The 57,671-nt window shown below is 63.2% G+C and carries 49 protein-coding genes, 1 tRNA gene and 1 pseudogene (2 of these 51 running past the window's edge); 30 read left to right on the top strand and 21 right to left on the bottom strand.

Going from position 1 to position 57,671, the window contains the following annotated elements; translation table 11 throughout:
* The 7 genes from tolA to F759_RS0108060 all read left to right on the top strand — a co-directional run.
* Positions 1-149, top strand: the 3' portion of a protein-coding gene (tolA, locus tag F759_RS0108030) for a cell envelope integrity protein TolA (protein ID WP_027799391.1). Its footprint begins 853 nt before the window's first position; the window shows 149 of its 1,002 coding nt (coding positions 854-1,002); the start codon falls outside the window, past its left edge; the stop codon is at positions 147-149.
* A gap of 136 nt (positions 150-285) precedes the next feature.
* Positions 286-1,578: a Tol-Pal system beta propeller repeat protein TolB gene (gene tolB, locus F759_RS0108035; RefSeq protein WP_027799392.1), complete on the top strand. Its 1,293-nt coding sequence runs from the start codon at positions 286-288 to the stop codon at positions 1,576-1,578.
* A gap of 31 nt (positions 1,579-1,609) precedes the next feature.
* Positions 1,610-2,119 (top strand): peptidoglycan-associated lipoprotein Pal, encoded by a 510-nt coding sequence (gene pal, locus F759_RS0108040; RefSeq protein ID WP_025601536.1) that lies wholly within the window; start codon positions 1,610-1,612, stop codon positions 2,117-2,119.
* A 19-nt stretch (positions 2,120-2,138) separates the two neighbouring features.
* Positions 2,139-2,888: a tol-pal system protein YbgF gene (gene ybgF, locus F759_RS0108045; protein ID WP_027799393.1), complete on the top strand. Its 750-nt coding sequence runs from the start codon at positions 2,139-2,141 to the stop codon at positions 2,886-2,888.
* Positions 2,889-3,091: 203 nt separating this feature from the next.
* A tRNA-Lys gene (locus F759_RS0108050) sits at positions 3,092-3,167 on the top strand.
* Positions 3,168-3,519: 352 nt separating this feature from the next.
* Positions 3,520-3,894 (top strand): hypothetical protein, encoded by a 375-nt coding sequence (locus tag F759_RS0108055; RefSeq protein WP_027799394.1) that lies wholly within the window; start codon positions 3,520-3,522, stop codon positions 3,892-3,894.
* A gap of 172 nt (positions 3,895-4,066) precedes the next feature.
* Entirely contained in the window at positions 4,067-4,879 is an 813-nt protein-coding gene (locus F759_RS0108060) for a mechanosensitive ion channel family protein (protein WP_027799395.1), read from the top strand.
* Positions 4,880-4,983: 104 nt separating this feature from the next.
* Here F759_RS0108060 and F759_RS0108065 read toward each other — a convergent pair whose 3' ends face one another.
* Positions 4,984-5,649, bottom strand: coding sequence for a VTT domain-containing protein (locus F759_RS0108065; RefSeq protein ID WP_027799396.1), 666 nt, complete (start codon positions 5,647-5,649; stop codon positions 4,984-4,986).
* A 195-nt stretch (positions 5,650-5,844) separates the two neighbouring features.
* On the opposite strand from F759_RS0108065, the gene mutL reads away from it, so the two are divergent.
* Together mutL and miaA are read left to right on the top strand one after the other, a co-directional pair.
* A complete protein-coding gene (mutL, locus tag F759_RS0108070) occupies positions 5,845-7,899 on the top strand; it encodes a DNA mismatch repair endonuclease MutL (protein WP_027799397.1) in 2,055 nt (684 codons plus the stop codon).
* A 43-nt stretch (positions 7,900-7,942) separates the two neighbouring features.
* A complete protein-coding gene (gene miaA / locus F759_RS0108075; RefSeq protein ID WP_027799398.1) occupies positions 7,943-8,890 on the top strand; it encodes a tRNA (adenosine(37)-N6)-dimethylallyltransferase MiaA in 948 nt (315 codons plus the stop codon).
* A gap of 157 nt (positions 8,891-9,047) precedes the next feature.
* On the opposite strand, the gene purM is transcribed toward miaA, so the two are convergent.
* Positions 9,048-10,115, bottom strand: coding sequence for a phosphoribosylformylglycinamidine cyclo-ligase (gene purM, locus F759_RS0108080; protein ID WP_027799399.1), 1,068 nt, complete (start codon positions 10,113-10,115; stop codon positions 9,048-9,050).
* Between the two features lie 99 nt (positions 10,116-10,214).
* Here purM and F759_RS0108085 point away from each other — a divergent pair, with 99 nt between their 5' ends.
* The 7 genes from F759_RS0108085 (at position 10,215) to panB (ending at position 16,490) form a co-directional block, all read left to right on the top strand.
* On the top strand, positions 10,215-11,291 hold the full coding sequence (locus tag F759_RS0108085; protein WP_027799400.1) for an AI-2E family transporter: 1,077 nt from the start codon (positions 10,215-10,217) through the stop codon (positions 11,289-11,291).
* A 71-nt stretch (positions 11,292-11,362) separates the two neighbouring features.
* Complete coding sequence (gene hda / locus F759_RS0108090; RefSeq protein WP_027799401.1) at positions 11,363-12,106, top strand: DnaA regulatory inactivator Hda; 744 nt, start codon at positions 11,363-11,365, stop codon at positions 12,104-12,106.
* Positions 12,099-12,785, top strand: coding sequence for a histidinol-phosphatase (locus tag F759_RS0108095; RefSeq protein ID WP_027799402.1), 687 nt, complete (start codon positions 12,099-12,101; stop codon positions 12,783-12,785). Before hda ends, F759_RS0108095 begins: the two co-directional genes overlap by 8 nt.
* Positions 12,782-14,380: a polynucleotide adenylyltransferase PcnB gene (pcnB, locus tag F759_RS0108100; RefSeq protein WP_027799403.1), complete on the top strand. Its 1,599-nt coding sequence runs from the start codon at positions 12,782-12,784 to the stop codon at positions 14,378-14,380. The genes F759_RS0108095 and pcnB overlap by 4 nt, the downstream gene beginning before the upstream one ends.
* Positions 14,381-14,428: 48 nt before the next feature.
* Entirely contained in the window at positions 14,429-14,962 is a 534-nt protein-coding gene (gene folK, locus F759_RS0108105; protein ID WP_027799404.1) for a 2-amino-4-hydroxy-6-hydroxymethyldihydropteridine diphosphokinase, read from the top strand.
* On the top strand, positions 14,959-15,639 hold the full coding sequence (locus F759_RS0108110; protein ID WP_027799405.1) for a deoxynucleoside kinase: 681 nt from the start codon (positions 14,959-14,961) through the stop codon (positions 15,637-15,639). Before folK ends, F759_RS0108110 begins: the two co-directional genes overlap by 4 nt.
* Before the next feature lie 35 nt (positions 15,640-15,674).
* A complete protein-coding gene (gene panB, locus F759_RS0108115; RefSeq protein WP_027799406.1) occupies positions 15,675-16,490 on the top strand; it encodes a 3-methyl-2-oxobutanoate hydroxymethyltransferase in 816 nt (271 codons plus the stop codon).
* Between the two features lie 217 nt (positions 16,491-16,707).
* On the opposite strand, the gene pabB is transcribed toward panB, so the two are convergent.
* The 5 genes from pabB to grpE form a co-directional block, all read right to left on the bottom strand.
* Positions 16,708-18,597, bottom strand: a complete 1,890-nt coding sequence (pabB, locus tag F759_RS0108120; protein WP_027799407.1) for an aminodeoxychorismate synthase component I — start codon at positions 18,595-18,597, stop codon at positions 16,708-16,710.
* 25 nt (positions 18,598-18,622) lie between these two features.
* Positions 18,623-19,765: a molecular chaperone DnaJ gene (gene dnaJ, locus F759_RS0108125; protein ID WP_027799408.1), complete on the bottom strand. Its 1,143-nt coding sequence runs from the start codon at positions 19,763-19,765 to the stop codon at positions 18,623-18,625.
* Between the two features lie 269 nt (positions 19,766-20,034).
* A complete protein-coding gene (gene dnaK / locus F759_RS0108130) occupies positions 20,035-21,993 on the bottom strand; it encodes a molecular chaperone DnaK (RefSeq protein WP_027799409.1) in 1,959 nt (652 codons plus the stop codon).
* A gap of 151 nt (positions 21,994-22,144) precedes the next feature.
* Entirely contained in the window at positions 22,145-22,585 is a 441-nt protein-coding gene (locus F759_RS0108135; protein WP_027799410.1) for a thioredoxin family protein, read from the bottom strand.
* A gap of 57 nt (positions 22,586-22,642) precedes the next feature.
* Positions 22,643-23,227 (bottom strand): nucleotide exchange factor GrpE, encoded by a 585-nt coding sequence (gene grpE, locus F759_RS0108140; protein ID WP_027799411.1) that lies wholly within the window; start codon positions 23,225-23,227, stop codon positions 22,643-22,645.
* Between the two features lie 379 nt (positions 23,228-23,606).
* Here grpE and F759_RS43235 point away from each other — a divergent pair, with 379 nt between their 5' ends.
* Complete coding sequence (locus F759_RS43235) at positions 23,607-23,768, top strand: hypothetical protein (protein WP_006047884.1); 162 nt, start codon at positions 23,607-23,609, stop codon at positions 23,766-23,768.
* Here the strand turns inward: F759_RS43235 and F759_RS0108145 are convergent.
* The 3 genes from F759_RS0108145 to hrcA form a co-directional block, all read right to left on the bottom strand.
* Complete coding sequence (locus F759_RS0108145; RefSeq protein WP_027799412.1) at positions 23,740-24,147, bottom strand: RNA-binding S4 domain-containing protein; 408 nt, start codon at positions 24,145-24,147, stop codon at positions 23,740-23,742. The genes F759_RS43235 and F759_RS0108145 overlap by 29 nt on opposite strands.
* A gap of 8 nt (positions 24,148-24,155) precedes the next feature.
* Positions 24,156-25,226 (bottom strand): ferrochelatase, encoded by a 1,071-nt coding sequence (gene hemH / locus F759_RS0108150; protein ID WP_027799413.1) that lies wholly within the window; start codon positions 25,224-25,226, stop codon positions 24,156-24,158.
* 167 nt (positions 25,227-25,393) lie between these two features.
* Positions 25,394-26,413 (bottom strand): heat-inducible transcriptional repressor HrcA, encoded by a 1,020-nt coding sequence (gene hrcA, locus F759_RS0108155; protein WP_025601566.1) that lies wholly within the window; start codon positions 26,411-26,413, stop codon positions 25,394-25,396.
* Between the two features lie 318 nt (positions 26,414-26,731).
* Here hrcA and F759_RS0108160 point away from each other — a divergent pair, with 318 nt between their 5' ends.
* Positions 26,732-27,634, top strand: a complete 903-nt coding sequence (locus tag F759_RS0108160; RefSeq protein WP_027799414.1) for an NAD kinase — start codon at positions 26,732-26,734, stop codon at positions 27,632-27,634.
* 68 nt (positions 27,635-27,702) lie between these two features.
* On the top strand, positions 27,703-29,373 hold the full coding sequence (gene recN, locus F759_RS0108165; protein WP_027799415.1) for a DNA repair protein RecN: 1,671 nt from the start codon (positions 27,703-27,705) through the stop codon (positions 29,371-29,373).
* A 285-nt stretch (positions 29,374-29,658) separates the two neighbouring features.
* Here recN and glnE read toward each other — a convergent pair whose 3' ends face one another.
* Positions 29,659-32,457: a bifunctional [glutamate--ammonia ligase]-adenylyl-L-tyrosine phosphorylase/[glutamate--ammonia-ligase] adenylyltransferase gene (glnE, locus tag F759_RS0108170; RefSeq protein ID WP_027799416.1), complete on the bottom strand. Its 2,799-nt coding sequence runs from the start codon at positions 32,455-32,457 to the stop codon at positions 29,659-29,661.
* 209 nt (positions 32,458-32,666) lie between these two features.
* Between glnE and F759_RS0108175 the strand changes: the two genes are divergently transcribed.
* The 3 genes from F759_RS0108175 to tldD all read left to right on the top strand — a co-directional run bounded on the left by F759_RS0108175 (position 32,667) and on the right by tldD (position 39,378).
* Positions 32,667-36,854 carry a YhdP family protein gene (locus F759_RS0108175; RefSeq protein ID WP_027799417.1) on the top strand — a complete coding sequence of 1,396 codons (4,188 nt, stop codon included), beginning with the start codon at positions 32,667-32,669 and terminating at the stop codon, positions 36,852-36,854.
* A 190-nt stretch (positions 36,855-37,044) separates the two neighbouring features.
* Complete coding sequence (locus F759_RS0108180) at positions 37,045-37,821, top strand: carbon-nitrogen hydrolase family protein (protein ID WP_036023888.1); 777 nt, start codon at positions 37,045-37,047, stop codon at positions 37,819-37,821.
* A gap of 90 nt (positions 37,822-37,911) precedes the next feature.
* Positions 37,912-39,378: a metalloprotease TldD gene (tldD, locus tag F759_RS0108185; RefSeq protein ID WP_027799419.1), complete on the top strand. Its 1,467-nt coding sequence runs from the start codon at positions 37,912-37,914 to the stop codon at positions 39,376-39,378.
* Between the two features lie 108 nt (positions 39,379-39,486).
* Here tldD and F759_RS43240 read toward each other — a convergent pair whose 3' ends face one another.
* Positions 39,487-39,678 (bottom strand): hypothetical protein, encoded by a 192-nt coding sequence (locus F759_RS43240; protein WP_152530608.1) that lies wholly within the window; start codon positions 39,676-39,678, stop codon positions 39,487-39,489.
* A 45-nt stretch (positions 39,679-39,723) separates the two neighbouring features.
* Here F759_RS43240 and aroG point away from each other — a divergent pair, with 45 nt between their 5' ends.
* Both aroG and F759_RS37445 read left to right on the top strand, forming a co-directional pair.
* The gene (gene aroG / locus F759_RS0108190) at positions 39,724-40,797 is read left to right on the top strand and encodes a 3-deoxy-7-phosphoheptulonate synthase AroG (RefSeq protein ID WP_027799420.1); all 1,074 of its coding nucleotides are present in this window, start codon (positions 39,724-39,726) and stop codon (positions 40,795-40,797) included.
* 148 nt (positions 40,798-40,945) lie between these two features.
* Positions 40,946-41,050: pseudogene (locus tag F759_RS37445) on the top strand (helix-turn-helix domain-containing protein); the annotation flags it as partial.
* Positions 41,051-41,121: 71 nt separating this feature from the next.
* On the opposite strand, the gene hmpA reads toward F759_RS37445, so the two are convergent.
* On the bottom strand, positions 41,122-42,327 hold the full coding sequence (gene hmpA / locus F759_RS0108200) for an NO-inducible flavohemoprotein (protein WP_027799421.1): 1,206 nt from the start codon (positions 42,325-42,327) through the stop codon (positions 41,122-41,124).
* A gap of 105 nt (positions 42,328-42,432) precedes the next feature.
* Entirely contained in the window at positions 42,433-42,987 is a 555-nt protein-coding gene (locus F759_RS0108205) for a cob(I)yrinic acid a,c-diamide adenosyltransferase (protein ID WP_027799422.1), read from the bottom strand.
* A gap of 601 nt (positions 42,988-43,588) precedes the next feature.
* On the opposite strand from F759_RS0108205, the gene F759_RS0108210 reads away from it, so the two are divergent.
* From F759_RS0108210 to proC, 6 genes are all read left to right on the top strand, one after another.
* Positions 43,589-45,004: an FAD-linked oxidase C-terminal domain-containing protein gene (locus tag F759_RS0108210; protein ID WP_027799423.1), complete on the top strand. Its 1,416-nt coding sequence runs from the start codon at positions 43,589-43,591 to the stop codon at positions 45,002-45,004.
* A 179-nt stretch (positions 45,005-45,183) separates the two neighbouring features.
* Positions 45,184-46,677: an FAD-linked oxidase C-terminal domain-containing protein gene (locus F759_RS0108215; protein ID WP_027799424.1), complete on the top strand. Its 1,494-nt coding sequence runs from the start codon at positions 45,184-45,186 to the stop codon at positions 46,675-46,677.
* Between the two features lie 136 nt (positions 46,678-46,813).
* On the top strand, positions 46,814-47,902 hold the full coding sequence (gene glcE / locus F759_RS0108220) for a glycolate oxidase subunit GlcE (RefSeq protein ID WP_027799425.1): 1,089 nt from the start codon (positions 46,814-46,816) through the stop codon (positions 47,900-47,902).
* A gap of 7 nt (positions 47,903-47,909) precedes the next feature.
* Positions 47,910-49,136, top strand: coding sequence for a glycolate oxidase subunit GlcF (gene glcF, locus F759_RS0108225; protein WP_027799426.1), 1,227 nt, complete (start codon positions 47,910-47,912; stop codon positions 49,134-49,136).
* 35 nt (positions 49,137-49,171) lie between these two features.
* Entirely contained in the window at positions 49,172-49,870 is a 699-nt protein-coding gene (locus tag F759_RS0108230; protein ID WP_027799427.1) for a YggS family pyridoxal phosphate-dependent enzyme, read from the top strand.
* A 120-nt stretch (positions 49,871-49,990) separates the two neighbouring features.
* Entirely contained in the window at positions 49,991-50,806 is an 816-nt protein-coding gene (gene proC / locus F759_RS0108235; protein ID WP_027799428.1) for a pyrroline-5-carboxylate reductase, read from the top strand.
* A gap of 266 nt (positions 50,807-51,072) precedes the next feature.
* Here proC and ubiA read toward each other — a convergent pair whose 3' ends face one another.
* From ubiA to recG, 7 genes are all read right to left on the bottom strand, one after another.
* On the bottom strand, positions 51,073-51,936 hold the full coding sequence (ubiA, locus tag F759_RS0108240; protein ID WP_027799429.1) for a 4-hydroxybenzoate octaprenyltransferase: 864 nt from the start codon (positions 51,934-51,936) through the stop codon (positions 51,073-51,075).
* Positions 51,937-52,214: 278 nt separating this feature from the next.
* Positions 52,215-52,703, bottom strand: a complete 489-nt coding sequence (locus F759_RS0108245; protein WP_006047907.1) for a Dps family protein — start codon at positions 52,701-52,703, stop codon at positions 52,215-52,217.
* A gap of 247 nt (positions 52,704-52,950) precedes the next feature.
* Positions 52,951-53,112 carry a hypothetical protein gene (locus tag F759_RS43245; protein WP_167334012.1) on the bottom strand — a complete coding sequence of 54 codons (162 nt, stop codon included), beginning with the start codon at positions 53,110-53,112 and terminating at the stop codon, positions 52,951-52,953.
* Positions 53,113-53,186: 74 nt separating this feature from the next.
* Positions 53,187-54,641, bottom strand: coding sequence for a catalase (locus F759_RS0108255; protein ID WP_027799430.1), 1,455 nt, complete (start codon positions 54,639-54,641; stop codon positions 53,187-53,189).
* A gap of 79 nt (positions 54,642-54,720) precedes the next feature.
* Positions 54,721-54,858: a hypothetical protein gene (locus tag F759_RS43250; protein ID WP_167334013.1), complete on the bottom strand. Its 138-nt coding sequence runs from the start codon at positions 54,856-54,858 to the stop codon at positions 54,721-54,723.
* Between the two features lie 170 nt (positions 54,859-55,028).
* Positions 55,029-55,988 (bottom strand): hydrogen peroxide-inducible genes activator, encoded by a 960-nt coding sequence (locus F759_RS0108265; RefSeq protein WP_027799431.1) that lies wholly within the window; start codon positions 55,986-55,988, stop codon positions 55,029-55,031.
* A gap of 144 nt (positions 55,989-56,132) precedes the next feature.
* Positions 56,133-57,671, bottom strand: partial view of an ATP-dependent DNA helicase RecG gene (gene recG / locus F759_RS0108270; protein WP_027799432.1) — the 3' portion only. It continues 837 nt past the right edge of the window; the window shows 1,539 of its 2,376 coding nt (coding positions 838-2,376); its start codon lies off the right edge, out of view; the stop codon is at positions 56,133-56,135.

Below are 57,671 nucleotides of genomic sequence, written 5' to 3' on the forward strand. Positions count from 1 at the left end.
TGTTGAGCGCGACCATCGCGCACAGCAGCGGCAACTCGGCGTGGGACGACGCTGCGCTTCGGGCCGTTCAGCGCTCAGACCCAATGCCTCAGGATATCGATGGCAAGACGCCGCCAAACTTTAGAATCACGTTGCGGCCGGCAGGTTGATGGCAGCCTGACAGTAAGGTGACAGCAGACGCGGCGCCCCACCCGGCGCGGCTCACTCGGGAACGAATTAGTTCTTTTCCGGTCTGTCTGCTGTTGCGAAGCTTTAGTAAAACCGTTTTTGGGGAATCCATACAGCATGAGTTTGATGACCAAGCTAGGCCTGCGGACACTTGTAGCGTCGTGCCTGATCGCCGTCGGCGGCGCCGCCAACGCACAACTCAACGTCCTCGTGACGGGCGTCGGGTCCACCCAGTTTCCGATCGCAACGGCGAACTTCGCCAATGAAGCGAACTCGCCGCAACAGGTCAGCACCATCGTGCGTCAGGACCTGCAACGCAGCGGCAAATTTACCAATATCGACGCAGGCTCGGCTCCGGTTCCCGAAACGGCTTCGGTCGACCTCGGTAGCTGGAAGGCCAAGGGCGCGAATGCGTTCGTGGCCGGCAGCGTGAACCGCCTGCCGAACGGCCAGTACGAAGTGCGCTTCAAGCTGTACGACACCGTCAAGGGCGAAAGCCTCGGTGGCCTCGTGCTAGTGAGCCCGGAAAGCGGCCTGCGTATGAGCGCGCACAAGGTGGCCGACTACATCTACGCCAAATTGATGGGCGGGCGCGGCGTGTTTGCCACGCGGCTGTCGTATGTGATCAAGACCGGCAACCGTTATCAGTTGCAGATTTCCGATTCGGACGGTCAGGACGCGCACATTGCGCTTTCAAGTCCCGAGCCGATCATCTCGCCGGCATGGTCGCCTGACGGCACGAAGGTCGCATACGTTTCGTTTGAGAAGAAGAAGCCGATCGTCTACATCCACGATCTGCCCACGGGCCGCCGCATTGTCGTGTCGGATCAGAAGGGCAATAACAGCGCGCCGGCATGGTCGCCGGATGGGCGCACGCTCGCCGTGGCGCTCTCGCGCACCGGCAACACGCAAATCTTCGCGGTCAATGCGGACGGCACCGGCATGCGCCGTCTCACGCAAGGCAGCTCGATCGACACCGAGCCGACCTTCTCGCCCGACGGCCAGACGATCTATTTCACCAGCGACCGTGGCGGCCAGCCGCAGATCTACAAGATGTCGGCGCAGGGCGAAAGCGCCGGCGCGGCACAGCGCGTGACCTTCACCGGCAGCTACAACACGAGCCCGCGCGTGAGCCCGGACGGCAAGCAGCTCGCGTATATTTCGCGCGTCGGCGGCGGCTTCAAGCTGTATATCCAGGACCTGCAAGGCGGAACAGCCACGGGCCTGACGGACACGACACATGACGAATCGCCGAGTTTCGCGGCGAACGGTCAGTACATTCTTTACGCCACTCAGGTCAACGGCCGTGGCGTATTGGCTGCGGTTTCGACCGACGGTCGCACCCGGCAGGTCCTGTCAGTGCAAGGCGGCAGCGTACGCGAGCCGTCCTGGGGCCCTTTCATGCAATAACGTTGATGCAATAACACAAGGAGAGTAAAAAATGATGTCCAAACTTCGCTTCGCATTTGCAGTCCTCATGGTCGGTGTGTTGGCCGCATGTCACTCGGGCGTCAAGCTCGACGAAAACGCAAACAAGGGCGGCGCCGTCTCGACGCAGCCGAATCCGAACGATGTCGCGCAAGTGAACGTCGACCCGCTGAACGATCCGAACAGCCCGCTCGCGAAGCGCAGCATCTACTTCGACTTCGACAGCTACTCGGTGAAGGACGACTATCAGTCGCTGCTGCAACAACACGCGCAGTACCTGAAGAGCCATCCGCAACGCCACGTGCTGATCCAGGGCAACACCGACGAGCGCGGCACGAGCGAGTACAACCTGGCACTGGGCCAGAAGCGTGCTGAAGCCGTGCGTCGTTCGCTGTCGCTGATGGGCGTGACCGACTCGCAAATGGAAGCCGTGAGCCTCGGCAAGGAAAAGCCGCAAGCTACCGGTCATGACGAATCGTCGTGGGCACAAAACCGCCGCGCCGACCTCGTGTACCAACAGTAAGTAACGGGTGATGAGCCGAATGACGCATCGTTTCTTCTGGCTGCGATTTGCCGCAGCGGCCTGCGTCGCGGGCACGGTCCTCGCGGCTGTGCCGGCGCACGCCGGCATCTTCGACGACGATCAGGCCCGCCAGGCCATTCTCGATCTTCGGGCGAAGACCGACAGCCTGTCGAGTCAGTTGTCGGCGGCGCAGCGCACGATCCTCGATCAGTCCAACCGTCTCGACCAGATGAATCAACAGGTCGCGACGCTGCGCGGGCAGAACGAGGACATGGCCAATCAGCTCGCCACGCTGCAAAAACAGCAGAAGGACTACTACACCGATCTGGACACGCGCCTGAAGAAATTCGAGCCGCAGCAACAAACGGTGGATGGCGTTCAGGGCGAGGTTCAGCCGGGCGAAACGGATTCGTTCAATGCGGCTTCACAGCAGTTTCGCAACGGCGACTTCAAGAATGCGGCGGCGTCGTTCCGCAGTTTCATCGCCAAGTATCCGAACAGCCCCTATCAGCCGACCGCGCAGTACTGGCTCGGCAACGCGCTGTATGCGCTGCGCGATTACAAGGGCTCGACGGCGACTTGGCAAGGTGTCGTGAAGAACTACCCGCAGCATCCGCGCGCGCCCGAGGCATTGATGGCAATCGCGAACAATCAGCTCGAACAAGGCCAGAAGGCTGCGGCCAAGAAGACACTCGAGCAGATCGTCGCGCAATATGCCGGTTCGGACGTTGCGCAATCGGCGCAAAGCAAGCTGTCGCAGATCAAGTAGTCGTAGTAGTGTCGAGTAGTTGGCAGTAACGCGCAGTGTCCGCGAAGGACAGAAAAGATGGTCACGCGCGCCTCTCGCTGGAAAGCCCGGGGTCTTCATCCCCGGGCTTTTCACTATCTGAACTGCGCAAATCGTCCGTAACGGACTGCGCAGAACGGGTTGACAGCCCCTTGGGGCTATCGCTATAATTTCGCTTCTCTTTTGGGTCGTTAGCTCAGCTGGTAGAGCAGCGGACTTTTAATCCGTTGGTCACAGGTTCGAATCCCGTACGGCCTACCAAAAGATTCAAGGGCTTACACGCGTCAGCGTCGTAAGCCCTTTTCTTTTGTGTCGCAGTTTCTCTCTGCGGCGCGCGCTCCAGCGTCTTCGCAACAGTCTCCCCCAAGAACAAGCGCAAGGCGAAGTCGAAGGCGAAACTACCTACACGATTCCCTGCGATTTCTCGTCATGCGCTCAGTCTTTTCGCACGCCAAGCTTCGCGCGTTCCGACAACACTACGGACTGCCAACCGTGAGCATTTATTGAGACATAAAGACGTGCAATGATCGCCGCCGTCTGGTGATGCGCTGCGAACCAGCGGATCCAGACGCCCTCGCAACACCGCAACCTGCGGCGCCTTCATTCCATCGATATGACCAATTTTTTGTTCGATCTCGTCTCGAATTTTGCGTTGCTGGCCATCGTGCTTATCGCGTGCCATCTATGCAACCGCCTGATCCCGGGCGCGGCGTTAAACGGCTCCTATGTGTTTACCGCGCTGGCGCTCGCCGCTGTTCTGCTAGATGCGGCTCTCACCTTTCTCGTCTTCGCCGACGCCCGAACGCGCTACGGCCAGTTCAGCACGCCGTCAGCGTTTTTTGTGCGCAGCGCCGCGTACGCGCTCGCGATCGTTGCCGCACTTGTCTGGCGCAGCTTCGGCGGCCGGAATCGACCCGCGAAAGCGCGCTCGGGCAAGACGCTCGTTATCCCGACATCACCCTACTCCGACTCGCATCTGCCTATGTGAACGGCGTACCGCGAGTACGAAGCAGCGCGGGAACGGTCCTTGCGGACCCGCGCGCCTTCACCTATAACTTCCCAAGACCACGAATTATCAGTTAGCGCCCGTGCCGGCATTCGCCGCTTTATCGCGTCACGTCGTGAATCAGCCAAACGAAGTTCACCGATTGAGGAACATCTTGGATTTGGAAACCGTACGCGTTTTTATGATGACCCGGGGCATCGACCTCGGCGTGAAGGTACTTGGCGCGATCGTCTTGTGGGTCGTCGGGCGCTGGGTCATTGGACTCGTTACACGCTTGCTGCGTGCAATGCTAACGCGCAACAGCCGCGTCGACCCCACGCTCGCGCATTACCTCGGCTCGATTCTCGGCGTGCTATTGAACCTGCTTCTGATCCTCGCAATCTTGCAGGTGTTCGGTGTTCAGACGACTTCATTCGCGGCGCTCCTCGCGGGCCTCGGCCTCGCGATCGGTACAGCGTGGGGCGGGCTGCTCGCACACTTCGCGGCCGGCATCTTCATGCAGGTGTTGCGGCCGTTCAAGGTAGGCGACTTTGTCACGGCGGGTGGCGTCACCGGCACTGTTTCGGAACTGGGTTTGTTCGGCACGACCATCGTCACTCCGGATAACGTGACGACCATCGTCGGCAACAACAAGATCTTCGCCGACACGATTTCCAATTACAGCGTGTTGCCTGTGCGGCGCGTTGAGTTGACAGCGAAGATCGCGAACGGCGTCGACGCGACCGATGCGATGAACCGGCTGAAGGCCGCCATCGCGGATATACCGAACGTCGCGGAAAGTCCCGCGCCCGATGTGGAAGTGCTGAGCTTCACGCCCGAAGGACCGCTGCTTTGCGTGCGACCTTACGCGCACAATGAACACTACTGGCAAGTCTACTTCGACACCAACCGGGCGATCATTCAGACGTTCCGGGAGGCCGGTTATCCGACACCCGAAACCCCGCTCGCACCGCGTGCAGTGACCTGAGCGCGAGCGGACACATCGGCAAAAATAAAACGGCGTCGCGATTTCCGCGACGCCGTTTTTTATTCATGCGCACAACCTCAGCAGACTGACTGCGCAACGCGACGTTAGCCTAGCTTCGACGCGTTCTTGCGCATCATCTTCCAGAGCGCGCCGAGCACGACCGGCACGATCGCCGCGCCAATGCCGACCAGCACGATCACATTCAGATACTGGCGGATGAACGGAATATTGCCGAAAAAATAGCCAAGCAGAACGAGCAGTAACACCCACAACAGCGCGCCGGCGACATTGAAAAGCTGGAACCGGCTAACCGTCATCTCCGAAGCACCCGCGACAAACGGCGCAAACGTGCGCACAACGGGGATAAAGCGCGCGAGTACGATGGTTTTGCCGCCATGCTTCTCGTAGAAGTCATGCGTTTTCTGCAACGCGCGCCGATCGAGAAAACGCTCGAGCAATGGAATATGCGAATTGAAAACCTTCGGCCCAATGGCTCGCCCGACCATATAGTTGACGGTATTGCCCGTGGTTGCCGCGACGAACAGCAGCACGATCAGCAGACCGAGACTCATCTGCCCAGACGCGCAGAATGCCCCGCCGATGAACAGCAATGAATCGCCCGGCAAAAACGGCAGAACCACGAGTCCGGTTTCGCAGAACACGATCACGAACAGCACCGCATAGACCCAGGCGCCGTACACGTGGATGAATTCTCCCAGGAACTTGTCGATGTGCAGCACAAGGTTGGCTAGATGTAGCAGCGTGTCCAAAAAGCGTCCTTTATCAAACGAGAGTGGGCGTGGCGGGAAGATCGGCAGCAGACCCGGGGGCGATGGCCGTGAGCGTTCGCTCGCAGTCGCAAATTGACCGCGTCATGATACAGAAAGTGCCCGGGTGGGCTTCAAAAATCTCCCGCATCTTTCCGCCATTCCAGGGCCGCCGCGCCGAATGGCTATAATTTCGCTATGTCAGAATTCTCCGAAACGCCTGCCCGCGCCGACGCGACAGCCGCTGCTGCCGCCACACCGGCTCAGCGCCCGCTGCGCGCGATTCAGCCGCTGCCCGATCAGCTCATCAGCCAGATTGCCGCCGGCGAAGTGGTCGAGCGGCCCGCATCGGTCGTCAAGGAGTTGCTGGAAAACGCGCTCGACGCAGGTGCGCAGACGCTGCGCATCATGCTGGACGAAGGCGGCGCCAAACGTATTTCCATCACCGACGACGGCTGCGGCATTCCCGAGAACGAGTTGGCGCTCGCATTGATGCGCCACGCAACCAGCAAAATCCGCTCGCTTGCCGAACTCGAAGCGGTCGCGACGCTCGGGTTTCGCGGCGAGGCGCTCGCCTCGATTGCGTCGGTCGCGCAGATGACCATCACGAGCCGCACCGCCGATGCGCCGCATGCAGTACGCGTCGATGCGCAAACCGGCGTGCTGAGCCCCGCTGCGGGCACGCAAGGCACCACCATCGAAGTGCGCGAGTTGTATTTCAACACACCGGCGCGCCGCAAATTCCTGAAAAGCGAACAGACCGAACTCGGCCATTGTCTGGAACAGATTCGCCGTGCCGCGCTGGCGCGACCGGACGTCGCCATTTCGGTGCTGCACAACGGCAAGGCGGTTGAGCATTGGAACGCAAGCGAGCCGCCGGTGCGGGTTGCGAAGATACTCGGCGAAACCTTCGCGACGGCGCATCTGCCGCTCGACGAATCCGCCGGCCCGCTCGCTGTCTACGGTTGCGCGGGTCTGCCGACTGCGAGCCGTGGTCGCTCCGATCAGCAGTATTTCTTCGTCAATGGCCGTTTCGTGCGGGACAAGCTGCTTACGCACGCAGTGCGCGCCGCTTATGAAGACGTGCTGCATGGCGACCGTTATCCGTCGTATGTGCTGTTTCTCGATTTGCCGCCCGAAGCGGTGGACGTGAACGTGCATCCGTCGAAGATCGAAGTGCGATTCCGCGATTCGCACTCGATTCACCAGTTCGTTTTCCACGCGGTGCAGCGCGCGCTGGCGCGCCATGCGGGCGCATCGCCCGAGACCACCGCTGGCGGGCACGCGGCGCATCTGCAAGCGTCGGCGGACGGAGCGGTTTCGTTCGGAGCGTTGCCGGGCGATGTCACCGGTACAGGGTTCCGCGCTTCAGGTGCAGCGAGCGTTGCGGGCGCCTTCGGTTCGAACGCCACGCCGGGCTCGGCGGGCGGCGGCTTCAACTCGTCCCAAGCCGGCAATACGTGGATGCGTCAGTCGCGCATGACGCAGGGCACGCTGCCGGTCGCGCAACCGCTCGCGTTCTACGACGCGTTGTTCGGCCGCAAGGACGGCAGCGCTGGAACTGCGCAAGGCGCGACGCTGTTCGAAGCACGCGATTCGGCCGCAGAAGGCCCGTCGCCGTACAACGCGTCGGCGCCCTATGCGCCCCCCGCTTTCAACGCCGCCGACGACCAGCCGCTCGGCTTCGCGCTCGGCCAGATTCACGGCATCTACGTGCTTGCACAGAACGGGCACGGACTCGTGATCGTCGATATGCACGCCGCGCACGAGCGCATCCTGTATGAGCAGTTCAAGAACGCGCTGGCCGATCGGACCATTGCCGTGCAGCCGTTGCTGATTCCGCAGACGATGCAAGCCGATCCCGTCGAAATCGGCACGGTGGAAGAAGAGCGCGATACGCTCGACGCGCTCGGCTTCGATCTTGCCGTGCTGTCGCCGACCACGCTCGCCATCCGCGCCGTGCCGGCGCTGCTGAAAGACGCCGACCTTCAGGCGTTGGCGCGCGCGGTGCTGTCCGATCTGCATGCTTACGGCGGCTCGCGGGTTTTAACCGAGCGTCAGCATGAACTGCTCGGCACGCTCGCCTGTCATCATGCGGTGCGCGCGAACCGGCGTCTCACGCTCGACGAAATGAACGCGCTGCTGCGTCAAATGGAAGCCACCGAGCGCGCCGATCAATGCAACCACGGGCGTCCAACGTGGTATCAGTTGACGCTCTCCGATCTCGACCGCCTGTTCATGCGCGGACAGTGACGGTGCGCTTTTTCACGCTTGATCGACGCGCGCCGGCACACTCATGACCGCACGCAGCCCTACTCCCATTCCGTGTCTGCTCGGCCCGACCGCCTCCGGCAAGACAGCGGCTGCATTGGCATTGGCCGCGCGGCGGCCGGTCGAAATTGTCAGCGTCGATTCCGCGCTCGTGTATCGCGAAATGGACATCGGCACCGCCAAGCCGACCGCCGAGGAACGCGCGGCCGCGCCGCATCATCTGATCGATATTGTCGATCCCGCCGACACCTACTCCGCCGCTGAATTTCGCGCCGATGCGCTCAGATTGACCGCAGAGATCCGTGCGCGCGGCCGGCTGCCGCTACTGGTCGGCGGAACGATGTTGTACTACAAGGCACTCACGCAGGGGCTCAACGACTTGCCGGCGGCCGACGCGACTGTACGCGCGGAACTCGACGCGGACGCCGCGCGCGATGGCTGGCCCGCGCTGCATGCGCGGCTGGCTGTCGTCGACCCGGCGACGGCAGCGCGCCTTGCTCCCAACGATTCGCAGAGAATCCAGCGCGCGCTCGAAGTATTCATGCTGACGGGTCAAGCGATGTCGGCGCTGCTGGCCGCGCCCGCGCTCATCGACGACGCCGCCGCGCAGTGGCGCTTCGTCCCGATCGCGCTGGAGCCTTCGGACCGAAGCGTGCTGCACGCGCGCATCGAGCAGCGTTTTGATGCGATGCTGGAGAGCGGCTTCGTCGACGAAGTGATGACACTGCGCGAACGCGGAGACTTATCGCCCGAGATGCCGTCGATGCGTTGCGTCGGCTACCGGCAGGTCTGGGAATATCTCGATGGAACGGTCGACTACTCGACCATGCGCGACAAAGGCGTGTTTGCGACCCGGCAATTGTGCAAGCGGCAACTCACATGGCTGCGCGGCATGAACGAGCGGGTGGTGGTGGACTGCTGCGATCCGCACGCGAGCGCGCGGGTGCTTGACGTGATCGAAGCGCTGGTTTGAAAACCTGCCTGATGCGCTTCTTTGAGCTGCTTTGACGTACTGCTTTCCAGCAACTCTATGTGAAGGCTGGTGCCGGCCTACGAAACGTCGTCAGAAGCCTTGAAGCTGCGACCCCGCGCAGCGTTTGCTATTTATACGCTGCGCGGGTCGCCGATCTTTAAACCACTACCGTCTGCGCTTCACCGGCTGCGCTTTTGCGAATCACGCCGATCTTCCAGACCTGCTCGCCGGCAGCGGACAGCAGACCGATTGCGGCTTCCGCATCGGCAGCCGAGACGACCACCGCCATGCCGATACCGCAGTTGAACACGCGATGCATTTCGGCATCCGCGACGCCGCCGTGCTTTTGCAGCCACGAGAAGAGCGGCGGCAGCGGCCAGCCGCGATGATCCAGTTCGGCCGTCAAACCTTCGCGCAGAACCCGCGGAATGTTCTCGACCAACCCGCCGCCCGTGATGTGCGCCATGCCTTTCACTGCGATTTGCTGCATCAGCGCGAGCAGCGGCTTCACGTAAATATGCGTGGGCGCCATCAATGCGTCGGCGAGCGAACGGCCGTCGAAATCGGCATTCAGGTCGGGCTGCGCGCGCTCGATGATCTTGCGCACCAGCGAAAACCCGTTCGAATGAATCCCGCTCGAAGCGAGGCCCAGCACCACGTCGCCGGGAGCGATCGTGCTGCCGTCGATGATCTTGCTCTTTTCCACCGCGCCGACCGCGAAGCCGGCGAGATCGTACTCGCCGTCCGGATACATGCCCGGCATTTCGGCCGTCTCGCCGCCGATCAGCGCGCAGCCCGCCAGTTCGCAGCCATACGCGATACCCTTGACGACCGTAGCCGCGGTGCCGACATCGAGCTTGCCGCACGCGAAGTAGTCGAGGAAAAAGAGCGGCTCGGCGCCTTGCACGAGAATGTCGTTCACGCTCATGGCAACCAGATCCTGGCCCACGGTGTCGTGCTTGTTCAGCTGAAACGCGAGGCGCAGCTTGGTGCCCACGCCGTCCGTGCCCGACACCAGCACCGGTTCCTTGTACCGCTTCGGCACTTCGAACAGCGCGCCGAATCCGCCAATGCCGCCCAGCACGCCGTCGCGCATCGTCTTCTTGGCAAAGGGCTTGATCGCGTCGACAAGGGCGTCGCCCGCGTCGATGTCCACGCCGGCGTCGCGATACGACAGACCTTGGGCCGAATCAGTTGAATTCGGGGCGGATTTCGGTTGATTCATGGGGGAGAGCTCGAAGGTCGGTAAAATGCGATTTTACCCGATGCCGGCCGGCTGGCTGGAATTTGAATCATCCGTTCCGGCGACACCAGGGAAACAACTTTGCAACAAAACTCCTCGATACTGACTCCGGTCCAGCGCCGCGCCTTCATCTGGCTAGCCATCGCGCTCGGCGTCGGCATTCTGCTGTGGCTGCTGAGTCCCGTCCTCACGCCGTTTCTGCTCGGCGCAATTCTGGCGTACATTCTGCAGCCGGGCGTCGCGTGGATGGTGCGCCGGCGTGTCCCGCGCGCGCTCGCTGCCTTGCTGATGATCCTGCTTTTCACGCTGCTGGTGACAATGCTCGCGCTGCTCGTGTTCGCCGTCATCCAGAAAGAAGGCCCGCAGCTGCGGCAGCAAGTGCCGCTTTTGTTCGCGCACGTCAACGCGTGGCTGCAACCCAAGCTCGCGATGCTGGGCCTCGCCGATTCGCTCGACTTCGCCAGCATCCGCGATCTCGTGATGGGTCAGCTCGAAGGCAGCGCGCAGACGGTCGCGCGTTATGCGTGGACCTCGATCGTGACGAGCGGCAACGTGATGATGACGGTGGTCGGTAATGTCGTGATGGTGCCGCTCGTGCTGTTCTATCTGCTGTACGACTGGAACCGCATGCTGCTGCGCGTGCAAAGCACGGTGCCGCGCCGCTGGCTCGCCAAGACGCTGCAACTTGCGCGCGACATGGATCAGATGCTGTCGCAATACCTGCGCGGCCAGTTGCTCGTGATGGGCGTGCTCGCTGTGTTCTACGCGGCGGCGCTGAGCATTGCAGGCTTCGAGATCGCGTTGCCGGTGGGCATTTTCACGGGGCTCGCGGTGTTCATCCCGTACATTGGCTTTGCGACCGGTCTCGCGCTGGCACTGCTCGCGGCGCTGCTACAGTTCGGCAACTGGTACGGCTTCGGCGCGGTCGCGCTGATTTACGGCGTCGGTCAGATCGTGGAGAGCTTCTTCCTGACGCCGCGCCTCGTCGGCGAGCGGATCGGCCTGCACCCGCTCGCAGTGATTTTCGCGTTGCTGGCGTTCGGGCAGCTGTTCGGCTTTTTCGGCGTGTTGCTCGCTCTGCCGGTAAGTGCGATTTTGTCCGTGGCGATGCGCGAGTTGCGGCAAAGCTACCTGGAAAGCACGCTCTACAACAATTGACTTTCTGCTCCAGTGATCCGGCTCGCCAGAACCATCGGCGGCCTCAGCCCTACTTTCGGCATTAACCTACTGTGCTTCGTCAACTGACGCTCGATCTCGGCACTCCGCCGCCATCGACATTCGACAATTTTTTCGCCGGCGCCAACGCCGAGCTCGTCACGCGCCTGCGTGAGCTCGACAGCGCGCTCGCCGCGGGACCGGTCGCCGATCGCACCTTCTATATCTGGGGCGAAGCAGGCAGCGGCCGCACGCATCTGTTGCAGGCGCTCGTGCACGAGGCGCCGCCGGGTCACGCGCGCTTCGCGGGTCCGCAAAGCAGCCTTGCCGCGTTCAGTTTCGATCCGCGCGTCACGCTCTATGCGATCGACGATTGCGACGCGCTCTCTGCAGCGCAGCAGATCGCCGTCTTCAATCTCTTCAACGAGGTGCGCGCGCATCCGACGAGCGCGCTCGTCGCCGCCGGCAACGCGCCGCCGATCGGCATGACAGTGCGCGAAGATCTGCGCACGCGGCTCGGCTGGGGCCTCGTATTCCACCTAACGCCGCTACCCGACGAAGGCAAGGCGGCGGTGCTCAAGCACGCGGCACGCGAGCGCGGCATCATGCTCGCCGACGACGTGCCGGCCTATCTGCTCACGCATTTTCGCCGCGACATGCCGAGCCTGATGACGCTACTCGACGCACTCGACCGATTTTCGCTGGAACAGAAGCGCGCGGTCACGTTGCCGCTGTTGCGCACGATGCTGGCTTCGCCCGGGGCGGAGGCCCCCGCCGCCTCGTCCGCTGCTTCAAGTAAAATAGCCCCTCATGACTAATCTCGCACTCTTCGACCTCGATCACACGCTCATTCCCACCGACAGCGACCACGAATGGGGCCGCTTCATGGTGAAACACGGCATGGTCGACGCTGAAAATTTCGCTCGTGACAACGACCGCTTCTATGCGGACTACAAAGCCGGCAGGCTGGACATTCACGCGTATCTGATCGCCATGCTCACGCCGCTCGCAAAATACACGCGCGCGCAGCTCGCGGACTTTCACGCGCAGTACATGCATGAAGTGATCACGCCGGCCATCCTTCCGGCCGCGGTCGAACTGGTCAAGCGGCACCGTGAAGCGGGCGACCTATGCTGCGTGGTCACCGCCACCAACGAATTCATCACCCGTCCCATTGCCAGCGCGTTCGGCGTCGACATGCTAATCGCCTGCGAAGCGGAAACCGTCGACGGCCATGCGCATTCGGCGTACACCGGCCGCCCCACCGGCACGCCGAGCTACAAGGAAGGCAAGATCGTGCGCACCCAGGCATGGCTCGCGTCGCTCGGCAAAACCTGGGGCGACTTCGAGCGCAGCTATTTCTACAGCGATTCGCACAACGACATTCCGCTGCTCGAAAAGGTCACCGATCCGATCGCGACCAATCCCGACGACACATTGCGCGCCCATGCGCAGGCCAAAGGCTGGCGCATCCTCGAACTCTTTCAATCCACGTGATCAAAAAATTCATCCGTAAGCTATTCGGCCAGGACACAGCGTCCGCCGACGACACGGTGCCGGCCGAAGCCGGCACAGACGAAACCGGCAGCGCACCGGCACGCAATGCAGCAGGCGCCGCGGGAACCGGCCGCGCGCGCCGCAAACCGGCCCGCGGCGGCGCGCCCGCGAAGGCGGTGCGCGACCCGGACGTGCCGGTCATCATTCCGCACGACGTGCACGGCATCGATCCCACGCTGATCTCACGCAACGCGATTCGCGTGACCGAAGGCTTGCAGCAGGCTGGACACCGGGCGTTCATTGTCGGCGGCGCGGTGCGCGATCTGCTGCTCGGCATCAAGCCGAAAGACTTCGACGTCGCGACCGACGCCACGCCCGAAGAAGTGCAGAAGCTGTTCCGCCGCGCGCGCATCATCGGCCGCAGGTTTCAGATCGTGCACGTGCAGTTCGGCCAGGAAATCATCGAAACCTCGACGTTCCGCGCGCTGGTCGATCCGCCCGCCGCCGATGCCGCGCCGCCGCGCCGCCTCAAAGGCGACGAACTCGATCGCCGCACGCACGCCGTGGACGCAAGCGGCCGCGTGCTGCGAGACAACGTGTGGGGCGAGCAGCACGAAGACGCCACGCGCCGCGACTTCACGATCAACGCGATGTACTACGATCCGGCCACGGAAACCGTGCTCGACTATCACAACGGCATGGCCGACGTGCGCGCGCGCCTGTTGCGCATGATCGGCGACCCTGCCACGCGTTATCGCGAAGATCCGGTGCGCATGCTGCGCGTGGTGCGCTTTGCCGCGAAGCTCGACTTCGAGATCGAAGACGCGACCCGCGCGCCGATCGTCGAAATGGCCGATCTGATCAACAACGTGCCGGCCGCGCGGCTCTTCGACGAGATGCTCAAGCTGATGCTGTCCGGCCACGCTTTGGCGTGCCTGAAGCGTCTTCGTCAGGAAGGCCTGCATCATGGCTTGCTGCCCTTGCTCGACGTCGTGCTCGAGCAGCCCACCGGCGAAAAATTCATCACGCTTGCGCTCAACAACACGGACGCACGCGTACGCGCCGGCAAGCCGGTGTCGCCCGGCTTCCTGTTCGCCACGCTGCTGTGGCACGACGTGCAGCAGCGCTGGCAGAAATTTGAAGCGAACGGCGAGTATCCGGTTCCCGCGCTGCATCGCGCGATGGACGAAGTTCTCGACATGCAAACCGAGAAACTCGCTATCCACAAGCGTTTTTCGTCCGATATGCGCGAGATCTGGGGCTTGCAGCTGCGCCTCGAAAAACGCTCGGGAAGAAGCGCGCTGAAGCTGCTGGAACACCAAAGATTTAGAGCGGGGTATGATTTCCTCCTGTTGCGCTGCGAATCCGGCGAACTCGATGAGTCGGTCGGAGCGTGGTGGACGGAGTTCATCGAAGGAGACATTGCGGCGCGTGAAGCATTGCTCACGCAAGGCGGGAAGGACCGAAGCCCTAGAAAACGACGGCGGCGCAGCAGTGGCGCGAGAAACCGCAAACCGGGCGACGGAATGGAGGGCGGCACGCCAGCCGAACGCACAGACGCCGAAGCGGGCCACGAAGGCTCGCACGAAGACTGACGCAGCGTTTGCTGAAGCCGTCGAACGATAGTTGCAGGAAGTTATGCCATGACGGTTGCTTATCTCGGCCTCGGCGCGAATCTCGGGGACGCGCGCCAGACCCTGAAAGACGCGGTGGTGTGCCTCGCACAACAGCACGCCATCACCGTGCTCGCCAAGTCGAGCCTGTATCGCACTGCCCCGATCGACGCGGGCGGTGACGACTATTTCAACTGCGTCGTGAAGATAGACACGACGCTCCCCGTACGGCATCTGCTTGCGCTGTGCCACAAGATCGAGCATCAGTTCGGCCGGGAGCGGCCCTTTCGCAATGCACCGCGAACGCTCGATCTGGACATCCTGCTCTTCGGCGATCAATCAATCGACGAAGCCGATCTGATCGTGCCGCATCCCCGCCTCGTTGAGCGTGCTTTCGCGCTGGTGCCGCTCGTCGAAATCGACGCTGCACTGATCATTCCGCAACACGGCCGCGCCGACGCGCTGCTCGACGGCGTGCGCGATCAACGCATCGAAAAAGTGAAAGGGCCCTGCCAGTGTCCGATGCTGAACGCACTCACCGCGGGCAAGGGCCGCTGCGAATGAATTCCACACCGCTTACCGTCACCGCGCCGCAACTGCGGCCTCCATTCGGCTATCTCGCGATCGAAGGACCTATCGGCGTCGGCAAGACATCGCTTGCGCGGCGTCTCGCGCAACGCTGGTCGATGCACGAATTGTTCGAGCGGCCGCAGGACAATCCCTTCCTCGAACGCTTTTATCGCGACACCGCGCGTTATGCGTTGCCCGCACAATTGCACTTCGCTTTGCAGCGCGCGCAGCAGGCGCAGGAAGTGACCGCGGCGCAGGTGGCGGGCACGCCGCTCGTCGCCGATTTCATGACGCAGAAGAACGACATCTTCGCGCGCCTCACGCTGCAGGAAGACGAGTGGCACTTGTATCGCGCGCTCGCCGCGCGGCTCGAAGTGAGCGCGCCGGCGCCGGATTTCGTCGTGTATCTGCAGGCCAGTCCTGAAGTGCTGTTTTCGCGCATTCAGAAGCGCGCGGTGCCGATGGAGCTGCAGATTTCCGATGCCTATCTGCATGCGCTTTGCGACGCGTATAACGAGTTCTTCTATCACTACGACCGCACGCCGGTGCTGACTGTCAACGCCGAACATCTGAATCCGCTTGACTCCGACGCGGACCTTGCGCTGCTTGCCGAACGCATCGAAACCATGCGCGGCCGCAAGGAATTCTTTGTCAAAGGCACGTCGCTTTAAGCGGCGCGCGCCTCTCTCTTTCAACGGATTGACCCATGACCTATTTGCAGGAAACGAGCCGGAACGCCGTCACCGTGCCGAAACTGCAGGCGATGCGCGACGCCGGCGAGAAAATCGCCATGCTCACCTGTTACGACGCGAGCTTTGCCGCACTGCTGGATCGCGCGGGTGTCGACGTCATGTTGATCGGGGACTCGCTGGGCAATGTGTTGCAAGGACAGAGCACGACGCTGCCGGTTTCGCTCGCCGACATCGCGTATCACACGGCTAGTGTCGCGCGTGTGCGGCCGTCGGCGTTGATCGTCGCGGACTTACCGTTCGGCACGTATGGCACGATCGAAGATGCGTACAGAAGCTCGGTCGAATTGATGCGCGCCGGTGCGCAGATGGTGAAGCTCGAAGGCGGCGAATGGCTGGCGGACACGGTGCGTTTTCTCGTCGAACGGTCGATTCCGGTGTGCGCGCATGTTGGGCTCACGCCGCAATCGGTGCATGCTTTTGGCGGCTTCAAAGTGCAAGGCAAGACCGAGGAAGGCGCGAACCAGTTGCTGCGCGACTCGCTCGCTATGCAAACGGCAGGCGCGCAACTCATCGTGATGGAAGCGATCCCGACGCTGCTGGCGAGCGAAGTCACGAAGCAGTTGCGGATTCCGACGATCGGCATCGGCGCGGGTCTCGATTGCTCGGGTCAGGTGCTGGTGCTGCACGACATGCTGGGGATTTTCCCCGGCAAGCGGCCGCGTTTCGTGAAGGATTTCATGGTGGGGCAACCGAGCATTCTTGCTGCCGTTGAAGCGTATGTGCGAGCGGTGAAGGATGGGACGTTTCCGGGGCCTGAGCATACGTTTTGAGGGTGCTTTTGCGCGGGTGAGTTGTGTGGGTGTCGCGGGACGCGTGGGTTTCTTGGCTCCTGGCTCTGGGTCGTGCGCTCGGGGCTCTGGGTTGTGCGGCTTCCCCGCTTCCCCACTTCCCGCCTATCGCCTCTAGCGTCTGAGTGCTGCTGCGTATCAGCGCGTCGTCTCACCCAAGCGCTACATCACAGGCAACCACGCACCCAGAATCCGCGCTCTAACGAACAACCCTCGCCGCCAGTGCGCCGCGCAACGCGTTGCAGATCATCAGCGCTTCGGCATTCAACACGTCCGCCTGTGTCAGCACTTTTTCAGCCGCTTGCATGCTTGCGTCCTCTTCAAGCAGCACGCCTCGCATTACGCCCGGCAGCACGCCCGACGCGAGCGGCGGTGTCCACCACCGTCCCGCCAGCTTCACGAAAACATTCGACCGCCCGCCTTCCGTCAACTCGCCTCCTTCGTTGAAGAACAGCGTGTCGAAGGCGCCCTTCGCCTCGGCTTCGCGCCAGCCACGGTCATACTCCGCGCGGCGCGTGGTCTTGTGATGCAGCAACGGGTCGTTGGCCTGCGTGGCCGCGAAACCGTGGTCCGGTGCGAGCAGGACGCCGACGGTCGTGTCGGCTAACGGCGTCAATACGGCAGCGGTGATTTGCGTCGCACCGCTCTTGCTCAGCGCGAGGCGCATGCGGTGCGGCGTTGCGGCGGGCAACGACGCGCATCGCTCCGCGATTTGCATTCGGATGCCCGGCGCATCGACCTGAAAGCCCAGCGTCGCAGCACTCGCCGACAACCTTGCGAGATGACGCGGCAGATGGCGCACGCCGTCCTCCCGCGTCGCGTACATGGTTTCGAACAGTTCGAAGCCCGGCTCCGCGCCGGTAAGAAAGCGCGCTTTCAATCGACACTCGGCATATTCGTCTTCGGCGACGCTGTCGAGCACGATGCCCGCGCCAACGCCCATCGTGCCGCGCAGTTGGCCCGTTTGCGCGAGCGGCTTCAGCGTCAACGTGCGAATCGCGACCGACATGCAGAAGTCGCCATCGGTATTTTCATTTGCGGGCGCCTGCCGCGCCGGCCCATCCAGCCAGCCGATGGCGCCGGTATAAAGCCCACGCGGCGTGCTCTCCAGTTCGTCGATCAACTGCATCGTGCGATGCTTCGGCGCACCGGTGATCGAGCCGCAAGGAAAGAGCGCGCGCAGTATCGCGGCGAACGACGTGCCGGGCCGCAAAGCGGCTTCGACCGTCGACGTCATCTGCCAAACCGATGCATACGGTTCGACGGAAAAGAGCGCGGGCACCTTGACTGAGCCCGTCTGAGCGACGCGCGACAGATCGTTGCGCAGCAGATCGACGATCATCACGTTTTCGGCGCGGTTCTTCGGATCGCTGCCAAGGAATTCAGCAGCACCCCGATCCGCTGACGGATCGGCCGAGCGCGGCGCCGTGCCTTTCATCGGGCGGGCGCGTAACATCGCATTCTGCTTTTCGACGAAAAGCTCCGGCGAACATGAAAGCACCCAGGCGCCGCCCGGCAGTGCGATCAACGCGCCATATCGAACCGGTTGACGCGCCCGCAGCCGCCGATAAAGCGCGGTAGGCGAGCCGAACACGTCGAAGTCGAGCCGGTATGTGTAGTTGACTTGATACGAATCGCCCTCGCGCAACGCGGCATGAATTGCGTCGATGGCCGCATTGAACTGAGCCGGCTCGACACTCTCGCGCACATTGGCCGTACCTGCCACCGACGGTTCAGCGAGGCCGCCATCCTGTTTCACGAGCCACGCGTCGGCCTCATCGCGCGAGAGTTTTTCGCAACGCTCGAACAATAAAAAACGCAGCGTGGCATCGCCATGCTGCGTTTTGAATGACGGATGTGATTCCCCGCCGAGAAGATGCCGGCCGAACTCGTAGTCGGCGAGCACGATAGCATGCAGGCCGAGCCGCGCATCTGATTCGGCGGCCTCGCACACGGCTTCGAGTTGCGCGACATCCGCACACACGCGCTCATGCACGAAGCCGGTGTACAGACGACTAGAGCGGCGCGCCGCCGACGCGTCGCAATCATCGAGCAATGCAAATACAGCGCCGCGCTCATCTGCCGTCATGCTTACCGCCAACTTCGAACCGCCGTTAATCGAAGAAGCTCTTCACCCGATCGAACCAGCTCTTGCTTTGCGGGCTGTGCCTCGCGCCGCCTTCCACCAAAGCCTTCTCGAATTGCTTGAGCAAATCGCGCTGCGATTCGGTGAGCTTAACCGGCGTTTCGACTTGCACATGCACATACAGATCGCCGGCAATGCTTGAACGCAGCCCCTTGATGCCCTTGCCGCGCAAGCGGAACGTCTTGCCCGACTGTGTGCCTTCAGGCACCGTGAAGCTCGCGCGGCCCGCGAGCGTGGGCACTTCGATTTCGCCGCCCAACGCCGCCGTGGTGAACGGAATCGGCATCTGGCAATGCAGATCGTCGCCGTCGCGCTCGAACACCGAATGCTGCTTGATGTGAATTTCGACGTACAGATCGCCCGACGGACCGCCGTTGATGCCCGGCTCACCGTTGCCGGCCGAACGGATGCGCATGCCGTCGTCGATACCTGCCGGGATCTTCACCTCGAGCGTCTTGGTTTCCTTCACCTTGCCCGCGCCGTGGCAGTGCGCACACGGCTCAGGAATATAGGTGCCGGTGCCGTGACACTTCGGGCAGGTTTGCTGGATGCTGAAGAAGCCTTGCGACATCCGCACCGCGCCCGAACCGCTACACGTGGGACAGGTTTCCGGCTTGGTGCCGGGCTTCGCGCCCGAGCCGTGACAGACTTCGCACGAGACCCAGCTCGGCACGCGAATCTGCGTGTCGTAACCATGCGCCGCCTGCTCCAGCGTGATTTCCATGCTGTAGCGCAGATCGGCGCCGCGATACACCTGCGGGCCCGCACGTCCACCACCTCCGCGCGCGGCGCCGCCGGCCGCCTGGCCAAAGATGTCGCCGAAAATATCGCCGAACGCATCGGCAAAACCGCCGAAGCCTTGCGCGCCGGCTCCGCCCATATTCGGATCGACGCCCGCGTGACCATACTGGTCATACGCGGCACGCTTTTGCGAGTCCGAGAGCATTTCATAGGCTTCCTTCACCTCCTTGAAATGCTCTTCCGCATCCTTGTTGCCCGGATTGCGGTCGGGGTGATGCTTCATCGCCAGCTTGCGATAAGCCTTCTTGATTTCGTCGTCGCTCGCGTTCTTTGCGACGCCCAGAACCTCGTAGTAATCCCGTTTCGCCATATCGGTTCAACGCCCCTCGCGAGAATGCCTCGCGGTGGCTCCTCTTGAATGCTGGAGTCTCACGACTCGTCCGGCCGATGTTTCATGTCGCTGAATGCGGCTCGAAACAACGCCCTCCATAAAACAAATGTGCCCGGAGAGCCTAAAAGGCTCGCCAGGCGTGATAACCGCTCTTGCACGTTCCCGCGGCCGGAAGACCGCGGTCCCTTGTGCAGCCGGGCCGCACACAGAACCCGTGTGCGGCTTTACGGTCGGAATGCGACCTGGCTTTAGTCTTTCTTGACTTCCTTGAAGTCGGCGTCGACCACGTCGTCCTGCTGCTGGCTCGCGCCACCCGCCGAAGCACCCGCGCTCGCGCCCGCCGCGCCTGCTGCCGCAGCTTCCGCACCTTGCGCAGCCTGCATGTCGGCGTACATCTTCTCGCCCATCTTCTGCGATGCCGTTGCCACCGCTTCGATCTTGGCTTCGATCGCGGCCTTGTCGCTCGAACCGCTCTTCAGTGCTTCTTCGAGGTCCTTCAGCGCGGTTTCGATCTTTTCCTTCTCGGCGGCTTCCAGCTTGTCGCCGTATTCGGTGAGCGCCTTCTTCGTGCTGTGGACGAGCGCATCGCCCTGGTTGCGGGCATCGGCCAGCTCACGCAGCTTGTGATCTTCTTCCGCGTTCGCTTCGGCGTCCTTCACCATCTTCTCGATTTCAGCTTCGGACAGACCCGAGTTCGCCTTGATCGTGATGCGGTTTTCCTTGCCGGTCGCCTTGTCTTTCGCGCCGACGTGCAGAATGCCGTTCGCGTCGATGTCGAAGCTCACCTCGATCTGCGGCGTGCCGCGCGGTGCGGGCGGGATGCCTTCCAGATTGAACTCGCCCAGCAGCTTGTTGCCTGCCGCCATTTCGCGTTCGCCCTGGAACACCTTGATCGTCACGGCGCTCTGATTGTCGTCAGCCGTCGAGTAGACCTGCGAATGCTTGGTCGGGATCGTGGTGTTCTTGTTGATCATCTTCGTCATCACGCCGCCGAGCGTTTCGATACCGAGCGACAGCGGAGTCACGTCGAGCAGCAGAACGTCCTTGCGGTCGCCAGACAACACCTGGCCCTGGATCGCGGCGCCAACGGCCACGGCTTCGTCCGGATTCACGTCACGGCGCGGATCCTTGCCGAAGAACTCCTTGACCTTTTCCTGCACCTTCGGCATGCGGGTCATACCGCCGACCAGAATCACGTCGTCGATTTCGCCGACCTTCACGCCTGCGTCCTTGATGGCCACGCGGCACGGTTCGATCGTGCGTTCGATCAGCTCTTCAACCAGCGCTTCCAGCTTCGCACGCGTGATCTTCAGGTTCAAATGCTTCGGACCCGATGCGTCGGCCGTGATGTACGGCAGGTTGATTTCGGTTTGCTGGCTCGACGACAGCTCGATCTTGGCCTTCTCGGCCGATTCCTTCAGGCGCTGCAGCGCAAGCACGTCTTTCGACAGATCGACGCCCTGCTCTTTCTTGAACTCGCCGATGATGTAGTCGATGATGCGCTGGTCGAAGTCTTCACCGCCGAGGAACGTATCGCCGTTCGTGGACAGCACTTCGAACTGCTTTTCACCGTCCACATCGGCGATTTCGATGATCGACACGTCGAACGTACCGCCGCCCAGGTCATACACCGCAATCTTGCGATCGCCCTTCTCGTTCTTGTCGAGACCGAACGCGAGCGCGGCTGCGGTCGGCTCGTTGATGATGCGCTTGACTTCCAGACCGGCAATGCGGCCTGCGTCCTTGGTTGCCTGACGCTGGCTGTCGTTGAAGTACGCGGGAACGGTGATCACGGCTTCGGTGACCGGCTCGCCGAGATAGTCTTCAGCGGTCTTCTTCATCTTACGCAGCACTTCCGCAGAGATTTGCGGCGGAGCGAGCTTCTGATCGCGCACTTCGACCCATGCGTCGCCGTTGTCGGCCTTCATGATCTTGTACGGCATCAGCGCGATGTCTTTCTGGACTTCTTTCTCTTCGAAGCGGCGGCCGATCAGGCGTTTCACCGCGTACAGCGTGTTCTTCGGGTTCGTGACCGACTGACGCTTGGCAGGCGCGCCGACGAGAATCTCGCCGTCTTCCATGTAGGCGATGATCGACGGCGTGGTGCGCGCACCTTCCGAGTTCTCGATCACCTTGACCGAATTGCCTTCCATGATCGCCACGCACGAGTTGGTCGTGCCGAGGTCGATACCGATGATTTTGCCCATTTTTACTAATCTCCTGACTTTGATCGCTGCGGGAAGCGCCTTGCTTTGCCGTTCGGCGGCAAGGCGCTCCGCCCTGAATTCATACCTGCACTCAACATAAGTGCGTCCGCATCGTTTTCAAGACCTCTTTTGCGATGCGGTCTTTATTTTTTCAATCGACCGAACTTCCGCCCGTATCCGCTGCATCAGCTTGCGCGCCGCCTGTCGCTTGGGCCGCCCGGATCTTCTCACGCACCGCGGCGACCGCCGCCTCGAACTGCGCATGGCCGTGCCAGCCGGTGGCCCGACCGAGCCGTTTGCCACGGTGAAAGAAGAACCATGTCGGCACGCCGTGAAGCATGAAGCGCCGGCCCAACTCCCGATGCTCGTACACATTGCTGTGAAACCACCTAAGCCCGAGCGCGCGGATTGCGTCCGGTTGCGCGAGCATGGCTTTCTTGGCGATCTCGCAGTTGAAACAGTCGACGCCCCAGAAGAACACCACGGCGAGTTCGTCACCCGCTTCGGCGAGACCCGCATCAAACGACGCGGCGCTCAGCTCCTTCATGTCGAACACCGTGAACGCGGTGGCGTCGACGGGGATATTGGCCATGACGGTGTCTACCAGTTGTGTACAAGCGAAGCACGGACGAAATACAGACCGAACGCCTTACTTCGGCGCCGCCACCGTCACGAGCGCCGGACGCAGCACGCGGTCCGCGATCACGAAGCCCTTTTGCAGCACGGCAACGACGGTGTTCGGCTCCTGGTCCGCCGGCACCATCGAGATCGCCTGATGGCGATGCGGGTCGAACTTTTCGCCGACCGGATTGAGCGCAACGACGCGGCCCTTCTCCAGCGCGCCGGTGAGCTGACGCAGCGTCAGCTCGACGCCTTCGCGCACCTTTTGCAGGTCGTCGGACGAATGGGCGACGGCCGCTTCAAGGCTGTCGATCACCGGCAACAGATGCTCGGCAAAGCTCTCGATCGCAAACTTATGCGCCTTCGCGACGTCTTCCTGCGCGCGACGGCGCACGTTTTCAGTCTCCGCCTTCGCGCGCAGGAAGCTCTCCTGCAATTCGGCGATCTTTGCCTGGGCCTCGGCCAACGCAGCTTCGGCACCCGTTGCCGGGGTGTCCGTGGCGACGCTCGCGGCGGCCTCCTGCTCCGGAGTGACTGCCTCGGCAGCCTCGCGCGCGACTTCGTCCGCGGGCGTGGGATTCTGGCTCGTCGGGTTCTCTTGCGTGTTTTCCATGTCGCTGAAAGTCGTTAAAAATTTAAAAGCCAACGGCGGCAGCGACCTGAGAGCCGGCCGCGATTTGTGCGTTGCAAAATCGCGACAGACATCAAGACGCGCTACCGCGTATCGGAACGGCAGTTGGGGCCGCGAACGCCCATTTCAAGCGCTTCGGCCGAAATTTTCAAAGCGGCGGCAGCTAGCGGAAATGCGCGGTTACAACCATGAGTGCGGCGCAATCAGATTCAGATTGAGCGCGAGGAGCAACTGACCTATGCTCCAGTAACGCAGCGGAAAAAACCACGTTAACCCTAATCTGACGTAACGCTTTCCGTCCTCTTGCAATTTTCACCTGGCTAGCTCGTTTCTTTCCTGCACCATCCCAAAAGGGGGTACCGTGAAACTGACCTTTGCAATCTCGGTGGTCGCACTGGTACTCGTTGCGGGCACCACGACCATCTGTATGTCCGGCGCGGTCAACGATCACACCACCGAATACGGCGGCGTGAACGCGACCATGGAACAACTGTTCAATCCCCACCTGAAAATCTGTCGATAGTCCGGCGGTCGCGCTTGGTCGGGCGGCCGTGCAATGCCTCGGCCGGCTCGCGATAGGTCTTGCGGCGTTCGTGTTCCGCCTGACGCTTTTGCCGGCTCTCGTCCGTTTCTGCATACAGCGTCTGCGCGACGCTCGCGGGGCCGCGCACCTCGCACACGCCCAGCACCTGCACCTGCCAGACGATTCGCTCGATCTCGACCTCGACCATGTCGCCGACCCGCACGTCTTTGGCCGGCTTCACGTTGGCCCCGCTTATGCGCACGCGCCCCTTCTCGACGGCGTCCGCGGCAAGCGAGCGCGTCTTGTAGAAGCGCGCCGCCCAGAGCCACTTGTCGATGCGCAGCTTCGCGCCCGGTTCGGTTGAAATTCTGTAATTCATGAGTGTCGTCAAGCCGGTGTGTGGTGCGGCACGGGAACCGCCTGCACCGGCCAGCCTTGCAGATTCTGCGCGACGATTTCGCCAAGCGCGGCAATCCACGCCTGCGACGCGTTCACGCAAGGAATTCGATGGAACTCCTTGCCACCGGCATGCAGGAACTCGTCGCGCACTTCCATGCCGATCTCCTCGATTGTTTCGAGGCAGTCGGCGGTAAAGCCGGGACAAAATACATCAGCACGCCGCACGCCTGCTGAGCCCAGTTCCTTTAGCGTGGGCGCCGTGTACGGCTGCAACCACTCCGCTTTGCCGAAGCGCGACTGGAACGTGATGCGGCATTCCACCTGTGTCAGACCAAGCGCCTGCATGAGCAGCGCGCCGGTTGCCTGGCAATGATCGTGGTACGGATCGCCAAGATCCAGCGTGCGCTTGGGTACGCCATGAAAGCTCAGGATCAGTTTGTCGCCTGCCGCGAAATCCGGCCGGCCATGAAGATGCCAATACTGGTGCACTTGTGCAGCGAGCGCTGAAATATACGCGGGATGATCTGCGTACTGGCGCACCGTGCGGATCTCCATCTGATTGCGCATGCGCTTGAGGGCGGAGAACGCGTCGTCGAAAGCGGTCGCTGTGGTTGACGACGAGTATTGCGGATACATCGGCACCAGCAACACCCGTTCTGCGCCCGCGAGCTTCAGCTGATTGAGCATGGCAGGGATGCCGGGCGTGCCGTAGCGCATTGCGTATTCGACGAGCACCGTGTAGTCGTTCAATTGCAGCAGATGGCGCAGACCTTCCACCTGCTTTTCCGTATAGACGCGTAGCGGCGAGCCTTCCGGCATCCACACGGCCGCATATTTCTTCGCCGACGCGCGGCCACGGAACGGCAGGATCAGAAGCCGCAGAATGACCTGCCACAGCAGCGCCGGAATTTCTACCACGCGAGGATCGGAGAGGAACTGCGCGAGATAGCGGCGAACCGCACGGGGCGTTGGCGCATCCGGCGTGCCGAGATTGATCAGCAGCACGGCAACACGGTGCGACGTGGCGTTCTGCGAGGGCCGCTCGAGGTCGAAGCGCATAGGCAGCAGGAGTAACCGCTCAAGGCGGGAAGTGGAACCAGGTGGGATTCATTATAGCGGCGGCCCTCTTCACCGCGCTCCCTAAGCGCCCCTGGCCGTTCGGCCAATTGGCAAGCGGCGAACGCTCGCGCATCATGTGTTGGACAGACCGCCGCAGCGGTGACGCGCTACTGCTGGCTGAGCGTAAGCGAAAGCAATCTCGCGGTGATGTCCACGATTGGGATCACGCGGTTGTACGCCATTCGCGTAGGCCCGATCACACCCAGTGTGCCGACGATCTTGCCATTCACTTCGTACGGCGCAGTGACAACGCTCATTTCCTCGATAGGAACGAGGTTCGACTCGCCGCCTATGAAGATTTGAACGCCGGCCGCGTGACTCGATACATCCAGCAACTGAAGGAGACTGGTCTTTTGGTCGAACACATCGAACAACTTGCGCAAGCGCGCCATGTCCGAGGAAAGATCGGCAACCTCGAGCAGATTGCGCTCGCCCGAAATCAACACGGTCTCGCCGGTGTCCGACTCGTCGGTGCTCGCGGTAACGGCCGCGTGCATGAGCGTGGTCATGTCGCCGCGCAACTGGTCGATCTCTTCGCGCAGGCGGCGGCGCACTTCGTCGAAAGAAAGACCGGCGAAGTGTGCGTTGATGTAGTTGGACGCTTCCACCAGTTCGGACGGCGAGAAGTCGCGTTGGGTCGCCATCATGCGGTTCTGAACGTCGCCTTCGGGAGTCACGATGATCAGCAGAATGCGCTTGTCGGACAGACGCATGAATTCGATCTGCTTGAACACGTGGCTGCGCCGCGGCGTGAGCACAACACCGGCAAACTGCGACAGATTCGAGAGCACGCTCGCCGCCGCGGCGACGATCTTCTGCGGCTCACCGGCCTGCAGCGTAGTCTTGACGGTACGCGTGACCGCCTCTTCGTCCGCCGCAGACTCCACGGTCAACATGGTGTCCACGAAGAGCCGGTAGCCGCGCGGCGTGGGAATACGTCCAGCCGAAGTATGCGGGCTGATCACGAGCCCTAGGTCCTCGAGATCCGACATGACGTTGCGGATGGTTGCCGGGCTCAGTTCCAGGCCGGAATAGCGCGACAACGTGCGCGAGCCGACCGGCTGACCTTCGGCAATGTAGCGCTCGATCAGAGTTTTCAGGAGGGTTTGTGCGCGAGGATCTAGCATGACGAAAAAGTTTAGCTCAATGATGCGACTACCGCGAGCGATAACGGCGCTCAATACCGGCGGATTTGCCGCCGTTCGCCGGGACCGCGCCTTGCGCTCGTTTCAGGGCCTGGTGCCGCATTGGGTCGGGCGCCCCGCCGGCCCTGTTGTCGACGATGCCGCCCGGAGCGCGCCACGGCAGTTTGCACGGCGCGCATGTCATCAAGGCTTCACCATTCTAACGATAATCCCCAACTGCGCTGGCGGCCCGCCCGTGCAGGCTGACAGCCGGGTCTCCACGCGGTTCTTTTCAGGCCCCACCTATGGTGTAATGCCGGCATGCAAGTAACCAGCCAGTTCAAGACCGTGGCGCTCGTCGGGCGCAACAACACGCCGGGCATCGGTGAGCCGCTGACCGCGCTCGCCTCGTGCATCGCGAAGCGCGGCTTCGAAGTCGTTTTCGAAGCCGACACCGCAGCGGAAATCGGCGTGACCGACTACCCGGCGCTGCGTCCCGCGGAGATCGGCGCGCGTGCCGACGTGGCGATCGTGCTCGGCGGCGACGGCACCATGCTGGGTATCGGTCGGCAACTGGCGCCTTACCGCACGCCGCTCATCGGCATCAACCACGGTCGGCTCGGCTTCATTACCGACATCCCGATCTCCCACATGCGCGAGATCGTGCCGCAAATGCTGGCGGGCAACTTCGAACGCGAGGAGCGGGTACTGCTCGAAGCGCGCATCATGCGCCACGGCAATCCGATCTATCACGCGCTCGCCTTCAACGACGTCGTGGTCAACCGCAGCGGCTTCTCCGGCATGGCGGAACTGCACGTTTCCGTGGACGGCCGCTTCATGTATAACCAGCGCTCGGACGGGCTGATCGTCGCCACGCCCACCGGCTCGACGGCTTACGCGCTGTCGTCGCAAGGGCCGATTCTGCATCCGCAATTGCAGGGCATTGTGCTTGTGCCGATTGCGCCGCACGCGCTGTCGAACCGGCCCATCGTGCTGCCGGACGAGTCGAAGGTCAGTATCCAGATCGTTTCGGGGCGCGAGGTGAACGTCAATTTCGACATGCAGTCGTTCACCTCGCTCGAACTGGGCGATGCAATCGAAGTACGCCGCTCGCGTCATACGGTGCCGATGCTGCATCCGGTCGGCTACAGCTATTACGCGACGCTGCGCAAGAAGTTGCACTGGAACGAATACCCGTCGCACGAAGAAGATACCAAGTCCTGACCGGCGGGGAACGCCGCATGACAAGCGCCGCCCGCGAAACCCGAATACCAAGCTCACCGACGACCTCCATGCTTCGCCACCTCTCGATACGCGACTTCGTCATCGTCGCCGCGCTCGATCTCGAATTCGACAGCGGCTTTACCGTTTTCTCCGGCGAGACGGGTGCCGGCAAGTCGATCCTGATCGACGCGCTGGCGCTCGCGCTCGGTGCACGCGCCGATGCGAGCGTCGTGCGCACCGGCGAGAGCCGCGCCGACATCACCGCGGAATTCGACACGCACGCGCAGGTGGATCAGTGGCTCGACGAGCAGGCGTTGAGCGCATCCGCAGCCGACGGCCAGCACGGCGGCACGGTGATGCTGCGCCGCGTGGTGGATGCCAACGGCCGTTCGCGCGCTTTCATCAACGGCACCGCGGCGACACTGGCGCAACTGCGCGAGGTCGGCGAAATGCTGGTGGATATTCACGGCCAGCACGCGCACCAGTTGCTGATGCGCCCCGACGCGCAGCGCGAACTGTTCGACACCCACGCAGGCCTGAGCGAACTTTCCGCGAGTGTCACGCGCGCGTGGCGGACATGGCGCGAGAAGGTGCAGGCAGTCGAGCATGCGCAAACGCGCGACCGCGAGTTGCAACTCGAACGCGAGCGGCTCGCCTGGCAGCTTGCCGAACTGGACAAGCTCGCGCCGCAGCCGGGCGAATGGGAAGAGGTCAACGCCGAGCATCGGCGGCTGTCGCATTCGGCGAATCTGATCGACGGCGTGCAAGGTGCGCTTACCGCACTGTCCGAGTCGGACGAAGCGATGATCACGCATCTTGCGTCGATCGTCTCGAAGGTGCGCGATCTCGCGGAAATCGACCCGGCCTTGAACGACGTGCTGGCCGCGCTCGAACCCGCCGAGATTCAACTGCAGGAAGCCGCGTATTCGCTGAGTCATTACGCGCAAAAGCTCGAACTCGATCCCGACCGGCTCGCGCAAGTCGACAAGCGCCTCGACGCGTTGCATTCGGCGGCCCGCAAATTCCGCTTGAAGCCCGAAACGCTGCCCGAGGAACACGAAACGCGCCGTGCGCAGCTAGCCGCGCTGGACGCCGCCGCCGACCTCGACAGCCTGCACGCAGCCGAAGCGAAAGCGCGCGAACTCTTTGTCGCGGAAGCGAAGAAGCTCTCGAAGGCGCGCGCCAAGGCCGGCAAGGCGCTCGGCGCGGCGGTCACCACAGGCATGCAGGAACTCTCGATGAAAGGCGGCAGCTTCGAAGTAGCGCTGGTGCCGCTGCCAGAGGGCGGCGCGCATGGACTGGAGCAGGTGGAGTTCCGCGTCGCCGGTCATGCGGGCGTGCCGCTGCGCCCGCTTGCCAAGGTTGCGTCGGGCGGTGAACTCGCGCGTATCAGCCTCGCGCTCGCCGTGATCGCCAGCGCCGCAAGCCCCACACCCACGCTGATCTTCGACGAAGTCGATACGGGGATTGGGGGCGGCGTCGCCGAAGTGGTCGGACGGCTGTTGCATCAACTCGGCGAGGCGCGCCAGGTGCTTTGCGTGACGCACTTGCCGCAGGTCGCCGCGCGTGGCGATCATCATTTCCAGGTGGCGAAGACCGGCAACGGCAAGGGCGGCACGGTGAGTAGCGTCGTGTCGCTCGACAAGGCGAGCCGCGTGGAAGAAGTCGCGCGAATGCTTGGCGGACTCGAGATCACGCCGACCACCCGGAAGCACGCGAAGGAAATGCTGGCGGCTTAGGTGGTTGACGGGCGCAGCGAAGGGCGCGGACCTCGGCGCAGCGCGTGTGTTTGTGGTGCTGGCGCGACGCAAGCTGCGTAGCGGCGCAAAGTGCTCGGTGCTCGGTGCTCGGTGCAGCGCAGCTGACATCCGGCGCGCAACACTCACCGCAAGACGCCAAACCAGGAACCTGCGCTGTCTGAGACGCTCCCGCGCATGCTCAACAAGAGAGACTCAGCGGCGCGCAACAGAAACCGAAGGCGCGACAACAGACGCCTGAGCACGCCGACACAACCCACGCCTGCTTCACCCCTCTCCGAACACCCGCTCCCACAGCCCCAACACAGCATCGCGCTCCATCGCAACAAGAGCCGGCTCCACGCGCGCCTTCTCCATTCCATCGAGCCGCAGCTTGTGCTGCAACTTGCGATACGTGCGATAAGCCGCGCCGACCGTCTCCGCTTCGGCCTCGCTCATCAGCCCGAGACGCGACACTTCGCGCAGCAACGCAATGTTCCCGGTATTGCGGATCAGTTCGGGATCGCGCGCCGCGTGCAGCAGGACCCAGTACTGCACGGCGAATTCGATATCGACCATGCCGCCGCGATCATGCTTGAGGTCGAACAGCGTCGTATGGTTGGGGTGTCCGGCGCTGACGCGCTCGCGCATCTCGACGATCTCGCCCGCAAGTTGCGCGGCGTCGCGCGGCGTGGTCAGCACCTGTTCGCGGATCGCCTCGAACTGCGCGCCGATCTGCGCGTCGCCTGCACAGTAACGCGCGCGAGTCAGCGCCTGGTGCTCCCAGACCCACGCCGTGTTGGCCGCATCGCCCTCGCGCAGCTGATAGCGGCGGAACGCGTCCAGATCGGTCACGAGCAGGCCCGACTCGCCGTTTGGCCGCAGACGCAAATCGATGTCGAACAAAGTGCCCGCGCCGGTCGCGGTCGTCAGCCACGTGATGAGCCGGCGCGTGTAAGTGGAATAGATATCAGCTGCGGCGTCGTCGGGATCGTCGTAGAGGAAGATCACGTCGAGGTCCGACGCATAGCCCAACTCCTTGCCGCCCAATTTGCCATAGGCGATCACGGCGAAACGCGGCACCTCGCGATGCCGCTTCGGCAACTGGTTCCAGACGGCTTCCAGCGTGACGTCGAGCACCGTATCGGCGAGTTCGGACAGGCGGTCGCTCACATGCTCGACGCTCAGCTTGCCGGCAAGGTCGATCAGCAGAATGCGGAACACCTCCGCCTGGTGCGCGTGGCGCAGCAGATCCATCTGCTGCTCGACGCCGTCCGCGGCGGCAAGGCGCAAGCGCAGCGTGCGCTTGAACTCGGACCAGTCGAACGGACTGTTGATCGCTTCGTCGTCGAGCAGTTCATCGAGCAGTTGCGGATGGCGGATCAGATAGCCAGCCGCCCAACGCGACGCGCCCAGCACCGACAACACGCGATGCAGCGCTTGCGGGTATTCGGTCAGCAGCGCAAGGTACGCGCCGCGCCGGCTCACTGCTTCAAGCAGATCAAAGAGACGCGCGATCGTATCGCCGCGCCGCTCCGGCGGCTCCAGCGTGCGCGCGGCTTCGAGCGCGCGCTGCGCGACAATGTCAAAGCGTTGCCGGCTGCGCTCGGCAAGCCCTGCATACCGCGACGATTGCCACACGCCGCGCAGCCGCGCGAGCAGATCGCCCGGCTCGGCCACGCCGAGTTCGATGAGCCGCGCGCGCAACGCCTCTTCCGCGCTGTCGTCCGCGAGCGCGCTGCTCCAGACCCAGGCCGCCGCGCCGTCTTCAGGTGCCCCGCAACCGTCGCGACCACTCACCTTATCGGCGAAAATCTGGTCGAACTGCTGCTCGACGAATTCGCGATGCGCGTCGAGCCGCGCCATCAGCGCCGCGTAGTCGTCGCAGCCCATTGCACGTGCGAGCGCCGCACGTTCGTGGGAATCGACGGGCATTGCGTGAGTTTGGGCATCGTTGCGATATTGCAGTCGATGTTCGAGCTCACGGAGAAACCGATAAGCCTGCGAAAGCTTCACGCAGACCGACGTATCGATCAGCCCATGCGTCGCGGCGTGCCGTAAAACAGCGAGCGTCGGGCGCACACGAAAACCGGCGTCCTGGCCACCGCGAATCAGCTGAAAGACCTGCGCGCTAAATTCGATTTCGCGGATGCCGCCGCGTCCGAGCTTGATGTCGTCTGCCTTGTCGGGGCGCATCGACGCGCGACGCTGCGCCTCCTGGCGAATTTGCAGATGCAGCGCGCGAATTGCGCTGATTACGCCGAAGTCGAGATAGCGGCGATAAACGAACGGCGTAACGATCGCGTCGAGCTGTTTCGAGAGACGCCGCGCCGCGTCGCTCGTGCCTTCGGAAACGAGCCGGCCCTTGATCCACGCGTAGCGTTCCCACTCGCGGCCCTGCACGTAGAAATACTCTTCGAGCATGCCGAGGCTGCACACGAGCGGCCCCGAATCGCCGTTCGGCCGCAGGCGCATATCGACGCGAAACACATAGCCGTCGGCGGTCACTTCGGCGAGAGCGCCGATCAGGCGCTTGCCGAGGCGCGTAAAGAAGTCCTGAGTGGCGATCGGCGCGCGCTGACCGCCCGCGGTTTCGCCGTCCTCTTCATAAATGAAGATCAGGTCGATATCCGACGACACGTTCAACTCGCGCCCGCCGAGCTTGCCCATGCCCACGACGCCGAGTGTGAGCCGTTCACCCTGCGGGCCGCGCGGCTCGCCAAAGAGCGCTTCGAGTTCGGCGGACAGCACGGCGAGCGAGCGCTGGATCGTCGTCTCGGCCAGATCGGTCATTGCCCCCGTAACTTCCGCGACGTCCGCCTCGCCGGCGAGATCGCGCTCCATCACGGCGCAAAACACTTCGGTACGCAACTGGCGCAACGCCCGTTTCAGTGCCTCCTCGGTCAAAGGAACGCCGACGCCGCCGGCGGCCTCCGCGCACAGCGTGTCGAAACGCGCGTCGATGCGCTCACGCGTCAAAGGCGCCGATGCAAGCTCCGCCACCTGCGCGATAAGTTGCGGACGGGCCGCCACCGCGCGCGCCGCGTAGTGCGAATAGTTGGAACTCGAAAGAGTGGCGTGAGTCATCAAAGGTCTGGTTCGCTCGTTGCTTGATTGTCGGAAACCGTGGTGCCAATCGCGGCATGACCGGCTCGTCGCGCCGCAGGTTCCGGCACGCCGATGCGGGTCGCGCGGCGGCGTGCTGACAGGGCTTGCAGGAAGTCCTGCCGACGCTTTCCCGTGTGTTACATTTCGTCGTTAATTCGCAAAACTACCATACGCCCACCCGCCGCAGCATGTCCGAGCGAAACGAATCCGCCGACCCGCAGGAAACCGGGCAGGTCCGGCCTGTGAGCGGAAGCGACCACGTCCTGTTGCGTCGGACTCTACACGTCGTTCTGGCGCTCGCGCTCGTCCTCTATTTCATCGCGGCAGGACTCTTTCTCGGCTTGCGTTACGTGGTGCTGCCGCGCGTCGACGCGTTCCGGCCGCGCATCGAAGCCACCGTCTCCGACAAGTTGCATGCGCGGTTCACTATCGGCAAACTCGCGCCGCATTGGAGCGGGTTTCAGCCGGGGCTCGACGTCACCGACCTCGTGATCCGCGATCATGAAGGCAAACCCGCGCTTACCATACCGCACGCCACGGCGACCTTGTCGTGGCGCTCGCTCTGGCAGTTCCGTCCGATGCTTTCGAGCCTGATCGTCGATCAACCGGACGTGCTGATCGGGCGCAGCAGCGACGGCGAACTGTCGGTCGCGGGCGTGCCGGTGCCGACCCGCCACAGCGGCAACGACACCTTATCGACGTGGCTCGTGCGCCAGGAGGCGATCGTCGTGCGCGGCGGCGTACTGCGCTGGCGCGACGCCCAGCGCAATGCGCCCGAACTCGCGCTGCACGACATCCGCATTGCGATTCTGAACGACGGCTACGATCACCGTCTAGCGCTTCAGGCGCCGCCAGACGGCCAGCTGCTGCACGGCCCGCTCGATTTCCGCACACATTTCCGGCACGCGCCACTCGCCGCGATCGGCAAGCCGACCAACTGGAAGGGGCAGGCCTATGTGTCGACAGGACCGGTCGACCTGCCCACGCTCGCCCGCTACGTGAAGTTTCCGATCGAAACGTTTGCCGGCCGCATCGACAACGCGATCTGGGTCGACTTCGCCGACGGCCGCATGAAGTCGGCAAGCGGGCAGATGACCGGCGCCGATGTCGCCTTGCGCGTGCGGCCCACGCAGCCCAAGCTGCTTTTGCCGGTCGCGAATTTCGGATGGCGCGTGCAAGCCGACCAAGGCGATTACAACCTGCAACTGACTGACATGCGCGCCGAACTAGGCCAGCCGCCGCTCGAAGACGGCACGCCGCTCACGCGCACACTCTCGTTCAGCACGCTCGACGGACACTACCGGACGGCCTCGCAGCAGCACGGACAACTCATCAGCGTGTCGGGCGACCGGGTGGACCTCGGCATTCTCGCGGAATTCAGCCGGGCGCTGCCGCTGCCGCGACCGCTCCTTAACAGTCTCGTGCGCTACAACCCGCGCGGCCTCGTCGCTAACTACGTGATCGAAGTGGAGCGCGGCAAGCCGGAAGCGGGCGAACCCGGCGGCGACCGTCATGCGACGGGCGCGGAGCCGATCGAGCGTTATCGCTTCAAGGGTGACCTGCAAGGCATCAGCGTGGCCGCGCAGGAACCGCCGCCCGGGCTCACCGCGCGCAATCATCCGCGCGCCGGCATTCCGGGCATCGAGAATCTGTGGGGCAGTGTGGACGCCGATCAGCGCCACGGCACCGCGACGCTCGACACGTCCAACGTCGCGATCACGCTGCCGGGCGTGTTCGACGATCCGCGCCTCACGCTCGACCATCTGCATGGCCGCGCTGACTGGACCATTACGCCGAAAGCGCCCGGCGAGAACCATCCGGCGTTCACGGTGAAGCTGGCCGATTTCGGCGTATCCAACGCGGATGTCGCGGCCACCGCGACCGCCGACTACAGCAACCCCGGACACGGCCGCGGCTCGCTCGACCTGAAAGCGGACTTCGAGCGCGCGCAAGTCTCGCGCATCGTCCGCTATCTGCCCACCAGCATCAGCGAGAAGCTGCGCATCTATCTCGGCCACGGTTTGCAGGCCGGCATATCGCGCGGCGCGACGATCGAGGTTCACGGCGATCTGACCAAATTTCCCTACTCGCGCGATCCGGACGCGGGCGTCTTCCATATCGTCGCGCCGTTCAAGGGCGGCAAGTTCGACCCGTCGCCGTACCCGCCGCGCAACATGAGGAACGGCACGCCGAATGTATGGCCGCCGCTCGACGGCATCGACGGCGTGTTCGAACTCAAACAGAAGATGCTGCGTTTCGACATCGACCGCGCGCGCTATAAACGCGTGGCGCTGCATGGCGTCAACGGCAGGATCGACGACCTCGGCACGCGCGAGTCGAACCTCGTCATCAAGGGCGACGGCCTCGGGCCCCTCGCCGACATGCTCGACTACGTGAACGAGAGCTCGCTCGGCATCATGGCGCGGCATCAGACCGACAAGATCCGCGCTGAAGGGCCGGCGTCGCTCGCGCTGAAGCTGACGGTGCCGCGCACGCCCAAACCGCATATCGGCGTGGAAGGCGCGGTCGGCTTTCAGAACAATCGTCTGACGGTGGAGAACGTGCCGCCGGTGTCGCAACTGAAGGGCAAGGTGCGCTTTACCGAACGCAGCGCGCAAACCGACCGTCTCACCGCGCAGTTTCTCGGCGGCGACGTGCGTGCAAGCGGCGGGTTGAAGCAGGACGGCACCTATGCGCTCGACGTGGCGGGCCACATCGCCGTCGATGCGGCGCGCGGTCTTAATCCGCATGGCCCCGCCGCCCAGGTGCTCACGCGCATGAGCGGCAGCGCCCCGTACGCGCTGACCGTGCGCGGCGCGAAAGGCAAGCTGCCGCAAGTCACGGCGAACTCCGATCTCACCGGCCTCGCGCTCGACTTTCCGGCGCCGTTCGACAAGCCGGTCGGCGCGCCGATGCCGCTGCGGCTCGCAGCCGGCCCGTCGACGGTTGCCGGCGAAAGCGGACTGGAGCGCGCCGAACTGAACTTCGGTCCAATCGCCGCACGATATCTGTTGCATTACGAGCCGAAAAGCTCGCCGACGGTGCTGCGCGGCGCAATCGGCGTGAACCGGCCGGCCGATCTGCCGTCGGAAGGCGTCATCGCCGCCGTGGACGTCGAAGCATTCGATGCGGACGCATGGCGCGCGCTCGTCACGCAGATGCGCAACAAGGAAGCGCCCGCCGCGTCTGCCGCGCCGTCCACGCCTAACCCGACCGTCGCGCAATTTCTGCCGAGCCGCTTCGCGCTCCACATCGGCACTTTGACGCTGCTCAAGCGCCATTGGGACAGCGTGATCGTCGGCGCTTCGCATGCGGATGGCAAATGGCAGGCGAATATCGCGTCCAATCAGGTGTCGGGCCACGTTTCGTGGCTGCCGGGCGCCGACAAGGCTTCGCCGGGCACGTTGCAGGCGCGCTTCGCGCGCGTCGTGATTCCCTCGGTCGCCGACAAGGATCTGCTCGGCCAGGCCATCTCGGCTCCGGCGCAGAACATGCCGTCGATCGATCTGATCGTCAATGAACTGATCGTGCGCGACCGCAATGTCGGCCGGCTCGAAGTGGCAGCGCACAACTTCAACGAAGACGGCGTGCCGGTCTGGCAACTCGACAAGCTCGACATTGCAAATCCCTCGGCCACGCTCACGGCGACGGCGAACTGGCGCACCTCGACCGGACTCGGAAACGCCGCGGACGAAACGACGCCGCGGCGCACCGTGTTCGATTTCAAGCTCGACATCAAGGATGCGGGCGGCCTGCTCGAACGCTTTGGCCAGCCGCGCACGCTGAAGGCGGGCAGCGGCACGCTGTCGGGCAAGATGGTGTGGCGCGGCGGGCCGACCGCGATCGATTATCCGACGCTCAATGGCAACATGGCCGTGGACCTGCGCCACGGCCAGATCCTCAAGGTCGATCCGGGCGTTGCCAAGCTGCTCGGCGTGCTCAGTCTGCAAAGCCTCGCGCGCTTCGCCACACTGAATTTCCGCGATGTCATCGGCGAAGGTCTGCCGTTCGAGCACGTCACGGGGACGGCGCAGATTCGCAACGGCATCGGCCGCACGGAGAATTTCGAGATGGTGACCGCGCCGGCCCGCGCCGAAATGAAGGGCTCCGTCGATCTGGCTCAGGAAACTCAGGATCTGCATGTCCAGGTCGTGCCGACGGTGAGCGCGGGCGCGGCGGTCGTCGCAGCGGCGGTAATCAATCCGCTGCTCGGCCTGGGCGCGCTGGTGGCGGATCTCGCGTTCAGCAAATCGATTTCGCACGCGTTCGCGCGCGAGTACGCGATCACCGGCTCGTGGTCGAAACCGCACATCGAGCGGGTGAGGAGCGATCGGGGTAAGATGGACGCTCCAGCTTCGACTGTGGGTGTGAACTGAGCCCTTGAACGACGTATGCGGCGCCGGACTTCCGCGCCGCCGCCATTGCCGGGAGTTTTTCGAAACGCTCATGAGCGAAACACACGTCTCTCCATCGTCGTCCCCCGCTTCGCCCGCCACCGCGCCGCGCGCTGCGCAGCAAGCGCAGGCAGGCGGCGACCAAAGCACTTTCCGCGTCGCGGCACTGCAAATGGTGAGTACGCCGGACCGCGATCGAAATCTGGCCGACGCCGAGCGCCTGATCGGCGAGGCCGCGGCCGGTGGCGCGCAGCTTGTCCTGTTGCCGGAATACTTCTGCTTCATGGGATTCAAGGACACCGACAAGCTCGCCGTGCGCGAGGCCTACCGGGACGGTCCGATCCAGCGCTTTCTCGCGGATGCCGCGCGTCGTCACAAGCTGTGGGTGATCGGCGGCACGCTGCCCGTTACGGCGCCCGAACCGTCGCGCGTGTTGAACACCACGCTCGTGTTCGACCCTCGGGGCAACGAGGCCGCGCGCTACGACAAGATCCACCTGTTTAACTTCGAAAAAGGCGAGGAATCGTTCGACGAGGCGCGCACCATCTGCCCCGGCGGCGAGGTCCGCACCTTCCAGTCGCCGTTCGGCCGCGTCGGTCTGTCGGTCTGCTACGATCTGCGCTTTCCCGAGTTGTACCGGCGCATGGGCGATTGCGCGCTGATGGTGGTGCCGTCGGCGTTCACTTACACGACCGGCCGCGCGCATTGGGAAATGCTGCTGCGCGCCCGCGCGGTCGAGAACCAGTGCTACGTGCTGGCCGCGGCGCAGGGCGGCAAGCATGAGAATGGCCGCCGCACGTGGGGCCACAGCATGCTGATCGATCCGTGGGGCGAGATCGTCGCGGTGCGCGACGAAGGCGCCGGCGTGGTCGCAGGAACGTTAGAGCGCACGCGCATCGACGAAGTGCGGCAGAGCCTGCCCGCCTGGCGTCATCGGGTGCTGAGCTAGACACATTGACATTGAAATTGCGGCGCCCCTCACTCATGTAGAGACGGTGGCGCTAACCGAATCCTTTGTATCGAGCAGAACATACTTCGCATGAACATCATCGAACCTGGTATCCGTAATCTCGCCACCGCCAAGGACATTCTCCTGACGCCCTACGGTCTCGACGAATCGCTGCTTACCCGCACGCTCGCCGAAATCTTCACGCATCGCGTGGATTATGCGGACCTGTACTTCCAGGCCACACGCAGCGAAGCGTGGAGTCTCGAAGAAGGCATCGTGAAGTCGGGCAGTTTCAGCATCGACCAGGGCGTCGGCGTGCGCGCCGTGTCGGGCGATCGCACGGCTTTCGCGTATTCGGACGACCTGTCGCCCGAAGCGATCCGCCAGGCGGCCATTGCCACGCGCGCGATCGCCAAGGCCGGCGGCGGCAAGCAGAAGATCAAGGTGGCGTCGTCGCTGACCGGCATTGCCGGGCGCGATCTATACCTGCCCGCCGATCCGCTGCATTCGCTCGACGCAACCGCCAAGGTCAAGCTGCTCGAGCGCATCGAACATATGGCGCGCGGCCGCGACCGGCGCATCCAGCAAGTGATGGCCGGTCTCGCCGGCGAATACGACGTCGTGCTGATCGCGCGCAGCGACGGCGGCTTCGCGGCCGATATCCGTCCGCTCGTGCGCGTCTCGGTCACGGTGATCGCCGAGCAGAACGGCCGCCGCGAAATCGGCAGCGGCGGCGGCGGTGGCCGCTTCGACTACAGCTATTTCACCGACGAAGTGCTGTCGCGCTACGTCGACGACGCGGTGCATGCAGCGCTCGTGAACCTCGAAGCGCGCCCGGCTCCGGCCGGCGCGATGACCGTCGTGCTCGGACCGGGCTGGCCCGGCGTGTTGCTGCACGAAGCAATCGGCCACGGCCTCGAGGGCGACTTCAATCGCAAGGGTTCGTCGGCGTTCGCGGGACGCATCGGCGAACAGGTTGCGGCCAAGGGCGTGACTGTCGTCGACGACGGGACGCTGCCGAACCGCCGCGGCTCGCTCAATATCGACGACGAAGGCAATCCGACGCAGTGCACGACGCTGATCGAAGACGGCATTCTGAAGGGCTACATCCAGGACACGCTCAATGCGCGCCTGATGAAGATGCCGGTCACGGGCAATGCGCGCCGTGAGTCGTATGCGGCGCTGCCCATGCCGCGCATGACCAACACATACATGCTCAACGGCGACAAAGATCCGCAGGAAATCATCGAATCGGTCAAGAACGGCTTGTATGCGGTGAACTTTGGCGGCGGCCAGGTTGACATCACTAACGGCAAGTTCGTGTTCTCGGCCTCCGAGGCGTACATGATCGAAAACGGCAAGGTCACATACCCGGTGAAGGGCGCGACGCTGATCGGCAGCGGGCCGGAATCGCTCAAATACGTCAGCATGATCGGCAACGACATGAAGCTCGATTCGGGCGTCGGCGTGTGCGGCAAGGAAGGCCAAAGCGTGCCGGTGGGCGTCGGTCAGCCGACGCTGCGCATCGACCGGATGACCGTTGGCGGCACCGCATGAAATAGGGCCGACGCGCATTTTGTGCGTTATACGCGTCGACTATGCGGGGTTTCCGCATTTTTACGACGCGACGCTTGCCTCCCGCGCTCCGCCGGGTTATAAAGTCACTCACCCTTTTTTGACCAGCGACTCCATTTCGCCATGTCCGCCAAGTTCTATTTTTACTTTTTTTGGTATCTCAGACCGCTGGCGGATCGAGAGGGGTGTTAGTGCACGTAGAACACCGAGAATTCCCGAAAAACCGCCAGCGAGTCTGGCGGTTTTTTTTCGCCTTTCGTCTTTGAATATTCTGTTTTGCACGCGCCGCTCGCGCAAACACGCTACGAACCGATTCAGGAGAACAACATGCCCCCGCACAACACCGACGATGTCCGCATTCGCGAATTGAAAGAACTCACGCCGCCCGCTCACCTGATCCGCGAATTTGCCTGCGACGAAGCGGTGTCCGACCTGATCTACACCTCGCGCACGGCCATGCATCGCATTCTGCACGGCATGGATGACCGCCTGATCGTGATCGTCGGGCCGTGCTCGATTCACGATACGAAGGCGGCGATGGAGTACGCGAGGCGTCTCGTCGAACAACGCAAGCGCTTCGCAGGCGAACTCGAAGTCGTGATGCGCGTGTACTTCGAAAAACCGCGGACGACGGTGGGCTGGAAGGGTCTCATCAACGACCCGCATATGGACAACAGCTTCAAGATCAACGAAGGACTGCGCACGGCGCGCGAGCTGCTGTTGCGCATCAACGAACTTGGTCTGCCGGCCGGCACCGAGTATCTCGACATGATCAGCCCGCAGTACATTGCCGATCTGATCTCGTGGGGCGCGATCGGCGCGCGGACCACCGAGTCGCAAGTGCACCGCGAACTCGCTTCGGGCCTGTCGTGCCCGGTCGGCTTCAAGAACGGCACGGACGGCAATGTGAAGATCGCCGTCGACGCGATCAAAGCCGCCTCGCAGCCGCACCATTTCCTGTCGGTCACAAAGGGCGGGCACTCGGCGATCGTATCGACGGCCGGCAACGAGGATTGCCACATCATCCTGCGCGGCGGCAAGACGCCGAATTACGACGCGGACAGCGTGAACGCAGCGTGCTCGGACATCGGCAAGTCGGGTCTCGCCGCGCGTCTGATGATCGACGCGAGCCACGCGAATAGCTCGAAGAAGCACGAGAACCAGATTCCGGTGTGCGCCGACATCGGCCGCCAGATTGCTTCGGGCGACGAACGAATTATCGGCGTGATGGTGGAGTCGCACCTGGTGGCCGGCCGCCAGGACTTGCAGGAAGGCTGCGCGCTCACGTACGGGCAGAGCGTCACCGACGCATGCATCGGCTGGGACGAAAGCGTCGCGGTGCTCGAAGGTCTCGCCGACGCCGTCAAGCAGCGGCGAGTGGCGCGTGGAAGCGGCAACTGAAAGCAGTTCGCCTGCGTCGCAAGGATGCAGTTTGCAGCACAAAAACCCGGCGCATGGAGCCGGGTTTTTTATTTGATTAGTCGAACAGATGAATGGGGCTCGACAACGCCCCTATGTACCGTGACAGCTTATCGCCGCGTCGTGAACGCGCGCGTCCGATGTGGTCAACAAGGAAACCACCAAGTTCACCATCGACACGCTCGTCGAAATGTTGAGCCGGATCGGCAAGCCGGTTACGTTGGCGGTTGGATAGCGCGTGTGGCTCGCCGCATTGTTGCGCTTATTTGCGCTCGGTTGCGCGGCTTGCCATGCGCGAACGGCGCTTTACTCGATCGCGCCTGAACCGAATACTTCGGTATGAATCCGCGACGGGTCCACGCCGAACGCGGCCAGCGCATCCCGCTGTGCACGCATGAAGGGCACCGGCCCGCAAATGTAGTAGTCCGCATCCGGCACGATAACCTGACCGGCGATTTTCGCGACGTCGAGACGGCCCTCGAAGTCGTAGTCGGCACCTTGCCGGTCGGCTGCGTCAACCGCCTCATAGAACACCACGCGCTTCACGCTCGGGTGCGACGCAACGGTCTCGTTGAGCCACTCCCGGAACGCATGCACGCGGCCATTCCGGCATGCGTGCACGAAAGTCACGCTTCGCTGGCTGCCGTCGGCGAGTAGCGTCGAGAGCATCGAGGTCATCGGCGTCACGCCTACGCCGCCGCTCATCAGCACAACAGGCGTGGTCGTCTTACGATCGAGCGTGAAGTCGCCCATCGGAGCGCTGACATGCACGACCGCGCCCTCTTCCACGCCGGCATGCAGCAGGTTCGAGACGTGGCCCGGCGCCGTGTCTTCGCGACCATCTTCGCGCTTCACCGAAATGCGCAGCCACTTGCCATGCGGCGCGTCCGACAAGCTGTACTGGCGCGGCTGGTCGACGCCCAGTTTGTCGACGAAGCGTTTCACGCTCACGTACTGACCGGGCTCGAAGTCACACGCGGCCGATCCGTCGGCAGGCGTCAGATAGAACGACGTGATTTCGTCGCTCTCCACCTGCTTGCGCGCCACCTTGAACGGACGGAAGCCGCTCCACGCCGCGCCCTCATACAGCTTCGCCTCGGTGCCGACAAAGATATTCGCGAGCTGACCGTACGCGACTTCCCAGGCAGCCAGCGTGGGCTGATCGACTGCATCGCCGAGCACGTCGACGATGGCGCCCAGCAGGTGACGCCCGACAATCGGATAGTGCTCGGGCCGGATGTTCAGGCTTGCGTGCTTGTTGGCAATCCGCGACACGGTCGTGCCGAGCGCGCCCAGATTGTCGATGTTGGCCGCATACGCGTACACCGCGCGCGCAAGCGTTTCAGGTTGATTGCCACTTTGCTGGTGCGTCTGGTTGAACAGATTCTTAAGTTCGGGATGATGCGCGAACATGCGCTTGTAGAAGTGCTTTGCAATGGTCGTGCCGTGCTCGGCAAGCACGGGCGCGGTAGCTTTGACGCGGGCAATCTGCTCGGTGGTCAGGGCGGTCATTTGTACTTCTCCTTAAAGATGTACGTAAGATACATCTTAAAAACCGTGATTCCCTCAGGCAAATTGTCGCAGCGTCGTCACCGCTTGCAGGAAGGGGCAATGCGTCTAATTTTGGCCACGATTGTGCTGCCAGAGCACGTCCGCGCCGCCGTCAGTGCGGTTGAGCACGCGTGCAAGGACGAACAGAAGATCTGACAGACGGTTCACATACTGACGCGGCGCGGCATTGATGGCTTCCTCTTCACCGAGCGCGACGATCGCGCGTTCGGCGCGGCGGCAAACGGTGCGGCACACATGCGCGAGTGACGCCGCCCGCGAGCCGCCCGGCAAGATGAACTCCTTTAGAGGCGGTAGTGCAGCGTTGTGGTCGGCGAGCCAGTCGTCGAGTTGCGCAAGATGGCGGTCGGTGATCATGGTGTGACCCGGTATGCAGAGTTCGCCGCCAAGGTCGAACAGGTCATGCTGGATCGAGACTAGTGCCGGTCGCACATTGTCGGGTAGACGCTCGCACAACAACACGCCGAGGTTCGAATTGAGTTCGTCGACGTCGCCGATTGCCGCAATGCGCGCGCTGTCTTTGCGCACACGCCGGCCGTCGCCAAGACCGGTGGTGCCGTCGTCGCCGGTACGAGTGACAATCTTGCTCAGGCGGTTACCCATGATATCTCCCATGCATTGAATGACGATGCCCCGTCAATTGCGGGGCACTACCGCGTAGACAGCGCATCGGGCGCCGGCAAAGCGACGGTTTCCTGTCGCGGTTCCCTGCCACTGTGCTGGCCGTCCGCAGCCGCCGCACATCAACACCGCGTTAACCATATTGCGCGGATCCGGCAGCCGCCGCCATTATAGGGGCGGGGCCGGCGCGAAGCGGGCTGAAGCCGGCCCGAAAGCAATCGGCGTAAAATGAAGCACCTGCTGCAAAGAGCGGCTGCGCCTCATAGTTATCAAGAAGCTTTTTTCATGAGAGCGGAGTAAGTGCCAAAGCACCCACTCGCGTCGACGTCATTCATAGGGCCGGGGCAGGTGATGAAGTGCCAATTCCAGGTCGAATTCATTGAGCGGACCGGACCAAGCGCTGAAGCATCAACACCAGGCCGAAATCATTGATGAGACCGGACCAAACGCTAAAGCACTAACTCAAGGTCGAAATCATTGACGGGACCAGAGCAAGCGCTAAAGCGCCAACTTCAGGTCGAAATCATCGATGCGACCGGACTAAGCGCTAAAGCACTAACTCCGGTCGACACAGGAGACATGCGTGAATCATCCCGTTCCGCCGGCCCCGCTACGCCGGCCCTTCCCCGCCGAATTGCTGAGCGCGCTCACGAACGCCTTCGGCGAGCGCCTGTCAGTCGCGCAAGCAGTGCGTGAACATCATGGCCGCGACGAATCACCGTTCGATCCCCAACTGCCCGACGCTGTCGTCTTCGCGCGCAATACCGAAGACGTGCAAACCGCCGTCAAGCTGTGCGGCCAGTACAACGTGCCGATCATTCCGTACGGCAACGGCTCGTCGCTGGAAGGACATCTGCTCGCGGTGCAGGGCGGCGTGTCGATCGATCTGTCGGAAATGAACCGCGTGCTGTCGATCAACGCCGAAGATCTGACGGTCACCGTCGAGCCCGGCATCTCACGCAAGCAGTTGAACGAAGCACTGCGCGACACCGGCCTCTTCTTCCCGATCGATCCGGGCGCCGACGCGAGCATCGGCGGCATGTCGGCCACGCGTGCGTCCGGTACGAACGCGGTGCGCTACGGCACGATGCGCGAGAACGTGCTGGGGCTCACCGTTGTGCTGGCCGACGGCCGCGTCATCAAGACCGGCACGCGGGCGCGCAAATCGTCCGCGGGTTACGATCTCACGCGTTTGTTCGTCGGTTCGGAGGGCACGCTCGGCGTGATCACCGAAATCACCGTGCGTCTTTATCCGCAGCCGGAGGCCGTGTCCGCCGCCGTGTGCGCATTTCCGTCGATGGGCGACGCGGTGCGCGCCGTCATCGAAACGATTCAGATCGGCGTGCCGATTGCACGCGTCGAGTTCGTCGACGCCCTCGCGATCCGCTCGATCAACCGGCATTCGAATCTGACGCTGCGCGAAGCGCCCACACTGTTCTTCGAATTCCACGGCACCGAAGCCGGCGTAAAGGAACAGGCCGAACTCGTGCAGGAACTCGCCGCGCAGAACGGCGGCGAAGGGTTCGAATGGGCGACGCGGCCGGAAGACCGCAGCCGTCTGTGGAACGCGCGCCACAACGCCTATTTCGCGATGCTGCAACTGAAGCCCGGCTGCCGCGCCGTCACGACCGACGTCTGCGTGCCGATCTCGCGACTCGCGGAATGCGTCGTCGAGACGGAACAGGATCTAAAGGAGTCGCCGCTGCCCTGCCCGATCGTCGGCCATGTCGGCGACGGCAACTTCCACGTCGCGATTCTGATCGATCCGGGCAAGCCCGAGGAACTCGCCGAGGCGGAACGGTTGAACCATCGCATCGTGCAGCGCGCGCTGCGCATGGACGGCACGTGCACCGGCGAGCATGGCGTGGGTCTGCACAAGATGGGCTTTCTGCTCGAAGAACACGGCGACGTCGCGGTCGACACGATGCGCTCGATCAAGCACGCGCTCGATCCGCGCAATCTGATGAACCCCGGCAAGATTTTTAGCTGGGCGGCGTGAAACGTTGCGACGCGCGTTACTGAGTGGGACCGAGCAGGGCTTGGCGCGGCTAAGGTCGCCTAAGTCGACTAAGCGCAACCGGGCACGATCGAGCGCAATCAAGCCGCGGCGGCCGCAACCGCCCCGCGACCCAAGCGCCGGATAGCACGATGGGTGAGAGACAAGAGGAGACGACACACATGAACGCACCCGCCGAATTGACGGCCGAGGTTCTCGCCCAGCGCCAGCGCGAAGTCGTGCAGGCGCTGATGGCTGTCCTGCCGAACCACTGTCTGCTGTATCGCGACGAAGACACTGTCGCGTACGACTGCGACGGCCTCGCCGCCTATCGTCGTCTGCCGCTGGCCGTCGCGTTGCCGGAAACGGAGTCGCAGGTCCAGCGAATCGTGCAGATCTGCCATCGTCTCGGTGTGCCTATCGTGCCGCGCGGCGCGGGCACGGGCCTCTCCGGCGGCGCGATGCCGATTCGCCACGGCGTGGTCGTGTCGCTCGCGCGCTTCAGGAAGATCGTCGAAGTCGATTCCTACGCGCGAACCGCCACGGTGCAACCGGGCGTGCGCAATCTGTCGATTTCGGAAGCGGCCGCACCGTACGGCTTGTACTACGCACCGGACCCGTCGTCGCAGATTGCCTGCACGATTGGCGGCAATGTGTCGGAGAACTCGGGCGGCGTGCATTGCCTCAAATACGGCCTCACCGTGCACAACGTGCTGCGCGTGCGCGCCGTGACGATGGAAGGCGACATCGTCGAATTCGGCTCGCTCGCGCCCGACGCACCCGGCCTCGATCTGCTCGCCGTGCTGATCGGCAGCGAAGGCATGTTCGCGATCGTCACCGAAGTCACCGTCAAGCTGATCCCGAAACCGCAAACGGCGCAGGTCATCATGGCCAGTTTCGACGACGTCGTGAAAGGCGGCGATGCAGTCGCCGGCATCGTCGCGGCGGGCATCATTCCGGCTGGTCTCGAAATGATGGACAAACCGGCCACGCGCGCCGTCGAAGAATTCGTGCACGCGGGCTACGACCTCGAAGCGGCAGCGATCCTGCTGTGCGAATCCGACGGCACGCCAGAGGAAGTCACCGACGAAATCGTCCGCATGACCGCGGTGCTGCGCGAACATGGCGCGACCCGCATCCAGATCTCGCGCACAGAAAACGAGCGGCTGCGCTTCTGGTCCGGCCGCAAGAACGCGTTCCCCGCCGCGGGCAGGATTTCGCCGGACTACTACTGCATGGACGGCACGGTGCCGCGCCGCAGTATCGGGCCGCTGCTCTCGCGCATCGAAGAGATGGAGAAAAAATACGGGCTGCGCTGCATCAACGTGTTTCATGCGGGCGACGGCAACATGCATCCGCTGATCCTCTTCAATGGCAACGACCAGGACGAATGGCACCGCGCGGAAGCGTTCGGCTCGGACATCCTGGAAGCCTGCGTCGAACTGGGCGGCACGGTGACGGGCGAGCACGGCGTCGGCATCGAAAAGATCAATTCGATGTGCGTGCAGTTCTCGCCCGAAGAGCGCGATGCGTTTCACGCCGTCAAACGTGCCTTCGATCCGGCCGGGCTGCTAAACCCGGACAAGGGAATTCCTACGCGAGCGCGTTGTGCGGAGTACGGCAAGATGCATGTGCGAGGCGGTCTGTTGCCGCATCCGGAATTGCCGCGCTTCTAGCGCCAAGCAACGCGCATAGACGGTTGTGGCGGCGTTTCACTCCATCCCACCCTGATTACCCGATGCGGGTCCGCTCCGGGTTGCCAGCGAGCCCCCGCCCGGTACAATCGATCGAAACACAACGAAGCAGGGCATCATGGAAGAGGACGACATCGTCGCCGTATGGTCGGAACGCGTGCGTTCCGCCAGCGCCGCGGGACGCGCGTTGCGCATCCGCGGCGGCGGCACGAAAGACTGGTACGGCCAAACGCTGGAAGGCGAGATCCTCGACACGCGTGCTTATCGCGGCATCATCGCGTATGACCCGGCCGAGCTGGTGATCACCGCGCGCGCCGGCACGCCGCTGCTCGAAATCGAAGCCGCGCTCGCCGAACACAATCAGATGCTCGCCTTCGAGCCGCCGCACTTTGGGCCGCAAGCCACTTTCGGCGGCTGCGTGGCCGCAGGCATCGCCGGCCCGCGCCGTCCGTCGGCCGGTGCGGCGCGCGACTTCGTGCTCGGCGCGGTCATCATGAACGGCCAGGGGCAGACACTGCATTTTGGCGGCCAGGTGGTGAAAAACGTCGCCGGTTATGACGTCTCCCGTTTGATGGCGGGTTCGCTCGGCACGCTCGGGCTGATCCTCGAACTCTCGGTCAAGGTTCTGCCGCAGCCGCAGGCCGAGACCACGCTCAAGTTCGACATGAACGGCACCGACGCGGTCCGCAAGCTCAACGAATGGGGCGGCCGGCCGCTGCCGATCACCGCGAGCGCGTGGCGGCACGGTACGCTCGCCGTGCGTCTCGCGGGCGCGGAGAGCGCGGTCAAGTCGGCGCGTTCGTCGCTGGGCGGCGAGGTTGTCGATGCCGTCGAGGCCGAACGCTTCTGGGCGGGCCTGCGCGAACAGACCGACTCGTTCTTCGCCGCGATTCCGCCGAAAGCCGCGCTATGGCGGCTCGCGCTGCCGTCCATCACCGAGCCGCTGCAACTGCCCGGCGCACAATTGATGGAATGGGGCGGCGCGCAGCGCTGGTGGATCACGGACACCGACGCGCAAACGGTGCGCATCAGCGCGAAGCAAGCCGGCGGCCACGCGACGATCTTCCGCACGGGTCTCGGCTACGACCGTGGCGCGGGCGTGTTCACACCGCTGCCGGCGCCGCTGATGAAAATCCATCGCGGCCTGAAAACCGCTTTCGACCCGGCCCGCATCTTCAATCGCGGCCGTCTCTACCCCGACTTTTGAGCGCGCGATGCAAACCAATCTCGCGGACTTCATTCGCAATACGCCCGATGGCGACGAAGCCGACGCCATTCTGCGCAATTGCGTGCACTGCGGCTTCTGCACGGCCACCTGCCCGACCTATCAACTGCTCGGCGATGAACTCGACGGCCCGCGCGGCCGCATCTATCTAATCAAGCAGATGGTGGAAGGCGCGGAAGTCACGCGCAGCACGCAGGTTCACCTCGACCGGTGCCTCACTTGCCGCAATTGCGAAACGACCTGCCCGTCGGGCGTGCAGTACGGCAAGCTGGTCGAAATCGGCCGCAAGATCACCGAAGAAAAAGTAAAGCGCCCGCTCGGCCAGCGCCTCACGCGCAGGTTCCTCGCGAGCTTCGTGCCGAACAGCGCGCTCTTCACGCCGACCATGCGGGTCGGCCAGCATTTCCGTGCGCTGCTGCCGCGCAAACTGCGCGACAAGGTGCCGGCGCGGCAGCGTCCGCTCGAATGGCCGACCGCGAACCACACGCGCAAGATGCTGATGCTCGCGGGCTGCGTGCAACCGTCGATGATGCCCAACGTCAACGTCGCCACCGCGCGCGTGCTCGATGCGCTCGGCATCGAAACGCTGGTCGCGCCGGACGCCGGCTGCTGCGGCGCGGTTCGTCTGCATCTCGGCTACAACGACGAAGCGCTCGACGACATGCGCGCCAACATCGACGCGTGGTGGCCGTATGTCGAACAGGGTGTCGAGGCGATCGTGATGAACGCGTCGGGCTGCGGCGCGACTGTGAAGGAATACGCGCACCTGTTGCGCCACGATCCGGCCTATGCGGAGAAAGCGCGCCGCATCGTCGAATTGACACGCGACATCGCGGAGATTTTGCCGGAGTTCGAGGAACAACTTCTGTCCGTCACGCGCCGCCGTGCGATTCACACGGTTGCTTTTCATCCGCCCTGCACGTTGCAGCACGGACAGCAGGTGCGCGGCAAGGTCGAGCATCTGTTGACAAAGCTCGGCCTGGACGTGCGTCTGCCCGCCGACAATCACCTGTGCTGCGGCTCCGCCGGCACCTACTCGCTCACGCAGCCGAGGCTCTCGTATGCGCTGCGCGATCAGAAGCTCGAGCGGCTTCATGCGCAGGAGCCGCAAGTGATCGTGTCGGCGAACGTCGGCTGCATTTCGCATTTGCAGAGCGGCACGTCGACACCGGTCGCGCACTGGATCGAACTGGTCGAGCACATGCTGTCCGTATAATCGGGGCATCGCCTTCCGTCCGGTTCCGTTCGTTCATGCCCGATCTGATTCATAACCTCGAAGCAGTGCAGCAGCGCATCGCAATGGCCGCGCACGTGGCCGGGCGCGACGCGCGTTCCATCGCCCTGCTCGCGGTCTCGAAGACCTTTCCCGCCGAAGACGTGCGTGCCGCGCATGCCGCCGGTCAACGCGCATTCGGCGAAAACTACGTGCAGGAAGCGCTCACGAAAATCGAAGCGCTCGCCGATTTACGCGGCACGCTGGAATGGCATTTCATCGGCCCGTTGCAGTCGAACAAGACGCGGCCGGTCGCCGAAAACTTCGACTGGGTGCACTCGGTCGATCGCCTGAAGATCGCGCAGCGGCTTTCCGAACAACGGCCCGACGATCTGCCGCCGCTGAATGTTTGCTTGCAGGTCAACATCAGCGGCGAGGCTTCGAAAAGCGGCGTCAGCGTCGCGGAAGCTCGTGAAGTCGCGAGAGAAATCGCCGCGCTGCCCAAGCTCACATTGCGCGGCCTGATGGCGATTCCCGAGCCGGCCGGCAGCATCGACGAACAGCGCGTGCCGCATCGCCGGTTGCGCGAACTGTTCGAGCGTCTGCTCGACGAAGGCCTTCATCTCGACACGCTCTCGATGGGCATGTCGAGCGATCTGGAGGCCGCGGTGCTCGAAGGCGCGACCATCGTGCGCGTGGGCACCGCGATCTTCGGCGCGCGCGATTACTCGAACTAGCGGTTTCAGACGCGGTTGCAGACGCGGTTGCAAGCGCGGTATCGGACGCGGTATCAAGTGCGATCGCAAATGCAGTGACAAGCGCGGTTGCAAGCGCTCAATCAAACTTTCCGGAACATCATGAAAATTGCTTTTATCGGCGGCGGCAACATGGCTGCGGCGTTGATCGGCGGTCTTATCAAGCGTGGAGTGGCGCCCGCCGATCTGTACGCGATCGATCCCAACGAAGACGCGCGCAAGCGCAACGAAGATCAGTTCGGCATCAAGACCGGCGCCGCCGCCGATGCCGCACTCGCCGCATATGACGCCGTCGTGCTCGCAGTAAAGCCGCAGATACTAAAGACCGTCGCCGAGTCGCTGGCGCCGCATCTGAAGGCGTCGCAACTGGCAATCAGCATCGTCGCAGGCATTCGCATGGACGACATGGCGCGCTGGCTCAACGGCCACACGCGGATCGTGCGCGTCATGCCGAATACGCCGGCGTTGATCGGCATGGGCGTCGCCGGATTGACCGCGACCGCCAGCGTCGATGAAGCGGGCCGCGCGCTTGCATCGCAGGTATTAAACGCAGTGGGCCAAACCGTATGGTTCGACGACGAAGCCAAAATCGACGCCGTCACCGCGATTTCGGGAAGCGGCCCGGCCTACGTGTTTTACTTCATCGAAGCGTTGCAGGAAGCCGCGCGCCAACTCGGCATGGACGAAGCGCAAGGCCGCGCGCTCGCCGTCGCGACCTTCACCGGAGCCGCGCAACTGGCGGCGAATTCGGACGAGCCGCCGAGCGTATTGCGCGAACGCGTGACATCGAAGGGCGGCACGACGGCCGCGGCGCTCGCGTCGTTCGACGCTAGCGGCATCAAGGAAGCGATCGTGCGAGGCGCGCTCGCCGCCGATGCACGCGCGAAAGAAATGGGCGACGAGTTCGGCAAGCAGTAACGGCGGGCATCGCCGGGTACCGCGTACTGCTTGCAGCCTAACGCTGCTGCGTACCGCTTATCGCCTATCACCTGCTAAAGCGGCAGACGCCGTAGGTGCGCGCGGCCTTTATTCAACCCGATCCGCGCTTACGGCAGACGAAGGTGCGTCCGGCGCGCTCGCGGCCTCAACGGCTGTGGCACGGAACCGGCGAATATGCCGGCGACGGTTGACGAGCAAAAAAAGAAGAGATAACAGGGGCACGCGCATAACGCCTTGCTAAAGACTCAAAACGAAGCCACCGCATAATGCGCGGCAATACCGACGAACAACGCGCCGCCCAGCCAGTTGTTATGCCGGAACGCCGCGAAGCACGCCATCCGCTCACGGTTGCGAATCAGCGTGTAGTGATAGACCGCACAGCCCGCCGCACCGATCCACCCCAACCAGTACAGCGCGCCGAAACCGAGCATCACGCCGATGCCGACGTAGATTCCAAGCGTCACCGCATAGCAGAGCATGATCGCGGCCACGTCGAAGCGGCCGAACGTCAGCGCCGAAGTGCGAATGCCGATCTTGATGTCGTCGTCGCGATCGACCATTGCATATTCGGTGTCGTAAGCAACCGACCAGAATACGTTGGCGAGCAGCATGACCCAGGCGAGCGTCGGCACCTGGTTCTGCACGGCCGCGAACGCCATCGGAATACCGAAGCCGAATGCGATACCCAGATACGCCTGCGGAATGGCGAAGAAACGCTTGGTGAACGGATACGAGCCGGCGACGAACAGCGCGGCCACCGACAACTCCTTCGTCAACGTATTGAGCGGCAGAATCAGCAGAAAAGCCAGCAGCGACAAACCGGCCGCGAGCGCCACGGCTTCCCACGCCGTCACCTTGCCCGACGTGATCGGCCGATTCTCGGTGCGCTTCACATAGCGGTCGAAATCGCGGTCGGCGTAGTCGTTGATCGCACAGCCCGCGGAGCGCATCAGCACGGTGCCCACCGTGAAAATCACGAGCAGCGGCCAGGACGGATGTCCGTCGGACGCGATCCACAGCGCGTTGAGCGTCGGCCAAAGCAGCAGCAGACTGCCGATAGGCTTGTCCATACGCACGAGGCGCAGATAGAGCGGAAGTCGGGCGAACATGGCGAACTCGGTGAAGGCAGGTGAAATGCGAAAACGGTGCCGCTATTTTACGGGATGCCGCCGGCGGGCAGCGCCGGTGCGGCTCGCACGTCAAAGGCTCATGCCGCGACAGCGGTTTCGAAAGCCCGCCGCAAAAAAAGCCTCCCGCGAGGGGAGGCTTTGGCATATGCAGATCTACGTGGCTGTGTCGGTTGTTCCTGTCAATTGCGGCTCCGGTGAACCAGACCGGAACAAAACCGAGCGGACCGAACCGGCAATGAGCCGGCAACTTCGCCGAATCAGGCCAGCATGGAGCGCAGCATCCACGCGGTCTTTTCGTGCGTCTGCATGCGCTGCGTCAGCAGGTCGGCGGTCGGCTCGTCGTTCGCGGCTTCCGTCGACGGGAAAATCGCGCGCGCGGTACGCACCACCGCTTCCTGACCTTCCACCAGCTGGCGGATCATTTCCTCGGCAGCCGGCACGCCGTCCGCTTCCGGAATCGACGACAGCTTCGCGAAGTCCTTGTAGCTGCCTGGCGCATGCACGCCGAGCGCGCGAATCCGTTCAGCGATCGAATCGACGGCGAGCGCCAGTTCGTTGTATTGCGTTTCGAACATCAGGTGCAGCGTGTTGAACATCGGACCCGTCACGTTCCAGTGAAAGTTGTGGGTCTTCAGGTACAGCGTGTAGGTGTCCGCGAGCAGACGCGACAGACCTTCCGCGATCTTCTTGCGATCCTTGTCGCTGATCCCGATATTGACGTGCTGTACAGCTTCTTTTTTGGCCATGATGACTCCTTTGAAGAGTGATACGAACCGGTGGCGAAGTAAGTGCGTGCCATAGGCCTGCTGACGGCGAACCCGGCAGAATGAGCGCTCGACAGTTTATCTTAGAAAGGCGCTTGACTCGTGTGGCCCACGGTCACTACGCTGCGCGCGCGCCTTGCGATGCCCTGCGCCTGTCTCAGCAGTGGCTCCCTGCCGCAAGCCGAGACCGACACCCATGCATGCGCCCTCTGGTATCGTCTCGCGCCCTCTACCCGCCAAACGCGTGTTGCAGCGCTTGCGCCGCGATCACCGCGAGCCCGCTCGTCACGATCGCGAAGCCCAAGGCTCTGCGCATTCTCAACGCATATTGCCGTTGCGCGCGATGAGCGGCCGACGATCTGCCGGCAGTGGCCTTCATCATCTCGATCATAAGCGTGCTCCTCGGTTCGCCCGGTTTCTATCGATATTCGCGGGGCGCCGGCGCGCCCCGCCTGTGCCTGCCCGTTACTTCTTGCGGCCTTCCGTGAGTTCGGCCATCGCGGCGATCACGCCATCGGCATAGGCCGGATCGATGCGGCGGAAATGCTCGACCGCGCGCGCGACGATCTCCTGCGGCACACCGTTGATGTGCCGCGCGATGTTGCCGAACAGACGTTCGCGCTGCGCCGCGTCGAAGAGCGCAAACAGCATGCCCGGCTGCGTGTAGTAATCGTCATCCGCGCGATGGTCGTAACGATCCACCGCACCCGCTGCAAGCGGCGGCTCCGACGCGTTAGCGTCCGGCGCGAAGTCGCCAAAGCGGTTCGGCTCGTAGTTCACGTTGCCGCCCAGGTTGCCATCCGTGCGCATTGCTCCGTCGCGATGGAACGAATGCGGGTTCGGCACACGCGACGCATTCACCGGAATCTGATGGTGATTGATGCCGAGGCGATAGCGCTGCGTGTCGCCGTAAGAGAAAAGACGACCCTGCAACAACCGGTCGGGCGAGAAGCCGATGCCCGGCACCACGTTGGCCGGCGTGAACGCTGCCTGCTCAACGTCCGCGAAATAGTTGGCGGCGTTGCGGTTCAGTTCGATCGTGCCGACGTCGATCAGCGGGTAGTCTTTCTGCGACCACACCTTCGTGATGTCGAACGGATTGAAGCGATACGCCGCAGCTTGCGCCTCCGGCATCACCTGAATCGCAAAGCGCCATTTGGGGAAGTTGCCCGCGTCGATGTTGCCCACCAGATCGCGCTGCGCGCTTTCGCGGTCTTGCGCGACGACTTGCGACGCCTCGGCATCGGTGAAGTTTTCAATGCCTTGCTGCGACTTGAAGTGGAACTTCACCCAGAAGCGCTCGTTGTTCGCGTTGATAAACGAGTACGTGTGCGAACCGAAACCGTGCATCTGACGGTAGTTCTTCGGAATGCCGCGATCGCTCATCAGGATCGTGACCTGATGCATCGACTCGGGATGACGTGTCCAGAAATCCCACGCTGCAATGTTGTTGCGCAAGTTCGTGTACGGGTCGCGCTTTTGCGTGTGGATGAAGTCCGGAAACTTCAGCGGATCGCGGATAAAGAACACCGGAGTGTTGTTGCCAACCACATCCCAGTTGCCTTCTTCGGTGTAAAACTTGATCGAAAAGCCTCGCACGTCGCGTTCCGCGTCGGCCGCGCCGCGCTCGCCCGCCACCGTCGAAAACCGCATGAAGAGCGGCGCTTCCTTGCCCACTTCGGCAAATACTTTCGCCTTCGTATAGCGCGAGATGTCGTGCGTCACCTTGAGCGTGCCGAAGGCGCCCGAGCCCTTAGCATGAACGCGGCGCTCGGGAATCACCTCGCGGTCGAAGTGAGCGAGCTTTTCGAGCAGCCACACGTCTTGCAGGACTACCGGGCCGCGCACGCCGGCTGTCATCGAATTCTGGTTATCTGCGACGGGCGCGCCGGCGGCATTGGTGAGCTTACGTTCGGACATGCGGAACTCCTGGATGGTTTTCGTTCAACGGATTGTGGGAGAAGCGCGGCAAGGCGATGCCGAAGGCTTAGACGAACAGTCAGGCCGACAAGGCCCGATCGACAAGCAAAGAAACCGCGACCGTGCGCAGGCCGAGCATGGCCGCCGCAAAACCGGCGTTAGCGTCGGCCGGTTCAGCGGCGAGCGTCTGAGTTTGCTGCAAGTTCGATTGCGTCATGATGTCCTCCAGGTGCGGGTGATCGGGCGATCTATGGAGGACACTATATCAAGACTATCGGATACTCGTGTTTTATAAATTTTATCTATCTGATAGCCGCTCTTTCGCCATCGGGAGCACTTCGCGCGCCGGCTACGGCCCAAAGCCGCCAGCGCCGGCCCCGCCGTCGTTCAGTTGACCGCGACCGGCAGTTCCAACTTCTTGACGCCGGGCAGATCGCAGGCGTTGATTGCGTCGCAAATCGCATCGATAGCGGGCATCCGCGTAAAGCTCTTGCGCCACGCGAGCACGACGCGGCGATCAGGCACCGGCTCGTCGAATGGCACATACGACAGCAGCCCTGAGTCGATGCCGCCTGCGTGCGGCTTCACCTCGTGCACCGACATACGCGGCAGCACCGTAATGCCGACGCCGCTTGCGACCATATGGCGGATCGTTTCCAGCGACGATCCTTCGAATGTCTTCTGGATGCCATCGGCGTTCTGCGAGAAGCGCATCAGTTCCGGGCAGACACCCAGCACGTGATCGCGGAAACAGTGGCCACTGCCCAGCAGCAGCATGGTTTCCTGCTTCAGATCGTCGGGGTCGATCTTCTGACGGTTTTCCCACGCGTGACCCGACGGCAGCGCTACGACGAAAGGCTCGTCGTATAGCGGGCGCAGCATCAGGCCGGTTTCGGGGAACGGCAGCGCCATGATTGCGACGTCGATCTCGCCCTGCTTGAGCAGTTCGATCAGTTTCAGCGTGTAATTTTCCTGCAGCATCAACGGCATTTGCGGGACGCGCTTGATCATCTGCTTGACGAGCGTAGGCAGCAGATACGGTCCGATCGTGTAAATCACGCCGAGACGCAGCGGTCCGACGAGCGGGTCCTTGCCCTGCTTGGCGATTTCCTTGATGGCGAGCGTCTGTTCAAGCACACGCTGAGCTTGTGTGACGATCTGCTCGCCGATCGGCGTGACACTCACTTCGCTCGTGCCGCGCTCGAAAATCTGCACGTTGAGCTCGTCCTCGAGCTTCTTGATGGCCACCGACAACGTCGGCTGGCTAACGAAACACGCTTCGGCGGCCCGGCCGAAGTGCCGCTCGCGGGCAACGGCGACGATGTACTTCAATTCGGTGAGCGTCATTGGGGGACCAATCAGTGCGGTGGATTCGATAGGTTCTAGTTATACACCCATAGGGTCGGTTCGCCAACCTCGTTCCCCCTTTGATATCCGCAAAACGCGCCAGGCGGCACACCACCCGACGGACGCAGGCGCCCGCGCGTCCGCTCACGCCTTCAGATAGTGTTCGCGTGCGCCCAGCCAGCGCGCGAGATGCTGCGTGACGACCTCCGGATACTTTTCGAGCAGGGCCGCAGCCGCTTCGCGTGCGGGCTCGATCAGCCATTGATCGTTTTGCAGGTCGGCAAACCGGAGCATCGCCGCGCCAGATTGCCGCGCGCCGAGAAACTCGCCGGGACCGCGAATTTCGAGGTCGCGGCGCGCGATTTCGAACCCGTCCGTCGTTTCGCGCATGGTCTGCAAGCGCGCGCGCGCCGTCATCGACAACGGTCCCGTGTAGAGCAGCACGCATACCGACGCCGCGCTGCCGCGCCCCACGCGTCCACGCAACTGGTGCAGCTGCGCGAGTCCGAAGCGCTCGGCGTGCTCGATCACCATCAGCGACGCATTGGGCACGTCGACGCCCACTTCGATCACCGTCGTCGCGACCAGCAGTTGCACTTCGTTGCGGGTAAAGGCGTCCATGACCGCCGCTTTTTCAGCCGGCGCGAGTCGGCCGTGCACGAGTCCGACTTTCAGTTCAGGCAAAGCTGCGACGAGCGTTTCGTAGGTCTCGACTGCGGTCTGCAATTGCAGCGTCTCGCTTTCTTCGATCAGCGGACAGACCCAGTAGACCTGACGCCCGGTCAGCGCGGCCTCGCGCACCCGGCCGATCACTTCTTCACGGCGCGCGTCGGACACGAGCTTGGTCAGGATCGGCGTGCGTCCGGGCGGCAATTCGTCGATGGTCGATACGTCGAGGTCCGCGTAGTAGGTCATGGCGAGCGTGCGCGGAATCGGCGTTGCGGACATCATCAGTTGATGCGGCTGGAAATCGCGCGCGCCGTCGGCGGCGTTTTTCGCTTTTGCACGCAGCGCGAGCCGCTGTGCGACGCCGAAGCGATGCTGTTCGTCGACGATCACGAGCCCGAGGCGCGCGAACTCCACGGCGTCCTGAATGATCGCATGTGTGCCGATTACGAGTTGCGCGGTGCCGAGCGCCGCGGCTTCGATCGCGGCGCGCTTTTCCTTGGCCTTCAGACTGCCCGCGAGCCACGCGACGTTCACCCCAAGCGGCTCCAGCCAGCCACGCAGTTTGCGCGCGTGCTGCTCGGCGAGGATTTCGGTTGGCGCCATCAGCGCGGCCTGATAACCGGCGTCGATGGCCTGCGCGGCGGCCAGTGCGGCGACAATCGTCTTGCCGCTGCCGACGTCGCCCTGCAGGAGCCGCTGCATCGGATGCGGCTGCGTCAGATCGAGTGCGATTTCGCCGCCGACGCGTTCCTGCGCCTTGGTCAGCGAAAACGGCAACGCTTTGAGCAAACGCGCGACCAACGCAAATTCGTCGCCCAGCGTGCGGCGCGGCATGGGCGGCGCGGCGCGCGTGCGGCGCTCCTCGTGCGCGCGCTTGAGCGACATCTGCTGCGCGAGCAGTTCTTCGAACTTGATGCGCACCCATGCTGGATGCGTGCCGTCGATCAACGCCGTTTCATCAGACTGCGCGCCCGGATGATGCAGCGTGCGCACCGCGTCCATCAGCGAGGGTAC

Origin of the sequence: Paraburkholderia dilworthii (genome assembly GCF_000472525.1) — a bacterium.
Taxonomy (GTDB): Bacteria; Pseudomonadota; Gammaproteobacteria; order Burkholderiales; family Burkholderiaceae; genus Paraburkholderia; species Paraburkholderia dilworthii.

What these genes read in the sequence shown, in the direction of transcription:
- tolB (WP_027799392.1), top strand. Translation starts at nt 286, where the DNA reads ATGAGTTTGATGACCAAGCTAGGCCTGCGGACACTTGTAGCGTCGTGC.
- pal (WP_025601536.1), top strand. Translation starts at nt 1,610, where the DNA reads ATGATGTCCAAACTTCGCTTCGCATTTGCAGTCCTCATGGTCGGTGTG.
- ybgF (WP_027799393.1), top strand. Translation starts at nt 2,139, where the DNA reads ATGACGCATCGTTTCTTCTGGCTGCGATTTGCCGCAGCGGCCTGCGTC.
- F759_RS0108055 (WP_027799394.1), top strand. Translation starts at nt 3,520, where the DNA reads ATGACCAATTTTTTGTTCGATCTCGTCTCGAATTTTGCGTTGCTGGCC.
- mutL (WP_027799397.1), top strand. Translation starts at nt 5,845, where the DNA reads ATGTCAGAATTCTCCGAAACGCCTGCCCGCGCCGACGCGACAGCCGCT.
- miaA (WP_027799398.1), top strand. Translation starts at nt 7,943, where the DNA reads ATGACCGCACGCAGCCCTACTCCCATTCCGTGTCTGCTCGGCCCGACC.
- purM (WP_027799399.1), bottom strand. Translation starts at nt 10,115, where the DNA reads ATGAATCAACCGAAATCCGCCCCGAATTCAACTGATTCGGCCCAAGGT.
- F759_RS0108095 (WP_027799402.1), top strand. Translation starts at nt 12,099, where the DNA reads ATGACTAATCTCGCACTCTTCGACCTCGATCACACGCTCATTCCCACC.
- folK (WP_027799404.1), top strand. Translation starts at nt 14,429, where the DNA reads ATGACGGTTGCTTATCTCGGCCTCGGCGCGAATCTCGGGGACGCGCGC.
- F759_RS0108110 (WP_027799405.1), top strand. Translation starts at nt 14,959, where the DNA reads ATGAATTCCACACCGCTTACCGTCACCGCGCCGCAACTGCGGCCTCCA.
- panB (WP_027799406.1), top strand. Translation starts at nt 15,675, where the DNA reads ATGACCTATTTGCAGGAAACGAGCCGGAACGCCGTCACCGTGCCGAAA.
- pabB (WP_027799407.1), bottom strand. Translation starts at nt 18,597, where the DNA reads ATGACGGCAGATGAGCGCGGCGCTGTATTTGCATTGCTCGATGATTGC.
- dnaJ (WP_027799408.1), bottom strand. Translation starts at nt 19,765, where the DNA reads ATGGCGAAACGGGATTACTACGAGGTTCTGGGCGTCGCAAAGAACGCG.
- dnaK (WP_027799409.1), bottom strand. Translation starts at nt 21,993, where the DNA reads ATGGGCAAAATCATCGGTATCGACCTCGGCACGACCAACTCGTGCGTG.
- F759_RS0108135 (WP_027799410.1), bottom strand. Translation starts at nt 22,585, where the DNA reads ATGGCCAATATCCCCGTCGACGCCACCGCGTTCACGGTGTTCGACATG.
- grpE (WP_027799411.1), bottom strand. Translation starts at nt 23,227, where the DNA reads ATGGAAAACACGCAAGAGAACCCGACGAGCCAGAATCCCACGCCCGCG.
- F759_RS0108145 (WP_027799412.1), bottom strand. Translation starts at nt 24,147, where the DNA reads ATGAATTACAGAATTTCAACCGAACCGGGCGCGAAGCTGCGCATCGAC.
- hemH (WP_027799413.1), bottom strand. Translation starts at nt 25,226, where the DNA reads ATGCGCTTCGACCTCGAGCGGCCCTCGCAGAACGCCACGTCGCACCGT.
- hrcA (WP_025601566.1), bottom strand. Translation starts at nt 26,413, where the DNA reads ATGCTAGATCCTCGCGCACAAACCCTCCTGAAAACTCTGATCGAGCGC.
- F759_RS0108160 (WP_027799414.1), top strand. Translation starts at nt 26,732, where the DNA reads ATGCAAGTAACCAGCCAGTTCAAGACCGTGGCGCTCGTCGGGCGCAAC.
- recN (WP_027799415.1), top strand. Translation starts at nt 27,703, where the DNA reads ATGCTTCGCCACCTCTCGATACGCGACTTCGTCATCGTCGCCGCGCTC.
- glnE (WP_027799416.1), bottom strand. Translation starts at nt 32,457, where the DNA reads ATGACTCACGCCACTCTTTCGAGTTCCAACTATTCGCACTACGCGGCG.
- F759_RS0108175 (WP_027799417.1), top strand. Translation starts at nt 32,667, where the DNA reads ATGTCCGAGCGAAACGAATCCGCCGACCCGCAGGAAACCGGGCAGGTC.
- F759_RS0108180 (WP_036023888.1), top strand. Translation starts at nt 37,045, where the DNA reads ATGGTGAGTACGCCGGACCGCGATCGAAATCTGGCCGACGCCGAGCGC.
- tldD (WP_027799419.1), top strand. Translation starts at nt 37,912, where the DNA reads ATGAACATCATCGAACCTGGTATCCGTAATCTCGCCACCGCCAAGGAC.
- aroG (WP_027799420.1), top strand. Translation starts at nt 39,724, where the DNA reads ATGCCCCCGCACAACACCGACGATGTCCGCATTCGCGAATTGAAAGAA.
- hmpA (WP_027799421.1), bottom strand. Translation starts at nt 42,327, where the DNA reads ATGACCGCCCTGACCACCGAGCAGATTGCCCGCGTCAAAGCTACCGCG.
- F759_RS0108205 (WP_027799422.1), bottom strand. Translation starts at nt 42,987, where the DNA reads ATGGGTAACCGCCTGAGCAAGATTGTCACTCGTACCGGCGACGACGGC.
- F759_RS0108215 (WP_027799424.1), top strand. Translation starts at nt 45,184, where the DNA reads ATGAACGCACCCGCCGAATTGACGGCCGAGGTTCTCGCCCAGCGCCAG.
- glcE (WP_027799425.1), top strand. Translation starts at nt 46,814, where the DNA reads ATGGAAGAGGACGACATCGTCGCCGTATGGTCGGAACGCGTGCGTTCC.
- glcF (WP_027799426.1), top strand. Translation starts at nt 47,910, where the DNA reads ATGCAAACCAATCTCGCGGACTTCATTCGCAATACGCCCGATGGCGAC.
- F759_RS0108230 (WP_027799427.1), top strand. Translation starts at nt 49,172, where the DNA reads ATGCCCGATCTGATTCATAACCTCGAAGCAGTGCAGCAGCGCATCGCA.
- proC (WP_027799428.1), top strand. Translation starts at nt 49,991, where the DNA reads ATGAAAATTGCTTTTATCGGCGGCGGCAACATGGCTGCGGCGTTGATC.
- ubiA (WP_027799429.1), bottom strand. Translation starts at nt 51,936, where the DNA reads ATGTTCGCCCGACTTCCGCTCTATCTGCGCCTCGTGCGTATGGACAAG.
- F759_RS0108245 (WP_006047907.1), bottom strand. Translation starts at nt 52,703, where the DNA reads ATGGCCAAAAAAGAAGCTGTACAGCACGTCAATATCGGGATCAGCGAC.
- F759_RS43245 (WP_167334012.1), bottom strand. Translation starts at nt 53,112, where the DNA reads ATGATCGAGATGATGAAGGCCACTGCCGGCAGATCGTCGGCCGCTCAT.
- F759_RS0108255 (WP_027799430.1), bottom strand. Translation starts at nt 54,641, where the DNA reads ATGTCCGAACGTAAGCTCACCAATGCCGCCGGCGCGCCCGTCGCAGAT.
- F759_RS43250 (WP_167334013.1), bottom strand. Translation starts at nt 54,858, where the DNA reads ATGACGCAATCGAACTTGCAGCAAACTCAGACGCTCGCCGCTGAACCG.
- F759_RS0108265 (WP_027799431.1), bottom strand. Translation starts at nt 55,988, where the DNA reads ATGACGCTCACCGAATTGAAGTACATCGTCGCCGTTGCCCGCGAGCGG.